This window comes from Clostridium saudiense (assembly GCF_000577815.1).
Classification (GTDB): domain Bacteria; phylum Bacillota; class Clostridia; order Clostridiales; family Clostridiaceae; genus Clostridium; species Clostridium saudiense.
On the sequence record NZ_CBYM010000005.1, the window covers coordinates 1 to 57,671 of the forward strand.

The 57,671-nt window shown below is 28.5% G+C and carries 42 protein-coding genes, 1 other RNA gene, 1 pseudogene and 1 riboswitch (1 of these 45 running past the window's edge); of the genes and pseudogenes, 39 read left to right on the forward strand and 5 right to left on the reverse strand.

The window, feature by feature from the left end; genetic code table 11:
• The first annotated feature begins 89 nt into the window (after positions 1-89).
• Entirely contained in the window at positions 90-800 is a 711-nt protein-coding gene (locus TY07_RS03905; RefSeq protein ID WP_042395662.1) for a GntR family transcriptional regulator, read from the forward strand.
• A 172-nt stretch (positions 801-972) separates the two neighbouring features.
• Positions 973-2,337, forward strand: coding sequence for a PTS cellobiose transporter subunit IIC (gene celB / locus TY07_RS03910; RefSeq protein WP_042395665.1), 1,365 nt, complete (start codon positions 973-975; stop codon positions 2,335-2,337).
• Positions 2,338-2,566: 229 nt separating this feature from the next.
• On the opposite strand, the gene TY07_RS03915 is transcribed toward celB, so the two are convergent.
• Positions 2,567-2,869, reverse strand: coding sequence for a PTS sugar transporter subunit IIA (locus TY07_RS03915; protein ID WP_042395668.1), 303 nt, complete (start codon positions 2,867-2,869; stop codon positions 2,567-2,569).
• Positions 2,870-3,028: 159 nt separating this feature from the next.
• On the opposite strand from TY07_RS03915, the gene TY07_RS03920 reads away from it, so the two are divergent.
• The 15 genes from TY07_RS03920 (at position 3,029) to smpB (ending at position 20,631) form a co-directional block, all read left to right on the forward strand.
• Entirely contained in the window at positions 3,029-3,739 is a 711-nt protein-coding gene (locus tag TY07_RS03920; RefSeq protein WP_042395671.1) for a GntR family transcriptional regulator, read from the forward strand.
• A 284-nt stretch (positions 3,740-4,023) separates the two neighbouring features.
• Entirely contained in the window at positions 4,024-5,421 is a 1,398-nt protein-coding gene (locus tag TY07_RS03925) for a glycoside hydrolase family 1 protein (RefSeq protein WP_042395674.1), read from the forward strand.
• An 87-nt stretch (positions 5,422-5,508) separates the two neighbouring features.
• The gene (locus tag TY07_RS03930) at positions 5,509-6,453 is read left to right on the forward strand and encodes an ROK family protein (protein WP_042395676.1); all 945 of its coding nucleotides are present in this window, start codon (positions 5,509-5,511) and stop codon (positions 6,451-6,453) included.
• A gap of 56 nt (positions 6,454-6,509) precedes the next feature.
• Positions 6,510-7,445, forward strand: a complete 936-nt coding sequence (locus TY07_RS03935) for a type I phosphomannose isomerase catalytic subunit (protein ID WP_042395678.1) — start codon at positions 6,510-6,512, stop codon at positions 7,443-7,445.
• A 175-nt stretch (positions 7,446-7,620) separates the two neighbouring features.
• Positions 7,621-8,916, forward strand: a complete 1,296-nt coding sequence (gene eno, locus TY07_RS03940) for a phosphopyruvate hydratase (RefSeq protein WP_042395681.1) — start codon at positions 7,621-7,623, stop codon at positions 8,914-8,916.
• A gap of 250 nt (positions 8,917-9,166) precedes the next feature.
• Entirely contained in the window at positions 9,167-10,273 is a 1,107-nt protein-coding gene (locus tag TY07_RS03945) for an SGNH/GDSL hydrolase family protein (protein ID WP_042395683.1), read from the forward strand.
• A 207-nt stretch (positions 10,274-10,480) separates the two neighbouring features.
• Positions 10,481-11,587, forward strand: a complete 1,107-nt coding sequence (locus TY07_RS03950) for an SGNH/GDSL hydrolase family protein (RefSeq protein ID WP_042395685.1) — start codon at positions 10,481-10,483, stop codon at positions 11,585-11,587.
• Between the two features lie 10 nt (positions 11,588-11,597).
• A complete protein-coding gene (locus tag TY07_RS03955) occupies positions 11,598-12,680 on the forward strand; it encodes an SGNH/GDSL hydrolase family protein (protein WP_042395688.1) in 1,083 nt (360 codons plus the stop codon).
• A 272-nt stretch (positions 12,681-12,952) separates the two neighbouring features.
• On the forward strand, positions 12,953-13,972 hold the full coding sequence (locus TY07_RS03960) for a glycoside hydrolase family 130 protein (RefSeq protein ID WP_042395691.1): 1,020 nt from the start codon (positions 12,953-12,955) through the stop codon (positions 13,970-13,972).
• Positions 13,973-14,391: 419 nt separating this feature from the next.
• Positions 14,392-15,474 carry an MGDG synthase family glycosyltransferase gene (locus tag TY07_RS03965; protein WP_042395695.1) on the forward strand — a complete coding sequence of 361 codons (1,083 nt, stop codon included), beginning with the start codon at positions 14,392-14,394 and terminating at the stop codon, positions 15,472-15,474.
• Positions 15,475-15,476: 2 nt separating this feature from the next.
• The gene (locus TY07_RS03970) at positions 15,477-16,160 is read left to right on the forward strand and encodes a polysaccharide deacetylase family protein (RefSeq protein WP_042395697.1); all 684 of its coding nucleotides are present in this window, start codon (positions 15,477-15,479) and stop codon (positions 16,158-16,160) included.
• Complete coding sequence (locus tag TY07_RS03975) at positions 16,153-17,229, forward strand: lysylphosphatidylglycerol synthase transmembrane domain-containing protein (RefSeq protein ID WP_042395698.1); 1,077 nt, start codon at positions 16,153-16,155, stop codon at positions 17,227-17,229. Before TY07_RS03970 ends, TY07_RS03975 begins: the two co-directional genes overlap by 8 nt.
• 109 nt (positions 17,230-17,338) lie before the next feature.
• Entirely contained in the window at positions 17,339-17,569 is a 231-nt protein-coding gene (secG, locus tag TY07_RS03980) for a preprotein translocase subunit SecG (RefSeq protein ID WP_042395700.1), read from the forward strand.
• Positions 17,570-17,798: 229 nt separating this feature from the next.
• Complete coding sequence (gene rnr / locus TY07_RS03985; RefSeq protein WP_042395703.1) at positions 17,799-20,054, forward strand: ribonuclease R; 2,256 nt, start codon at positions 17,799-17,801, stop codon at positions 20,052-20,054.
• Between the two features lie 106 nt (positions 20,055-20,160).
• Complete coding sequence (gene smpB / locus TY07_RS03990; RefSeq protein WP_042395960.1) at positions 20,161-20,631, forward strand: SsrA-binding protein SmpB; 471 nt, start codon at positions 20,161-20,163, stop codon at positions 20,629-20,631.
• 29 nt (positions 20,632-20,660) lie between these two features.
• Here the strand turns inward: smpB and TY07_RS03995 are convergent, their stop codons facing one another.
• Entirely contained in the window at positions 20,661-21,572 is a 912-nt protein-coding gene (locus TY07_RS03995; protein WP_042395705.1) for an amidase domain-containing protein, read from the reverse strand.
• 388 nt (positions 21,573-21,960) lie between these two features.
• On the opposite strand from TY07_RS03995, the gene TY07_RS04000 reads away from it, so the two are divergent.
• The 17 genes and pseudogenes from TY07_RS04000 to TY07_RS04075 all read left to right on the forward strand — a co-directional run bounded on the left by TY07_RS04000 (position 21,961) and on the right by TY07_RS04075 (position 51,377).
• A complete protein-coding gene (locus TY07_RS04000; protein WP_042395707.1) occupies positions 21,961-22,959 on the forward strand; it encodes a LacI family DNA-binding transcriptional regulator in 999 nt (332 codons plus the stop codon).
• Positions 22,960-23,297: 338 nt separating this feature from the next.
• Positions 23,298-24,677 carry a sucrose-specific PTS transporter subunit IIBC gene (locus TY07_RS04005; RefSeq protein WP_042395709.1) on the forward strand — a complete coding sequence of 460 codons (1,380 nt, stop codon included), beginning with the start codon at positions 23,298-23,300 and terminating at the stop codon, positions 24,675-24,677.
• 145 nt (positions 24,678-24,822) lie between these two features.
• Positions 24,823-25,479 (forward strand): MarR family winged helix-turn-helix transcriptional regulator, encoded by a 657-nt coding sequence (locus TY07_RS17185; RefSeq protein WP_052330608.1) that lies wholly within the window; start codon positions 24,823-24,825, stop codon positions 25,477-25,479.
• A gap of 206 nt (positions 25,480-25,685) precedes the next feature.
• Positions 25,686-25,770: riboswitch (cyclic di-GMP riboswitch) on the forward strand.
• A gap of 196 nt (positions 25,771-25,966) precedes the next feature.
• Positions 25,967-33,316, forward strand: a complete 7,350-nt coding sequence (locus tag TY07_RS04015) for an NPCBM/NEW2 domain-containing protein (protein WP_052330609.1) — start codon at positions 25,967-25,969, stop codon at positions 33,314-33,316.
• A 258-nt stretch (positions 33,317-33,574) separates the two neighbouring features.
• Positions 33,575-34,546 carry a carbohydrate kinase family protein gene (locus TY07_RS04020; RefSeq protein WP_042395712.1) on the forward strand — a complete coding sequence of 324 codons (972 nt, stop codon included), beginning with the start codon at positions 33,575-33,577 and terminating at the stop codon, positions 34,544-34,546.
• A gap of 2 nt (positions 34,547-34,548) precedes the next feature.
• The gene (locus TY07_RS04025) at positions 34,549-35,976 is read left to right on the forward strand and encodes a glycoside hydrolase family 32 protein (RefSeq protein ID WP_042395714.1); all 1,428 of its coding nucleotides are present in this window, start codon (positions 34,549-34,551) and stop codon (positions 35,974-35,976) included.
• Positions 35,977-36,356: 380 nt separating this feature from the next.
• A complete protein-coding gene (locus TY07_RS04030) occupies positions 36,357-37,874 on the forward strand; it encodes a WG repeat-containing protein (protein ID WP_042395715.1) in 1,518 nt (505 codons plus the stop codon).
• A 668-nt stretch (positions 37,875-38,542) separates the two neighbouring features.
• Positions 38,543-38,876: a transfer-messenger RNA gene (ssrA, locus tag TY07_RS17540) on the forward strand.
• Between the two features lie 552 nt (positions 38,877-39,428).
• Positions 39,429-40,778, forward strand: a complete 1,350-nt coding sequence (locus tag TY07_RS04035; protein WP_042395718.1) for a hypothetical protein — start codon at positions 39,429-39,431, stop codon at positions 40,776-40,778.
• Positions 40,779-40,789: 11 nt separating this feature from the next.
• On the forward strand, positions 40,790-41,596 hold the full coding sequence (locus tag TY07_RS04040; protein ID WP_042395723.1) for a hypothetical protein: 807 nt from the start codon (positions 40,790-40,792) through the stop codon (positions 41,594-41,596).
• A 10-nt stretch (positions 41,597-41,606) separates the two neighbouring features.
• On the forward strand, positions 41,607-43,301 hold the full coding sequence (locus TY07_RS04045; protein ID WP_042395726.1) for a ferredoxin: 1,695 nt from the start codon (positions 41,607-41,609) through the stop codon (positions 43,299-43,301).
• A gap of 312 nt (positions 43,302-43,613) precedes the next feature.
• On the forward strand, positions 43,614-44,222 hold the full coding sequence (locus tag TY07_RS04050) for a helix-turn-helix domain-containing protein (protein ID WP_198133971.1): 609 nt from the start codon (positions 43,614-43,616) through the stop codon (positions 44,220-44,222).
• Between the two features lie 12 nt (positions 44,223-44,234).
• A complete protein-coding gene (locus TY07_RS04055; RefSeq protein WP_042395729.1) occupies positions 44,235-45,758 on the forward strand; it encodes a class I SAM-dependent DNA methyltransferase in 1,524 nt (507 codons plus the stop codon).
• A 44-nt stretch (positions 45,759-45,802) separates the two neighbouring features.
• Positions 45,803-47,053, forward strand: a complete 1,251-nt coding sequence (locus TY07_RS04060; protein ID WP_042395731.1) for a restriction endonuclease subunit S — start codon at positions 45,803-45,805, stop codon at positions 47,051-47,053.
• 173 nt (positions 47,054-47,226) lie between these two features.
• Positions 47,227-50,478, forward strand: a complete 3,252-nt coding sequence (locus tag TY07_RS04065; RefSeq protein ID WP_042395734.1) for a type I restriction endonuclease subunit R — start codon at positions 47,227-47,229, stop codon at positions 50,476-50,478.
• A gap of 16 nt (positions 50,479-50,494) precedes the next feature.
• The gene (locus tag TY07_RS04070) at positions 50,495-51,151 is read left to right on the forward strand and encodes a hypothetical protein (protein ID WP_042395737.1); all 657 of its coding nucleotides are present in this window, start codon (positions 50,495-50,497) and stop codon (positions 51,149-51,151) included.
• Between the two features lie 4 nt (positions 51,152-51,155).
• Positions 51,156-51,377 (forward strand): annotated as a pseudogene (locus TY07_RS04075) (YdbC family protein).
• 92 nt (positions 51,378-51,469) lie between these two features.
• Here the strand turns inward: TY07_RS04075 and TY07_RS04080 are convergent.
• Genes TY07_RS04080 through TY07_RS04090 form a run of 3 tightly spaced genes read right to left on the reverse strand, consistent with a single transcriptional unit; the run spans position 51,470 to position 54,719 of the window.
• Positions 51,470-53,251: an AAA family ATPase gene (locus TY07_RS04080; RefSeq protein ID WP_042395742.1), complete on the reverse strand. Its 1,782-nt coding sequence runs from the start codon at positions 53,249-53,251 to the stop codon at positions 51,470-51,472.
• Positions 53,252-53,707: an ABC-three component system middle component 2 gene (locus TY07_RS04085; protein WP_042395745.1), complete on the reverse strand. Its 456-nt coding sequence runs from the start codon at positions 53,705-53,707 to the stop codon at positions 53,252-53,254.
• The gene (locus TY07_RS04090) at positions 53,700-54,719 is read right to left on the reverse strand and encodes an ABC-three component system protein (protein ID WP_157029133.1); all 1,020 of its coding nucleotides are present in this window, start codon (positions 54,717-54,719) and stop codon (positions 53,700-53,702) included. Before TY07_RS04090 ends, TY07_RS04085 begins: the two co-directional genes overlap by 8 nt.
• A 265-nt stretch (positions 54,720-54,984) precedes the next feature.
• Between TY07_RS04090 and TY07_RS04095 the strand changes: the two genes are divergently transcribed.
• The 5 genes in view from TY07_RS04095 to TY07_RS04115 are tightly spaced (at most 23 nt apart) and all read left to right on the forward strand, a layout consistent with a single transcriptional unit that may run on beyond the window.
• A complete protein-coding gene (locus TY07_RS04095) occupies positions 54,985-55,347 on the forward strand; it encodes a DeoR family transcriptional regulator (RefSeq protein WP_198133973.1) in 363 nt (120 codons plus the stop codon).
• Between the two features lie 2 nt (positions 55,348-55,349).
• The gene (locus tag TY07_RS04100; protein ID WP_042395750.1) at positions 55,350-55,610 is read left to right on the forward strand and encodes a hypothetical protein; all 261 of its coding nucleotides are present in this window, start codon (positions 55,350-55,352) and stop codon (positions 55,608-55,610) included.
• Between the two features lie 22 nt (positions 55,611-55,632).
• Positions 55,633-56,346 (forward strand): antA/AntB antirepressor family protein, encoded by a 714-nt coding sequence (locus TY07_RS18530; protein WP_042395754.1) that lies wholly within the window; start codon positions 55,633-55,635, stop codon positions 56,344-56,346.
• A 23-nt stretch (positions 56,347-56,369) separates the two neighbouring features.
• Positions 56,370-56,741, forward strand: a complete 372-nt coding sequence (locus TY07_RS04110) for a hypothetical protein (protein ID WP_042395759.1) — start codon at positions 56,370-56,372, stop codon at positions 56,739-56,741.
• A protein-coding gene (locus TY07_RS04115; RefSeq protein WP_042395762.1) for a DUF2800 domain-containing protein crosses the window boundary here: on the forward strand, positions 56,741-57,671 show its 5' portion. The gene runs 203 nt beyond the window's last position; the window shows 931 of its 1,134 coding nt (coding positions 1-931); the start codon lies at positions 56,741-56,743; the stop codon falls past the right edge of the window. The genes TY07_RS04110 and TY07_RS04115 overlap by 1 nt, the downstream gene beginning before the upstream one ends.

A 57,671-nucleotide genomic window follows, 5' to 3' on the forward strand; every position in this document is an offset into this window, starting at 1 on the left:
ATATACATAAAAAAATATTGTTTACTTTGAATTTGAAATTTATAATTAATATGTATTTAAGTATGGGATAATATATTGAGAGGTGTTATATGTTAAAGTATGAGGAGGTTGCTATTGATTTGCAAAATAAAATAGCAAACCATGAATATAAAGTTAATGATCAATTGCCATTAGAAAAGGAAATGTGCAAGAAGTATGGTGTGAGTAAAATCACTATAAAAAAAGCGGTTGATATGTTAGTTATAAAAGGGTTAGTTGTAAAACGAAGGGGATCAGGTACTTTTGTAAAGGATATTCAAAAGGATGAAATAAAAGAAATGAGTGAAAGTAACATGATTTCTGGATTTACGGGAGCATTTTCAGATAAAATAGTAGAGTCAAAAGTATTAGAATTTAGTATTATTCCTGTAAACGATGAAATTGCAAATAAATTAAGAATAGAATTAGATGAGTTTGTATATAATATATGTCGTGTTAGATATGCAAATGGAGAGCCATGCGTGATTGAGTATACATATATGCCAATAAGGGTTATAACTGGATTAAAGAAATGTATTTTAGAGAAATCTATTTATAGCTATATTCAAGATGTTCTTAATTTGAAAGTTAAAAGTGCACACAGAACGATAAGAGCCAAAAGTCCTACAGAAATTGAATGTAAATATTTAAATATTAATGAAAAGATTCCTGTTTTAGAAGTAGAGCAAGTAGCATTTTTAGATAATGGAGTACCATTTGAATATTCAATTTCACATCATAGAAATGATAAATTTGAATTTAAAAGTGTAATAATAAAATAGAAATACACGCACAATCTTTATTAAAAGATTTTGCGTGTATTTCTATTTTGTTAAAAAATTATATCTTTTAATAAAAAGAATATACTTTTATTTACGAAATACATATCTTTTATTATAATAGATTATGTAATAGATTTCAGAAAGATATATATAATTTGGAAGGAGCGATAATATGTCTAAGTTTAATGAGCTTATAGAGAAGTATTTAATCCCAACAGCAGGAAAGTTGAGCGCAAGTAGAATCTTATCAGTTTTACGTGACGCATTTATGTTAAGCTTTCCACTAACAATAGTAGGGTCTATAGCAATAGTTATAATGAACTTACCTTATTTAAATAAAGTAATAGGAGATAATGCTGTTGCTAATTTAACACAAACGTTAAGTATATTACCAGCAGCAACAATGAGTATTGCAACTTTATTTGTTATAATAGGGATTGGATATTATCTGGCAAAGAGCTATGATGTTGAACCAATTTTCCCAGCAGCTATATCAGTTGCAGCATTTTTAGTTTTAACACCACTTTTCGTAAATGGAGCAGATGGAAGTATAATATCAGATGTAATTCCACTTGAAAGATTAGGTGCTAAAGGAATGTTTGTAGGTATTCTAGCAGCATTCTTTGCAACAATATTATATGTATATATAGTTAATAAAAATTGGACAATAAAAATGCCGAATGGAGTTCCTCCAACTGTTGCTAAGTCATTTGCAGCATTAATTCCAGCATGTCTAGTTTTAGCAGTATTTTTAGTAATAAGAACGGTTTTCGTATTTACTCCATGGGGTAATATACATGATTGCATATATAACATAATTCAAATGCCATTAATGCATTTAGGTAGCGGATTAATTGCAACATTAGTAGCAGTATTTGCTATACAAATATTATGGTTCTTTGGATTACATGGACAAATTATAGTAAATTCAGTATTAGGTCCAATTTGGAATACTTTGTCATTACAAAATTATGAAGCTGGTTTAAGTCAACTAGATTTACCAAACATAGTTACAAAACAATTTATGGAAACATTTGGTGTTGGAATCGGTGGAACAGGAATGACTCTGGCTGTAATAGTAGGAATATTAATAATTGCAAAGAGTAAACAATTAAGAGAAGTTGCAAAATTAGCAGGACCAGCAAGTATATTCAATGTAAACGAACCAGTTATATTTGGATTACCAATAGTTATGAATCCAACAATACTTATACCATGGGTACTTGCACCAATGGTAGGAATAACTATAGCATATTTAGTTATGAAATTTGGAATAGTTCCAATGACAACAGGGGTTGCAGTACCATGGACTGTGCCAATATTCTTTAGTGGAATGTTAGCTACTAATTCACTTGCAGGTGGTTTATTACAATTAGTTGTATTAGGAGTTGTATTATTAATTTGGACACCATTTATAAAAGTAATGGATGTTCAAGCTATTAAGTTAGAAAAAGAAGCTGCAGAAAAAGCTAAAAATAGAGGTAATAGATTTAAAAAGGCAAAATCAGAAACTGCAGGTTTAGAAAAAGTAGAATAAGTGTATTAAATTAAAATTAATAATAAATATAAAATTAAAAAATGGAGGATGATTATTATTTAGATACCGATATAAAAGCACAATATGAATTAGATGAAAAAATTCATATTGTGCTTTATTTTTTTGTAAGGATAAGAATTATTATAAAAATAGGTATATTATAAAGAATATGAAATAGTAAAAAGCATAAAAAAATAAACCAGCCATAAAAGCTAGTTTAAAGAATAATTTATTTAGAATATTTTTTATGTGTCAAAATAAGTTCTTCTACTAACATTTTAAAAGTTTCAGTTGTCATTAATTGATCTTCTGCATGCATTAAAATTAGTGAGAAAGGTAATTGTTCACCATTAGCTTCTTGTTGAACTAATCCAAAATGACTATGATGAGCTTTTGATAAAAATTCTCCCGCTGTAGCAACTTTAGCATCAGCTTCATCAAACTTTTCTTCTCTAGCTAGTACTAAAGCTTCCATTAGCAAAGATTTTGCTTCTCCCACATTACTTATTAATTCAAATGATATTAATTCCATATTGTTTTCTATAATATAACCTCCTAAAAAGTATATACTTATTATACTACAAAGCATTACATTTTACAATAAAAAATATATTTTATTTAACTTGTATAAAATATAAATAATTAGTAGAATAGTGTATAAGAAATTAAATTTGAAAGCGAGTTTTTAGAAATGTTAAAATATGAAAAAATAGCCTTTGATATAAAGGAAGACATATTAAGTGAAAAATATAAACCTAATGAACAACTTCCTTTTGAAAAAGAATTATGCGAAAAATATAATGTAAGTAAAATGACAGTTAAAAAAGCTTTAGATCTATTAGTTAATGATGGTTTAATAATAAAAAGAAGAGGTTCTGGAACTTTTGTAAAAGATATAACTGAAAAAGAAATTCAAAGGATTATAGAAAAAAAACAATTTTCAGGATTAACAACTACTAGTATAGGTCATAAAGTTACTAGTAAAGTTTTAGAATTTAAGATTATTAATGCAACAAAGGAAATTGCTGATATATTAAAAATTGAAGAAGATGAATTTATTTATTTTGTACATAGGGTAAGATATGTAGATGATAAAGCTGTAGTTATTGAAAAAACATACATCCCATTAAATCTTATTCCAGGGATGAAATTAGCAGATGTAAAAAAATCTATATATGGATATATTAAAGATAAACTAGGTTTAAATATTCAAAGTGCTCATTCAACTGTGAGAGCTATGAAAAGTGATGAGTTAGATAGAAAATATTTAAATTTAGAAAAAGATGAGCCAATTTTAGAAGTTGAAAGAGTTGCATATTTAGATAATGGAAAAGTATTTGAATATTCATTTTCTAGACATAGATATGATAAATTTGAATTTAAATCAATTACAGTAATATAATAATTTAAATAAAAGATGCTTAATTAGCAAAATAAATGCTAATTAAGCATCTTTTATTTTTTTTTATAAAGTTTATAAATGAAAAAACATCATTAAATACTGATAATAAGCTGGATTAACTTTTAATATGGAAGTAAAAGGAGATACTAAAAAAATAAAAGATATAACTTGTTTTATAAAAGTATAGACATATTAAAAAAGAAAATATATAATATAAGTGTAAAACGGCTTAAATATTAAAAATAAAATAAATTTTGAATAATGAAACTCTAAGGGGGAAAAGAATGGACAAGAAGTATATATTTCCGAAGGATTTTTGGTGGGGCTCAGCTACATCAGGACCACAATCAGAAGGTGATTTTAATAAACCACATAAAAGTGTATTTGATTACTGGTATGAAGTAGAGCCAGAAGCATTTTTTGATAGAGTAGGACCATCAGTTACATCTAATTTCTATAATAGCTATAAAGAAGATTTAGCAATGTTAAAAGAAATAGGGTTAAACAGTTTTAGAACATCAATTCAATGGACTAGACTTGTAAAGGATTTAGAAACAGGAGAGCCAGATGAAGATGCAATAAGATTTTATAATGATGTTATAGATGAAACAATAAAAAATGGAATGATTCCAGTAATGAATTTACATCATTTTGATATCCCGGTTGAGTTATATAATAAATATGGTGGATGGGAATCAAAACATGTTGTTGATTTATTCATAAAATTTGCTGAAACAGCATTTAAATTATTTGGTGATAGAGTTAAGTATTGGACAACTTTCAATGAACCAATAGTTGTTGTTGAGGGAGAATATTTATATCAATTCCATTATCCAAAATTAGTTGATGGTAAAAAGGCTATGCAAGTTTTATTTAATTTAAATCTTGCGTCTGCAAAGGTAATCAATAAGTTTAGAGAACTTGGATGTGATAAAGATGGTGGGAAAATTGGTATAGTTCTAAACTTAACTCCAGCATATCCAAGAAGTAATAGTGAAGAAGATTTAAAAGCTGCTAAAATTGCAGATGATATATTCAATAATTCTTTCTTAGATCCAGCTGTAAAAGGACACTTCCCAGAATCATTAGTTGAATTATTAAAAGAAAATGGAGTTATGTGGGAAGCTACAGAAGAAGAAATGAAAATAATATCTGAAAACACTATTGATTTCTTAGGGGTTAACTATTATCAACCAAGAAGAATACAAGCTAAGGAAAGTGAATTTGATAACTCAAAGGGTTGGTTACCGGATAAGCATTTTGATTATTATGATATGCCAGGAAAGAGAATGAATCCTTATAGAGGATGGGAAATATATCCACAAGCTATGTATGATATAGCTATGAATATAAAGAATAATTACAATAATATTCCTTGGTACATTTCTGAAAATGGAATGGGTGTTGAAGGTGAAGAAAAATATATAGATGAAAATGGTGCAATTCAAGATGATTATAGAATTGAATTCTTTGAAGAGCATTTACAATACTTACATAAAGGTATTGTAGATGGATCTAATTGTTTTGGATATCATTCATGGACTCCAATTGATTGTTGGTCTTGGTCAAATGCATATAAAAATAGATATGGATTTATAGCTGTAGATTTAGCAACACAAAAGAAGACAATTAAAAAATCAGGTAGATGGATTAAAGAAGTAGCCCAAAATAACGGATTTTAATTTTAAATAATAGTAAATATTATAGGGGAAGATTTTAAGTATCTTTCCCTATAATAGATTTTTAAAAAGTAGAAGGGATAAAATAATATGAGTAAAGAATACGTTGTTGCTGTAGACTTAGGTGGAACAAAAATTTATACAGCATTAGTTGATTTAGATGGAAATATGGTAAACGAAAAAATTGTTGGCACTGAAGCTGATAAAGGTGTTGAAACAATAGTAAACAATATTAAATCTACTATAAATTATGTTATAAATGGAATAGATAAAAATAACATAAAAGCAATAGGAATTGGATCACCAGGTCCTCTTGATGTAAAAAAGGGGTTAATAGTAGCACCTCCAAATTTACCTTTTAAAAATTATAATATAGTTGAGGAATTGAAAAACACATATGAACTTCCAACTTTCTTAGATAATGATGCTAATGCTGCAACTCTAGCTGAGTATATGTTTGGAGTTGGTAAAGGTACAGAAAATATGGTTTACGTAACTGTAAGTACTGGAATTGGTGGCGGAGCTATATTAAACGGGAAAATATATAGAGGAAGCACTTCAAATGCACTAGAAGTAGGACATACTACTGTTTCTGAAAATGGACCAAGATGTGGATGTGGCAATAAAGGATGCTCAGAAAGAATGTCTTCAGGAACAGCTATAATGAAGAGAGCAGTAGAAGCTGTTAATAGTAATGTAAAAACATCACTTAAAGATTATGAAAATGTAAGTGCTAAGGAAGTATTTATAGAAGCAGCTAAAGGTGATTATGTTGCTAATGATATCTTAAACGAATCATTATCATATTTAGGATTAGTAGTTTCTAATGTAATGAACACATTAGATCCAGATATGGTAGTCCTAGGTGGTGGAGTTATTAATGGTGGAGATATTGTAATTGAAAAAGTGAGAGAAGTTGTTAATAGTAGATGTTTAGATATAATAGCAGAGAACTGTAAGATTGAAAAATCAAATTTAGAAGGAAAATCTGGTGTTTTAGGAGCTGTTGCATTAGCTATAAGTGAATTAAAATAATAAATTTTAAATATTATGTTTATAATGTAAATTTTATATAAAAGGAGAGTAAAGAGATGTATCCAATAAGATTTGAGAATATTTATTATGATAAAATATGGGGTGGAAGAGATTTAGAAGAGTTCAGAACAAATTTACCAGAGGGAGATATTGGTGAAAGTTGGGATATAGCTTGCCATCCAAATGGAACAGGAATAGTTGCAAATGGTGAATTAAAAGGAAAATCATTTACTGAAATAATTGAAGAGTTTGGACATTCATTAGTTGGTACTAAGGTTAGCACAGAAAAATTCCCTCTATTAGTTAAATTAATTAACTCAAGAGAAAAACTTTCTGTACAAGTTCACCCTGGTGATGAATATGCTAAGAGAGTTGAAAATGAATTTGGTAAAACAGAAGCTTGGTATGTTGTAGCAGCAAAACCAGGAGCTAAATTAATTGTTGGGACAAAAAATTGCGATAAAGCTGTATTTGCTAAAGCAATTGAAGAAGGAAAATGTGAAGATTACTTAAATGTTATTGATGTTAAAAAGGGTGATTGTTTCTTAATTAATAGTGGATTAGTTCATGCTATTTGTGAAGGGTTAATAATTGCTGAAATTCAACAAAATTCAGATGTAACATATAGAGTTTATGACTATGGAAGACCAAGAGAAATTCATGTTGAAAAATCTCTTGATGTAATTAACTTTGATTTAGAAGCAGCAAATTTATCTAATAACGAAGTTGTTAAATTTGATGGATTCTCAAAAGTTGATTTCTGTGAAAATGAATATTTTGGAATGCAAAAAATTAATGTTGAAAATCAATGGAGTGATTGTAGCAATGAAGAAAAGTTCTTTATTTTAACATTTGTAGAAGGTAATGGGATTATAGAGGGAGAAGGTTTCTCAGAAGAAATCAAAATGGGAGATAGTTATTTAATTCCAGCTACTTTAGGAAAATATGTTGTAAAAGGAAATATTGAAGTAATTAAAAGCTACCCAATGTAATTATATAATCACCTCTAGGTAAAGTTCGTTATATGAACTTTATCTAGAGGTGTATTTTTTATAGAAAAAGTGATTTAGTTGAATATTATTTCTTTTCACTGTAAAAAATAATTAGGTAGATATTTTAGAAGAAAATAAAAATTTCATTTATTTCTAAAAATAAGGAGGATTTGAAATGAAAAATTTTGTTGAGATTGTAGACGTTGTTGCAAGACAAATATTAGATTCAAGATGTTTTCCAACAGTTGAAGTTGAAGTTTATCTAGAAGATGGAACAATGGGTAGAGCAGCAGTTCCATCAGGAGCATCAACTGGAATTTATGAAGCAGTTGAATTAAGGGATGGTAAAAAAGATTATTACATGGGAAAAGGTGTTTTAAAAGCTGTTGAAAATGTTAATGATACAATAGCAGAAGAATTGATAGGATGTAATGTATTTGATCAAACATACATTGATAAAATGCTAATAGAACTTGATGGATCAAATAATAAGGGAAACTTAGGAGCTAATGCTATATTAGGAGTTTCATTAGCAGTAGCACAAGCAGCTGCTAATTATTTAGGATTACCTTTATATCAATATGTTGGAGGAGTAAATGCAAAGGTACTGCCAGTTCCAATGATGAATATTATTAATGGTGGTTCACATGCAGACAATTCGGTTGACCTTCAAGAATTTATGGTTATGCCAGTTGGATTTGATAATTTTGATAAAGCAGTTCAAGCTTGTGCAGAAGTTTATCATGCATTAAAGAAAACTTTAAATGATAAAGGATATTCTACTGGTGTTGGTGATGAAGGTGGATTTGCACCAAACTTAAAGAGTAATGCAGAAGCTATTGAAGTAATTTTAGAAGCTATCAAGAAAGCTGGATATGAACCAGGAAAAGATATATTTATAGCTATAGATGCTGCATCATCTGAATATTATAAAGATGGTAAGTATGTGCTAGAAAATGAAGGTAAAACTTTAACTGCATCAGAAATGGTTGATTTCTTTGAAGATTGGGTAAATAAGTATCCTATTATATCTATTGAAGATGGAATGGCCGAAGAAGATTGGGAAGGTTGGAAGCTACTTACTGATAGATTAGGTAAGAAAGTTCAATTAGTTGGTGATGATTTATTTGTTACTAATACTCAAAGATTAGAAGAGGGAATTAAGAAAGGTGTTGCTAATTCAATTCTTATTAAGTTAAATCAAATAGGTACTTTAACAGAAACTTTAAATGCTATAGAAATGGCTAATAGAGCTGGATATACAGCAGTTATTTCTCATAGAAGTGGTGAAACTGAAGACACTACTATTGCAGATTTAGTTGTTGCTGTAAATGCTGGTCAAATTAAAACTGGTGCTCCTGCAAGATCTGAAAGAGTTGCTAAGTATAATCAATTAATTAGAATTTCTGAAGAACTTGATGATGTTGCAGAATTTAGAGGTAAAAAAGCATTCTTCAACATTAAAGAATAATAAATAAGTTGCGGTATAAGGTCGTACTTTTTAAGAGTACGACTTTTGTATTATAAATATACAAATTAATTATAAAAATTTACATACTTTTATTAAGATTTATTAGGTATTTTTAAGGTAAAGGGTATTTTATAATTATTGTATGAAGAAAGAAAGTTATACTTATACTACTGAAAACCTATGAGTTTGATTAGTTTAGATTACTCTAAGCTAAATAGTAAGCTATCTGTTAAGATGGAGGTAGATGTGAATGAATTTTACTATTACTAAAGAAATGATAAAAAATTCATTAGTGAATAAAGGAGATGTAGCTAGAATAGTAGAAGTTATTAGAAAAGCTAATAGCGGTCAAGATATAAGTATAGCATTTTTAGGTGGGTCCATAACTGAAGGATGTAATGCAACAAGTTTTGAAAAGTGTTATGCAAGTAGGGTTTATTCTTGGTTTAAAGAAAAATTTAAAAACATAAATATTAATTATATAAATGCAGGTGGAGGAGCTACAGGTTCAATAATAGGTGTTCATAGAGTTCAAAAGGAGGTATTATCTAAAAATCCAGATATTATATTTATAGATTTTGCTGTAAACGATACAGAAAGTATGTGGGATAAGATAGGATATGAGAGTTTAATTAGGAGAATATTATCAGTAAAAAAAAATCCAGCGCTTATAGAAATATTTATGAGTGATTGCAATTTTAATAATGTTCAAGAGCAGCAAATAGAAATAGGAAAAAGATATAATTTACCCATGATTAGTTTTAGGAATGCAATTTATCAAGAAATTAAGGCTAATAAATTAGAATGGAATCAAGTTTCTGATGATGAAATTCACCCTAATGATTATGGACACTTTATAATTGCAGAATTATTAATAGATTTTATAAATAATATTATAAATAATTTAGATGGACAAGGTAAGGATAAAGTAGAATTAGGTGCTCCATTGTATGGAGATAAATATATAAGTGGTAAAATATTAAATAATAAGAATTTACAAGTAAGTTATGTTAATGGTTTCTTGGAAGATAATGAAGGTTTTCAAGTATTTAAAGAGGGATGGAGGTATATTTCAGATAATGGGGGGAAAGCAACCTTAATATTTGAAGTGGAAGGGAAAAATATATTTTTATTGTATAAAAAATCAATTAAAAAAACTGCAGGTAAACTACACGTTAAGGTTGATGGAACTAAAGCTATGTTAGTAAATACTTACTTTAAAGGTGGTTGGGGAGAGTATGCAGAGACTAGGATATTAGTAAATGATTTAGAAATAGGAAAACATAAAGTAGAGATAAGAGTAGTTGATGAAGAAAAACCTGTGGAAGTAAGAGTAATGGGACTTTTGGTATCATAGATAATTAAAATATTAAGCATTAAAAACCATGTTAAAACAAACATGATTTTTTTATGAATTATTTGATGAATAAAACTATTTTTCAGATTTATAGTAAATTTTTAAGATATATAATTATATATATCAAAAAAGTATAAAATTATAATGTGAGAAATATAAACTAATTTTAAATATTGATTTTAATATAGCAGATATAGGAGGCGTATTATGGGGTTTAAAGTAACTGATGAAATGATTAAAAACTCTTTAGTAAGTAAGGGGGATATTGCAAGAATTGTACAAGTAATTAAGAAAGCTAAGAGTGGACAAGATATTACAGTAGCATTCTTAGGTGGATCAATAACACAAGGATGTAATGCAAGTAATTTTGAACAATGCTATGCAAGTAGAACTTATAGATGGTTTAAAAATACATTTAGTGATATAAACGTAAAATATATAAATGCAGGAGTAGGGGCAACAGGTTCGGTAATAGGAGTTCATAGAGTTGAAAATCAAGTATTATCTTATAATCCTGATATAGTATTTATCGATTTTGCAGTTAATGATAAGAATATAATTTATGATAAAAAAGCATATGAGAGTTTAGTAAGAAGAATATTATCAATGGAAAATCCACCAGCAATAGTAGAAGTGTTTATGACAAATTTTGATGGTAGTAATGTACAAGACCAACAAATAGAAATAGGAAGAAAATATAATTTACCAATGATAAGCTTTAGAAATACTGTTTATACTGAAATGATTGAAAATAGATTAAAATGGGATGAAGTTGGAAGTGATGAAGTTCACCCAAATGATTATGGACATTTTATAATATCAGAATTATTAATAGATTTCATGAAAAATATATATAACAATTTGGAAGAGCTAAAAGTTAATAAAATAGAGCTTGGAGAACCGTTGTTTGGAGAAGATTATATAAATGGTAAAATATTAAATAATAATAATTTAATATGTAAAGAGGTATCTGGATTTAATTTAGATAATGAAGGTTTTCAAGTATTTAAAAATGGATGGAAGTTTGATTCTACACAAGGAAAAGAAGCTTTATTAAAAGCTTCAATAGAAGGTAATAATATATTTTTACTTTTTAAGAAGTCTATAAAAGATACGGCAGGAAAGTTAGAAATAAAAGTTGATGGTAATAATGTAATTACGGTAGATACATTTTTTGGAAAAGGGTGGGGAGATTATTCTGCAACGCAGGTTTTAGTAGAAAAATCATTAAATAAAAAACATGAAATTGAAATAAGAGTAATAAATGAGGATAAACCAGTTGAAGTAAATATAATGGGATTTTTAGTTTCTTAGGAGGATAATTATGTACTTAAATGAGTTAGATAAAGAAAAATATATATTAATAGAAGCAGATAATTCAAATTATCAATATATGGGAAGAGTGGACTTTGAAAACCCTAAATCACCAACAATTATTTATGCTGGAAGTATGATTAAGACAAAATTTACTGGGACAAGTATTAAAGTTGCTATTAAAAATATACATGCATGCTATGAGAATGCTATTGGGTTTATCATAGATGGAAATATAACAGGTAAAGCTGTTATAGAAGAACATGATAAGGATATTGTTTTAGATATTGCTGATGAATTAAGTGAAGGGCTTCATGATTTAATTTTATTTAAGAGGTCAGATGCTGCTCATTATTTTGATTTTTATGGTGTGGTGCTAGAAAAAGGATGCCATTTAGAAAAGCCAGAGGCTAAAAGTAATAGAAGAATAGAATGTTTTGGTGATTCTGTATCAGCAGGTGAGGTTTCTGAAGCTATTGATTATGTTGGGAAGGTTGATCCAGAAGGGCATGAAGGAATATATTCTAATGCATGGTATTCTTATTCTATGATGACTGCAAGAAATTTAGGGGCTGAGATTAATAATAATGCTCAAGGTGGAATTGCAGTATTAGATGGCACAGGATATTTCAATCCAAGCTTAGGTTATAGAGGATTAGAATCTACTTACGATAAATTAAGATATAGTGCAGAGCTTGGAGAGTGTAATAAGTGGGATTTTAATAGATATACTCCACATGTAGTTATTATGGCTTTAGGTCAAAATGATTCACATCCAGTTGACTATATTAATGATGATATGGAAAAAAGGGAACATTGGAAATCTAAATATAAAGAAATTATTCTTGATTTAAGAAGCAAATATCCTAATGCACTATTTGTTGTTATTACAACTTTATTATGTCATAACGAAGGTTGGGATACTGCGTTAGATGAAATGACAAAAGATATTAATGATGAAAAAATTGTTAGATTTAAGTTTAAAAGAAATGGTATAGGAACACCAGGACATTTAAGAATTCCTGAGGCAGAAGAGATGGCAGAGGAATTGACTGGATTTATAGAAAGTTTTGGAGAAGAAATTTGGAATTAATTATCTAGTATAAATAATGTAAAAGTAAATTTTTATTATTAAATTAAAATTTTTTATACTTTTCAAACATTTTTACAGATATATATACAAAAACAAAGATAAAGTAGTAAATGTATAGAAATTAAATTTAATACATAGTAAATTAAGTATGTAATTGTTAACAAGGTTTTTGAAGAAATATTTTTTGTTAAGTAAATTATTAAACTCAGATACTTTGTATTAAGAAAAATAGTAAATAACTTTATATTTTTAGATATAAGATGGAGGGTATTATGGAAAAAGTTAAGATTTACGGTGATGCAGTAAAAAACATGCCATGGCAAGAAAAACCAGAAGGATTTGATGGAGTTGTTTGGAGACATGATAATAATCCTATAATTGATTGGAATCCAACAAAGAAGAGTGCAAGAATATTTAATAGTGCAGTACTTCCATATGAAGATGGATTTATAGGTGTATTCAGAGCAGATCATAAAAATGGTAGACCACAATTACATTTAGGAAGAAGTACAGATGCTTTAAATTGGGATATAGAGGATGAAGAAATTCATTGGGTAGATGAACAAGGAAATGATTATCAACCAAGTTATGCTTATGACCCAAGATTAGTTAAGATAGAAGATACTTATTATATTGTTTGGTGTTGTGACTTTGGTGGAGCAGCATTAGGATTAGGAATGACAAAAGATTTCAAGACATTTGTAAGACTTGAAAATCCATTTATTCCATTTAACAGAAATGGTGTTTTATTCCCAAGAAAGGTTAATGATAAATTCTTATTATTAAGCAGACCAAGTGATAGTGGACATACTCCATTTGGAGATATATTCTTAAGTGAAAGTCCAGATTTAGTTCACTGGGGAAGACACAGAAGAGTTATGACAAAAGGTGGCCAAGGTTGGTGGCAAGGAACTAAAATAGGTAGTGGTGCTACACCAATTGAAACATCTGAAGGATGGTTAATGTTCTATCATGGTGTTTCTGGAACTTGTAATGGATTTGTATACAGCATGGGTGCTGCTATATTAGATAAAGAAAATCCTTCAAAAGTTCTATATAGAACAAGAGATTACCTACTAACTCCTGAAAAAGAATATGAAACAACAGGATTCGTTCCAAATGTAGCATTCCCATGTGCAACACTTCAAGATCCTGAAACAGGAAGAATAGCAATTTACTACGGAGCAGCAGATACTTATGTTGCAGTAGCATATGCTCAAGTTGATGAGTTAGTTAAATATATAAAAGAAAATTCAGAATTAGTTGACGGTGATGATGTAGAATATAAGTAAGGTTCTAAATCTTCGATTTAGTTAATCGAACTTGCTTGAAGCTCCAAATTTTAATTTGGCTAGTTGAAAGTACACTTTAGTGTACTCAGCGACTGAAGGGAGTCGAGTTTCCTTTAATTAAGCTTAAACGATACATTTTTATAAATTTTCCTCAAGAAGGTCTGTGCACTTAGGTGTACGGCCTTTTTTCATTTCTTACGAAAATGTAATTATAATGCAATATTAATCGATGTTGCAAGCTTTCATATTTTTATAAAATTAATATTGTAAGAAAAGTTAAAATAAACTGTTTCTAAAATGTTAATAAAATTTTAATAAATAAGTAGATTTACGTAAGCAAATATTAAGATTTAGGTTTGTAAATTCTTAATATTTAAATTTTATAATGTGAATATAGTAAGAAGGTTGGGGGATAAGGTATGAATATATTAATTTTAACAGGAAAATTTGGAATGGGGCATTATTCAGCGGCGGAGGCGATAAAGCAAGAAATAGAAGAAAATTATAAAGATATCAATGTAAATATAAAAATAATTGATATTATAGATTATTTATTTCCAGCCATAAGTAGTTATGTTTATAAAAGTTTTGATACTTTAGTTAGTAAATGGGCTAACCTTTATAATTTTATAAATACTAATAATGAAGAGCGGAATATAAAGACATTTAATTATTTATTTATTAAAAAATTGGATAAATTATTTGATAAATATAATCCAGAAGTTGTTATTTCAACTTTGCCAATAAGCTCTCAATATATTTCAAAATATAAATCAATAAAAAAATCTAATGTACCATTACTAACATTTATTACTGATATATCAAGTCATAGTGAGTGGATTCATAAAAATACAAATTATTATTTTGTTGGAGATGAAAAAATAAAAGGTAGTTTAGTTAATAAAGGTATTAGTGAAGAAAAAATAATTATAACTGGAATTCCAGTGAGAAAACAATTTAGAGAAATTGATATGGATTTAAACAAAAATAATAAGAAAAAAGAAGTTCTTATTATGGGCGGAGGATTAGGATTAATATCAGTAAATGATGAATTGTTTGAAGTACTTAATAATGTAAAAGATATAAAAACAACAATTATAACAGGAAATAATAAAAGTATGTATGAATACCTTAGAGACAAATATAAAAATATTAAGGTTATAGGATATACGGAAGAAGTAAGCAAATATATGAAAAATTCAGATTTAATAATTTCAAAATCAGGGGGAATAACTTTATTTGAAGCAATTTATAGTGAAGTTCCAATGTATGTTATAAATCCATTTTTAGTTCAAGAAATTAAGAACTCAAAGTTTATAGAAAAAGAAAAAATAGGAAAAGTAATTAGAGACAAGGATTTTGATATAGTTTCAGATATTTTAAATCTTATTAATGATGATGATGAAATTACGAAGATGAAAAATAATATGAAAAATATAAAAAGCAGAATTAATCAAAATGAAATTATAAATGTTTTAGATAAATTTATGAAGGGGGCATAATCATGGGAATTATAGTTGTAATACTATTTTTAATATTATCATATAGTGTTATTCCAACTTTTTATTTTAAGATTAAGGGCACACCGATAATTAAAAATATTAATGAAGAAAAATATTTAGCATTAACCTTTGATGATGGACCAGATGAAAATTATACAAAACAATTATTAGATTTACTTAAAAAATATGATATAAAAGCTACATTTTTTTGTGTAGCAAGCTTTGCAGAGAAAAATAGTGAAATAATTAATCGTATGAAAGAAGAAGGACATACTATTGGATTACATTCCTTTGAGCATAAAAATGCCTTAATAAAGGGACCTTTATATACTAATAAGGATTTTAAGGAAAGTTCAAAGATAATGAAAGAATTAGATATAGATATTAAATCTTTTAGACCACCATGGGGGCATTTGAATTTAATGACATTATTTAATATAAGAAAATATGATTTTAAATTAGTTCTTTGGGATGTGATTATTGGCGATTGGAAATCAGATATAACTGCTGATGAAATTTCAAGACGATTATTGAAAGAGTCAAAAAATAAAAATGTTATTTGCCTTCATGATGGAAGAGGTAGCAATGGGGCTCCAGCAAGAACAATAGTAGCATTAGATAAAACAATACCAATATGGTTAGAAGAAGGGTTTAAGTTTTTAAATGTAGGAGAACTTTATGAATAGTATGAGTTTAAAAAAGATTTTAAAAAGCAGTTTGCTTTTTATTGCACTTATAGGCGTTACTTTTTTTGTAGTTTTTAAAGATAATAGTTTAAATAATATAGTTGAAACATTAAAGTCTGTAAATTTAACATATATATATGTAGGAATTTTATTTATGTTTCTTTTTATATGTTGCGAAGCTATTAATATAAGACGTATGTTAAGATTACTTTCATATGATATAAGTATTGTTAATGGATTAAAATATGCATTTGTAGGTTTTTTCTTTAGTTCAATAACTCCATCTGCTTCGGGTGGACAACCAATGCAAATTTATTATATGAAGAAAGATAATGTTGATATTTCACATTCATCACTTGTATTGTTAGTAGAGTTGGCTAGTTTCCAATTTGTTACTATAGTTATTGCATTACTAGCGTTCATAGGAAATTATAAATTTATTATAACTTTAAATCCAGCAATTAAGGTTTTAATCTGGGTAGGAATTATATCTAACACTATAGTATTTCTATTTATAGTTTTAGCTATATTTTCAAAAAAGTTTATATCAAAGACGATAGAATTAATTTTTAAGTTAGTAAGTAGGGTTAAATTTATAAATTTAAATAAGTTAATTAAGAACATTGATGAGGAAATTAATCAATATCAAGAAGGAGCTAAATTTATTAAGGAAAATAAGATGGTTATTGTAAAAGTAATTTTAACAACATTTGCACAAATATGTTTCAATTACAGTATTACCTTCTTTGTATATAAAGCTTTTAACTTATCAACATATTCATTTTTGACTGTTTTTTCTTTGCAATCTATATTGTTTATATCAGTATCAGCAATACCTCTTCCAGGTTCTGTTGGGAGTAGCGAAAGTAGTTTTTTAACACTATTTAAGACACTTTTTCCAGTAAGTACGTTAAGCTCAGCTATGTTATTAAGCAGAGGAATTAGTTTTTATTTATTTGTAATAATTAGTGGTATCGTAGTATTATTCATAGGGATATTTAAGAAGAATTTAAAAGAAAAGTATATGAATAATATGACTTTAAACGATAAAATAGCAATAAGTAAGTAAATATGTTTAATAATGGGGCTATTTGTAAATAATCTTGATATATAGTATATATTATGTTATGATGAAGTATATGAATATGCACGAAAAGTACAATATGGGAGGTGTAACCGTGAAAACTTTTTTATTTGTTTTAGAAGCGGTTTTAGGATTAATAGTTGTTATTTCAATATTAATGCAAAAAAGTAAAGCTGATGCTTTAAGCGGGTTAATTCAAGGTAGCAAAAGTGAAACGTTCTTCACTAAGAATAAATCAAAGACAAAAGAAGCAATGCTAGTTAAAGTAACAATAGTTTCAATGCTTTTATTTGCAATAAATACGATAGCATTAAATTTAGTTTAAGATATTTAGGGAGTGTATCGATAAGTAATTTGATACACTCCTTTTATTAATGTAAAAAGTAAGTTGTAAATTTGCTTTTAATATGTTTAAAGATAAAATTATTGAATAAAATTATAGTATAAGATATTTAATTCGCTGTATTGAATAAAAAAACAAACATGTGGTAGTATAATAAATAGTGTGTATAAGAAAAAAATGGAGATATTATAAGTTAGACGGAGGAAATTAAATGGGAATAAAAGAAACCCTACTTAGCTTCATGAGAGAAGAAGCATATAGACCGATGGATATTCAAGAATTGGTTACAGTTTTTGATATTAATCCAGATGAATATAAAGCTTTTAAGAGAGCTTTAAAAGTAATGGAATTAGAAGGTTCAATTGTTAGAACTAAAAAAGATAAATTTGCAGTGCCTGAAAGACTAGGATTAATAAAAGGAAAACTTCAAGCACATAAAAAAGGATTTGGATTCTTAATACCAGAAGAAGAAGGCGAAAGAGATGTCTTTATACCAAGTTCATTTATTAATGGTGCAATGAATAATGATAGAGTTCTTGTACAAATTACTAGAGATGATATCAACGGTAAGAAAAGAGAAGGGGAAGTTATAGAAATACTTGAAAGGGCAAATACTAAAATAATTGGTGTTTATGAAGATAATAGAAATTTTGGATTTGTTGTTCCAGAGGATACTAGATTAAATCAAGATATTTTTATTTCTAAAAAAGACAAAAATGGTGCAATGCATGGTGATGTAGTTATTGTTGAAGTAACTAGGTGGCCAGATAAAAGAAGAAGTCCAGAAGGAATAGTTAAGGAAGTTCTAGGTAAAAAAGGTGAAAAAGGATTAGATATTTTAACTATAATTAAAAAGCATGGGCTTCCAGAAGAATTCCCTCCTAAGGTACTAGCATATGCTGAAGGTATATCTGAGGAAATAGAGGAAAAAGAAATTAAGAGAAGAAAAGATATAAGAAATCTTAGAATGGTTACAATAGATGGAGAAGATGCTAAGGATTTAGATGATGCTGTATCTATTGAAAAATTAGATAATGGTAAGTATAAATTAGGGGTTCATATAGCAGATGTAACTCATTATGTTAGAGAAAAGAATCCACTAGATAAAGAGGCTTTAAAAAGAGGTACTTCTGTTTATTTAATAGATAGAGTTATTCCTATGCTACCTAAAAAGCTTTCAAATGGAATATGTTCTCTTAACCCTAAAGTCGATAGATTGGCATTAAGTTGCTTTATGACTATTGATAGTAAAGGGAAGGTTTGTGAGCACGAAATAGCAGAAACAGTTATAAGAACTTCAGAAAGAATGACTTATACTGATGTAACTAAGATATTAAGAGATCATGATGAAGAGCTTATTAAGAAGTATGATTATTTAGTTGATGATTTTAAAACAATGGAAGAGCTTTGTTTAATTCTTAGAGAAAAGAGAATGAAAAGAGGCGCTATAGACTTTGACTTTGAAGAATCTAAGATAATATTAAATGAAAATGGTAAACCAATTGATATAAAGCCATATGAAAGAGAAATTGCTAATAGAATAATTGAAGAGTTTATGCTTGTTTGTAATGAAACTATTGCAGAGCACATGTTCTGGACTAATTTACCTTTTGTATATAGAGTTCACGAAAATCCAGATGAAGAAAAATTAGATAAATTTAGAGATTTTATATATAACTTAGGTTATACAATGAAAGTTACTCAAGATATTCATCCAAGAATTCTTCAAGAGGTATTAGAAAAGGTAAAAGGTAAGAAAGAAGAAACTGTAGTAAGTACTCTTTTATTAAGAAGTATGATGAAAGCAAAATATACGCCAGAATGTTCAAGCCACTTTGGATTAGCAGCAACTTATTACTGCCACTTTACTTCACCAATAAGAAGATATCCAGATTTACAAATTCATAGAATAATTAAGGAATATTTAAATGGTAAGATTGATGAAAAGAGAGCTACTAAACTAGCACCAATAGTAGATATAGCAGCTAAACAATCATCTGAAATGGAAAGATTAGCTGAAGAGGCAGAAAGAGAAGTTGATGATTTAAAGAAAGCTGAATATATGATGGATAGAATAGGAGAAGAATTCGAAGGAATTATTTCTTCAGTTACATCATTCGGAATATTTGTTGAACTTCCTAATACAGTAGAAGGTCTTGTTCATATTACTGACTTAGATGATGATTATTATGTTTATGATGAGCAGCATTTAATGTTATTAGGTCAAAGAAATAAAAAAGTTTATAGACTTGGAGATTCTGTAAAAGTTAAATGTTCTAGAGTTGATATAGATAATAGAGAAGTTTTCTTTGATATTTTAGATAGCGAACAAAATCTTGAAGAAATTGTACCAAGTGAAGAAACAGCATCAATAATAGCTGAAGTAAAAAAAGAATTTGGAACAAAACCTGAAGAAATAGAAAATACAGAAACTACAACTGAACCAGAAGAGGAATTTAACGAATAATATTTATTTTTTTCGTAATTACATGAGGTAACTAGATATATTGTGATTATTGGTAGTTCTTGATATAATTAAGAAAAAACGTGTAAGTAAAAAGTGGGTGAGAAGATTGGCAAGAGTTAAGAATAGTAATTCTTTAGCTGAAAATAGAAAAGCTCGTCATGATTATTTTGTTGAAGAAACAATTGAAGCAGGAATTGAGTTAGTAGGAACAGAAGTTAAATCTATTAGAGGTGGAAAGTGTAACTTAAAAGATTGTTATGCAGATGTAAGAAATGGTGAAGTATTTATCTTAAATATGCATATTAGTCCTTATGAGCAAGGTAATATATTTAATGTTGATCCTTTAAGAGCAAGAAAGCTTTTACTTCATAAAGAACAAATAGGAAGATTAGCAGGATTAGTTTCACGAGATGGTTATACATTAGTTCCGTTATCTTTATACCTTAAAAATGGTAGAGTTAAAGTAGCTCTTGGGATTTGTAAAGGTAAGAAAAATTACGATAAGAGAGATTCAATGTTAGAAAAAGCAGCTAAGAGAGATATTGAACGTCAAATGAAAGCAAGTAATAGATATTAATAAAAGGTTAGGCAGTGCCTAACCTTTTATTAATATGATAATTTTATATTTTTCTCTTTCCAACCTAAATCAAATGGCATATTGGTTATATTAAATAAATTACTATCTATTAAAGGATATCCATTTGAATCGTATCCAGATATTATAGCTTTGTGATCAGTAAATAGTGATTTATCAAATCTTATGACATCATCTTTATTAAAACTACTAGAAACATTATAATCAGGATTTATTCTTTTAGTATAAGGTAAAGAAGTTTCGGTTAGTGTGAAATCATAATCATTTAAATCATCATTGAAAATATCACTATAATAATCTTTATCAATAATAAAGTTTTCTTCACCATCTTCATTATTATAAGAATAAATAGTCATTATGTGAGGGATAGTAAAGGAAAATTTATTTGAAGTTACTTGTTTATTATGAAGATAATTAAAATTATAGTATTCATCTAAGTTGACTATTATTTTATTATCATTTCTATTTATTTTATTAATAATAACAGATGAACTAATAGAAGTAAAAATTATAGATCTTTCTATTGACCAATCTCTCAAGTAAGCTATTCTCTTAAATTCATATTCTAATGAATATTTCCCATTGGCTTCTGAAGTTCCATAATAATTGTATAATCTTGATACATTACCGTTTAAAAAGCTATTATTACGTTCATTAAAAGCTGATGAAATAAACTTAGTTAGAGCTTCTTCATCAGGGGTAGTAGTTTTAGTATAAAGGTTATTTCTTGATTCAATGCTATCAATATCAGCGCTAGCAGCAACACTACTTAAAATGTTGTTTTGTGAAATATAGTTACTAGGAGGAATCTTACCTATGCAAAAGAAGAAGTAAGCAAACAATCCAATTACTAATAAGTAATATCCTATCATTAAAATATTATTTCTAACTTTGACTTTATTGTTTTTATCTATGGGAAGCATAAAATCACTCCTTTAAGTAAAAATACATAAGCTTAATTATTATAAACAATTACCAAATATACATATATAATTAAGGTAATATAAGTACATTTAGCAAAAAGATCTATTTATAGTATTATCAATTTATAAAAGAATTATTTACCAAACAAAAAAGAACAATTATTTTAATATATAAGAATAATTTTGAAAATATTCCTATAATAAATATATATCTAAATATTAAGTTTACTTAGGTAAAGTTATATAGGTAATTTAGTAAAGTAAAGCAGAAGTAGTTTTATTTATAATTATTACTGAAGAATATTAAGAATAATGTGATAAAATTCTTAAAGAATGTTAAAATGTAATAGATAATTTATAAATATTCATTATATAGGGAGGATAGCTAATGGCGTTAAACATAATTGATATTGCAAAATTAGCAGGTGTTTCAAAATCTACAGTATCTAGATATTTAAATAATGGATATGTAAGTGTTGAATCTAGAGAAAAAATAAAAAAAGTACTTGAAGAAACAGGATTTACACCTCAAAGACAAGCAAAAGGTATGAGAACTAAAAAGACGAACTTAATAGGGGTAATAGTTCCTAAAATAAGCAGTGAAACTCCGGCAAGAGTAGTTGAAGGTATTACAGAGGTTTTGTCTCCTAATGGATATGATATTTTGATAGCAAATACAAATTTATCTATAGAAAAAGAATTAGAATACCTTAATATATTTAAATCAAATCAAGTTGATGGAATAATATTTATGGCAACGAAGGTAACAGATAAGCATATAGAAGTTATAAGAGATTTAGAGGTTCCAATAGTTGTTGTTGCACAAGATATTGAAAAATTTCCATCTGTATATTTTGATGAATTTCAAGCAACAGAAGATATAACTAATTATTTGATTGCAAAAGGTCATAAAAAAATTGGATATATTGGAGTTTATGAAGAGGATAAAGCTGTTGGGCTTTATAGAAAGCAAGCTTATATAGAGACATTAAAAAATAATAATATTGAGATAAATTATGAAAACATTAAGAGTGGTGATTTTGATGAGAAGAGTGGATATATATTAACTAGAGAGATGATGGAGGGGGAAGATGTTCCAACAGCCATTGTTGCTGTAACTGATAATTTAGCTTTAGGTGCAATAGAGTATCTAATAGACAACGATTATAAGGTTCCGGATGATGTAGCAGTGGTAGGAATGGGAGATTCTAAAATTTCTAGAGTTATAAGACCGAGACTTACAACTGTACATTATCATTATAAAACGGCTGGAAGAAAATCAGCAGAGATAATTTTAGAAGAGCTTGATAGTAAGATAGAAAAAAATAATTCTGTAGTAAAAAAAGTAAAATTGAAATGTTTACTTGTCGAAAGAAATAGTGTATAATAAAAATATGAAAAGGTTTTACAAAGGGGTTATATGGGAATATTCCCCTGTAAAACTACTTTTAATTAATAATAAGGTAAAAAGTTCTAGTATAAAATTATAAATAAACTATGGACTTATACAAAATAAAATTATATAATCATATTAAATTTTGAATTAATAATAAATTTAATCGCAATGCACAAGATGATATGAAAACGAGAAACATTTATTTATGGAAAGAGTGGGAACATTACCACATTTTTTTATGAGTGTCGTGGGAACATTACCATAAAATGAATAAGGCCTTTATGGCAAGGTAAATATAAGAACATAAAAATATTTGGGAGGATTAAAAAATGGGATCTAACAAGTATTATGATGCTGCTCAAGATATATTAAAATATATCGGTGGCTCAGAAAATATTGCAAGTGCAGCACACTGCGCGACAAGATTAAGAATGGTATTAAAAGATCAAAGTTTAGCTAACAAAGAAGAGTTAGAGAAGCTAGATATCGTAAAAGGTGCATTTATTAATGGTGGACAATTTCAAGTTATTATAGGACAAGGTACTGTTAATAAAGTTTATGCTGAATTAATTAAAATTTGTGGGATAACTGAAATGAGTACTCAAGATGTTAAAGATTCAGGAGCAGAAAAATTAAATCCACTTCAAAAATTAGCTAAATTATTATCAGATATATTTGTACCAATAATTCCAGCAATCGTTGCTTCAGGATTATTAATGGGAATTATGGGATTATGCTCTAAGTTTGGTATTTCTGCTGAGGGAACTTGGTGGTGGACACTACTTGATATGTTTAGTAGTGCAGCATTTAACTTCTTACCAATATTAGTTGCTATCAGTGCAGCAAAAGTATTTAAATGTAATACTTACTTAGCAGCAACTGTTGCTGGTATAATGATTCACCCAGCATTAATGAATGCTTGGGAACAACAATCAGGTGCTGTAGCTCAAACAATGTCTGTATTTGGAATTATTGATATGCCTCTAAAGGGGTATCAAGGAACTGTATTACCAATATTATTTGTAATATTCCTAATGTCTATAATAGAAAGAAATGTTAGAAAAATTGTTCCTAATATGTTAGACATATTATTAACTCCATTAATAACAGTAATACTAAGTGGATTCTTAGCTTTAGTAGTTGTTGGACCATTTGCTAACTGGATTGGTGATGGAATAAGTATATTCTTACAATATGCATTAAATAATTTTGGTATATTTGCAGGTATAATCTTTGGTGGATTATATTCAGCTATAGTTATTTCAGGTATACATCATAGCTTCCATGCTATTGAGTTAGGACTTATTGCTTCAACAGGATTTAATACATTACTTCCAATATGGGCAGTTGCTAACTTTGCACAAGGTGGAGCAGCTTTAGCAGTATACTTCAAAACTAAGAATAAGAAGATGAAAGCTATATCATTACCAGCAGCAATAAGTTGTACAATGGGTATAACAGAAGCAGCTATATTTGGAGTAAACTTAAGATATAGAAAACCATTTATTGGTGCGGCTATTGGTGGAGCAGCAGCAGGTGCTTATGTAGTATTTACACATGTTAAGATGACAGCTGTTGGTGTTACAGCTTTACCAGCTATAGCAATTACTACAGCAGATACAATGGTTAACTACTGTATTGGTTTAGTTATTGCGGGTGCAGTTGCATTTATAGCTACTTGGATAATGGGAATTAAGGAAGAAGCTTAATAAATTAATATAAATAGAGAAAGAAGAAAATGTAAAATGCATTTTCTTCTTTTTTGCTTTTAAATTAATTAGGTACCTTGATAAAAATATATAGAGGATGTATAATGAAAATAACAAGGTACCTAACTAAAAGGAGTGAATATATATGAATAAAGAAATTAAATATGAAAAATGTCCAATATGTGGTAAAGGTTGTGACGTAAATGAACTAAAATGCTGTAGGGGAAAGAAGTTCATAAGATTATTAAATAATGGAGAAATAACAGAAGAAAAGGTAAAGGAATTAAAAGAGCAGTCTAAAAAGCGTGAAGAATTTAAAAAATTACCTCAAGAAGAGAGACTTATGCTAATGATAGGGAAATGTGGCACTATTTTAAATAATAAACATTGTGGTCACCATGGAAGAGGACGTATATTAAGAGTGCTTTTGGAAAAGGGCACAATTACACAAAGTGAATTACAAAATATTATTGATATTCGTTCAGGATCTTTAAGCGAAATTTTAAGCAAGATAGAGGAAAAAGAATTAATAATAAGAGAAAAAGATGAGAATGACAAGAGAAAAGTAAATATATCAATAACTGAAAAAGGTAAAGAAAGTATTTTACTAAAGGAAGAAGAACTTAAAAATAGGTCAAAGGAATTATTCAATGCGATAAATGAAGAAGAACAACAGCAATTAGAAGTAATATTATCAAAGTTGCTAAAATCGTGGAGAGGAAACATTGCACATGGAGAACATATGAAAAGTCATGGCAGATGTAAACATAAAAAACACATGAAAGAAAAAGAAATAGAATAATTTAAAAAATAATTAATATTAGTTAAGTATGCATAGTATAAATGGAATATAAGTCGAATAAAAGGAAAATAAATATTTATTAATGAAAATTGTGTTGAAAAATATGAAAGTTAATACTTTTTAATAGATTGCTAATGAGAATGGGATATAATTTATATAGTAATTATTTTACTGTAAATAATATTAAGGATTATCAATATTATTGAAAATTTAATAGGCAAACTTAAAGAAATTTAAGGACGCAAAGCTATAGGGACTAAGGTTTAATTACTATGTCAGCCAGTTGCCAAAGAGTACATTAGACTTTTTGTTTTTAAGTAAATAAAGTTTTTATATTTCATTGAAGTGCTTTACTTTCAAGTAAATGCACCCTTACAGCATTTTCGATAAATATTAATCTTTATTAAGACTTATTTTTAGCTACTCTTTAGAGAGTAGCTTTTTTAATGTACTTCTCTTGGGAAATAATATTTCGGGGGGAAAATAAATGTTAAAAAGAAAATTATCAACACTAATTTTAGCTGCAACAATAACAAATTTACTATCTACACCTGTTAATGTATTTGCAGAGACATTAAAACAAAATGATACTATCCAAGTTAATGGAGCGGTGGAAGAAACTGAAAGTAAGGAGGCTACTGTAACTAAATTTAGCTTATATGGTAGCGATTTATTGGAGCGTTATAATGAAGTATTTAAAATGGATAATTCTAATATTGAATCTATAACTAATAATGGTGGGAAATATGGAAGTAGCACCATAGATAAAGCTATAGATGAAAACTTCAAAACTCATTGGGAAACAGGCTCACCTAATAGTTCAAGTTTTACTAATGAGGTCATAATTAATTTAAAAGAAGCAACTATATTAAATAGAATAGTTTATGCAGCAAGACCAGATGCAGGGGGAAAAGGCTTTGCTGAAGAATTTGAAATATATGCATCTAATGATGATAGTGATGATTTTCAATTAGTAGCTACTGGTGAGTATAAAGATTCAACAAGAGATGTTGTAGAAATAAAATTTGATGCAACTGAATTTAAGAAAATAAAGTTTGTATTTAAAAAGGCTAATCAAGGTTGGGCAAGTGCATCTGAATTTATGTTTTATAAAGAAGATAACATAATAGATAAAATGAATAATATATTCACTAATAATTCAAAGAATGAGTTAAGTGAAGAATTTAATACACTAGAAAAATTAGAAGCTTTTGATTTAGAAGCAAGTACACATCCTTTATATAGTGAAATAGCAGAAGATATTAATAATGCTAGAATAATATTAGAAGGAAAGGTATTAGAATTTACAGAGGCTAAGGTATCTAACTTTAAGTCGTTTAATGATGAAAGGTTAGCAAGTTATGATGAATTATTCAAGGTACCATTAGAAAAAGTTACAAGTATAACAACTAATGGTGGACAATATGCCTCTAATGATATATCAAGAGCCATGGATGGAGATGTAAACACAAATTGGCATTCAGGTAAGCAAAATACATCTAGCCATACAAATGAAGTGGTAATAACTTTAGATGAGTTAACTACGATAGATAGAATAATGTATACAAGCCTAGTTTCGAGAGGGTTTGCACAAGAGTTTGAAATATATGGATCTAGAACTTCTGAAGGGGATACATTTGAGAAAATATCAGATGGATCTACAAGTATAACGACTAAAGATACTTTGCAAATAAAATTTAAAGAAACAGAAGTAAGAAGAATAAAGTTTGTATATAAAAAGGGATATGAAAATTGGGCATTAGCTTCTGAATTTGGTTTATATATGCCAGATGAATTAGATCAAAAAATAGATATATTATTTGTAGATGAAAAAATGAATGAAGTTAATCCTGAATTTGGAACAATTGAAGCTATTAATAATTTAATAGCAGAATCTAATGGACATCCATTTAAAGATGAATATATTGAAAAGTTAAATTTAGCTAAAGAGTTAATTGAATTTGGGCAAGTTGAAAGTGGTACTGCAAATGTATCTAAATTTGAACCATTTTATACAGATTATATAAATGAATATGATGATGTATATAGAGTTAAAAACTTAAGTATAAGTAACAATGGAGGACAATATGCTAGTTCTGCAATAAAGTATGCAATAGATGAAGATGCTAATACTCATTGGGAAACAGGAAAGCCTAATAGTGATTCATTTAAGAATGAAGTTATATTAACCTTAGAAGAAGCAGAAGTAATAAGTAGATTAACTTATAAATCAAGATCTGGTGGAAAAGGGTTTGCAGAGCAGTTTAGTATATATATATCGCCAGTTGACTCAGGAGATAATTTTCAAAAGGTGACAGAAGGTGGTTATACAGTAACTAATGATATGTTAGAAATACAATTTGATGCAACTAAAGCTAAAAGAGTAAAATTTGTATTTGATAAGGCTCGTGAAAACTGGGCATCAATTTCAGATATAAGATTATATAAAGAAGATTTAGTATCTAAAAAAATGAAAACACTATTTACAAATGGATTAATGGATACTGTTTCAAATGAATTCAATACTATAGAAAAATTAGCAGAACTTGAAAGTGATATTAGTGAACATCCATTAGCACCAGTTTATTTAAAAGATATACAAGTGGCTAAGGATATTGTAAATGGTACTTTACAAACTGTTAAAACTGTTGTCGCAGAACAGTATGGGGATAGAAATGCACATGCCAATAGTAATTTAAAGTTTGGATTTGGTAATAATAATCAGCCTACTGGAGTAGTTGCTAGAGCAGGGGAAACAATAACAGTATATGTTGATGCAGAACCAGGGCAACCATTACCACAGTTAATGTTTTCACAACAAGAAGGAAGTTTTGCAAGTTGGGGAAGGACAGTAAGTTTACATATAGGTAAAAATGTAATAACTGTACCTGCTGTTAGTCAAAATGATGGATGGTATAGACATGATGTAACTCCAGGTGGAGCTGTATATATAGTAAACCCTTATACTGAAGAACAACAAAGTAAAGCTCCAGTTATAAGATTTGCATCTGGTTGTGAACAGTTCCCTATGATGGATAAAAATACTGATGAAGAAGAGTTCTTACAGCTTCTAAAAGATTATAAAGCAAGACTTGATGCGGACAAGGCAGAAAATCCTAATGTTATGGATAGGAAAATGATAGATGTTGTAGAGATAGTTTCAGATCATCTTGTATTTACAGGAACTGCAACAGGGGCATATGAGGCTTATATAAACCAAGAATTTGGTCCAATGAATACTGTAAATATGTATGATGATCATATGGATATGATATTTGAATATTTAGGTATGGATGGAAGTAGCATAAAGAATGATATTAAGTATACTAGAGAGAATATAAGATTAGCTCAGCCATTTGGATATATGTATGCTGCATCTGGGCATATAGGTGTTCAAAGTGATGTAATGGTATCTATGTTAACTAGTGTAGGAGGCTGGGGTGTTGATCACGAAATGGGTCATAAGCTTGATATAGGAGTAAGAACTATAGGTGAGGTTACAAATAATATGATACCTCAAAATTCTTCTTATTATTATAATAATCCAAATAAAAGAATACCTTTCGAAAGTCATGTTTTCAAAAATGTTATATCAACAGATAGTAATTATTATTATGATGGAGGATATTTTGAAAACTTAGCTGTTTATTGGCAATTAGAAATGATATATCCAGGATATTGGGGGAAATTAAATAGCCAGTACAGAGAAAACAACATAGTTTTAGATTCAACAAATTCAGCAAATGATAAGTTAAATCAGTTAGCTAAATATTCTAGTATAGCTTTAGAATTAGATTTAAGCGAGCATTTTGAAAGACATGGATTCTGGGTTTCTGACGAGACAAAAGAGTTATTAAGTCAATATCCAAAACCTGATATAAAAACTTGGTATGCTAACTATGATTATATAGAATATGATGGTGAAGGATTTACTAGTAATCCAGAGTTAAATGTTAATGTGCTTAAAGAAAATGAAAATATAAAATTATCTTTTAGCGTTAATGAAGAGTTTAAGGATGATGTATTAGGTTATGAAATATTTAAAGATGGTGAATTAATAGGATTTACTTCAACTAATAGTTTTGTTGATACAGAATCAAATATAGGAGAGTCAGTAAATTATACTGTTGTACCATATGATAAAAAACTAAATATTGGAGAAGAAGTAGTAGTAAATTCTTTAACACCAAGTTTAAGCGTAGAACAAGAGTCAATAAGTATAAAACTTAGAGAAGAATTCGATCCAATGAATTTAGTTAAAGCATTAAATTACAATGGAGAAGATATAAGCTCAAATATAGTTATAAATGGAGAAGTTAATGTAAATGAAAAAGGGACTTATCCATTAGAATATACTATTGAAGATAATGGAGTGGTTGTTACAAAAACAGTAAACGTACAAGTGGTAAGTAATTATGATTATTTATCAGATACAGCTTGGACAAGCATTACAACTCAATATGGGACTCCAAGAAGAAATAGTAGTATAAAGGGTAGAGTAAATAATGAAATAAAAACTTTTGATAAAGGGTTTGGAATACATGCAAATGGTAAGATAACTTATGATTTATCAAATGTAGATTATGACTACTTTGAAGCATTAGTTGGAATTGATATGGGCATAGAATCTCAAAGCAATTCAAGTGTAGTATTTAAAGTTATTGCTGATGGTGAAGTTCTAGCTACTACAAGTGTAATAAAACATGCAGATAATATGGTTGCTATAAATGTTCCAGTTAAGGGCGTTCAGGAATTAGTTATAGAAGTTAGTGATGGAGGAAATGGAAATACATCTGACCATGCAGTAATAGCAAATCCAAAATTAACTACTAATAATGCAAAACCAGATTTAACTGTTACAGATAAAACTTATAAGCTAGGAGAAGTAGTAGATTTTAATGAAGGTATATCTGCTACTGATATTGAAGATGGAGATTTAACTTCAAGTATCGAAATAGTTTCAAATACTTATGAAGCAGAAAAGGTTGGTAGATTTGAAGTTACTTATAGAGTTTCAGATAGTGATAATAATGTAGTTGAAAAGATTTCATATATAACAGTGTATGAAGAGCTAACTACAACTAAATCAAAGTATGGGGCATTTAATAATTTAGAAGCATATAATGAAGAATTCAAAATACCAGTAGCTTCAATTTCTAATAATGGTGGAAACTATGGAAGCAGTGTTATTGGATATGCAATAGATAATAATAGAAATACTCATTGGGAAACTGGAAATCCAAATAGTCTATCATTCCAAAATGAAGTTGTGTTTGATTTAGGTGAAGTTAATGAGATAGATAAAATTGCTTATGCAGCTAGAAATGGTGGGAAAGGATTTGCAACCAAATTTGCAATTTATGTTTCTACCGAAGCAGAAGGCAATGACTTTAGATTAGCAGGTACTGGTTCATATAATGGTAGTGTAAATGATGTTATTGAAATTGATATAACTAAAACAGAAGCAAGAAGAGTTAAGTTTAAATTCATTGAAGCAAATCAAAACTGGGCAAGTATAGGTGAAATGTCATTCTATAAAACTGATGAATTATCAGATAAAATTAAGAATGAATTATTTACTGACGATAATAAAAATGAAGTAAGTGAACAATATAATACTTTAGAAAAGTTAAATGCATTAAGAGAAGAGGTTAGTGCTCACCCAGCAGAAGAACTTTTCCAAGATGATTTAAATAGGGCTGAAGAAATTATAAGAAATAAATTCCCAAGCTTAACTGTAGGTGAAACAGAATATGTTAAGTTAAGAAGTGAATATGATTTAATGTCATCTGTAAATGCCAGCGATCAAGAAGATGGAGATATAACAAATAAAGTAGTAATTAATTCAAATAATTTTACAACTAATAAAACTGGTGACTATAAAGTATCATATACAGTAACAGATAGTGATGGAAATATTGCTACTTCAGAAAAAACTATTGTAGTTTATAGTGATTCAGAGTATTTATCTGATATCGATTGGGATTCTGCAAGAACTGACTATGGACAAGTAAGAAAAGATTTAGCATCAGGTGGAGCTAAAATTAAGTTAAGTGTAAATGGTGAAGAAAAAGTATTTGATAAGGGTATTGGAACTCATGCAAATTCAGAAATAGTTTATAACTTAGAAGGTAAAAATTATGAATACTTTGAAACTTATGTTGGTATAGATAGAAATATTGCACAACAAAATAATTCAAGTGTAATATTTAAAGTTTATGCTGATGACGTAGAAGTTTATAATAGTGGAATAATGAAATGGGCAGATGATGCTAAGTTAGTAAGAATCCCATTAGAGGGAGTATCAGAGTTAAAGATTGTTGCAGATAATGCTGGAAATGGAAATGCATCAGATCATGCTAGCTTTGGTGATGCTAAATTCTTAATATTAAATGCGGCACCAACACTTTCTATACCAAAGTCAGTGTCTACAAAGGTAGGATATCCTATAGAGTTAAATGAAGAATATTCTGCAAGTGATGCTGAAGATGGAGATTTAACAAATAATATTGAAGTAGCAGGAGAAGTTAATTTTAATAAAGCTGGAAAGTATGAATTAACTTATAAAGTAACCGATAGTGATGGGAATACAACTACAAAAACAAGAACTATTGCAGTAGTTGATATGAATGATTACACTTACTTAACAGAATATGATTGGAATTCAACTAATAACAGTTATACTGCTCCAAAGAAAGATATATCAATAAGTGGAAGAGCTTTAAGATTAACAGGTGAAAATGGACAAGAAGTATCTTATGAAAGAGGTATAGGATCACATTCAACATCTACTATAATTTATAATTTAAGTGATAAAGATTATGCATATTTCACTTCATATATTGGTGTAGATAGACAAATGTATGGAACTGTTGGGTCTGTAAGCTTTGAAGTTTGGGTTGATGGTGAAAAGAAATTTGATAGTGGATTAATGACATCAAGAGATTCACAAAAGTATGTTGAAGTAGATATTAATGGAGCTAAGGAGTTAAAACTTGTTGTAACTGATGGTGGAAATGGTAATGGTTCAGACCATGCAACATGGGGTGATACTAAATTACACTTTGCTAATAATAATGGTTTTGAAATAAATAGAGCTGAATTAGATTCATTAATTGAAACTATAAATAACTTAAATAAAGATATTTATACAGGAGAAAGTATTGATAATCTACAAGAAGTGTTAGAAGTTGTTAATGTAGAGTTAGCTAATGGATATACTCAAGAAGAAATTGATAACTTGTTCATTAAATTAAATGAAGCATATGAAAAGTTAGAAAAAGCTGTTGATTTATCAGAAGTAGTTAATATTTCAGATGAATATTTAAAAGAAGCTATTAAGTCAGAATTAAATATATCATCAAATGATATAACTATAGGGGATATGTATAACCTTACTGAATTAAATGCTATGGGTTATGGAATTTCAGATTTAGAAGGGTTACAATATGCTAAAAATTTAGAAACATTAAATTTAGATTATAATGAAATAAATGATTTATCTAAACTTAAGGGGTTAGAGAAATTATTTAATTTACAAGCTATGTACCAAAATATAGTGATAGGAAGTCTTTATAAAGAAGATAATAAAATAACTGTGAAATATGATGCTGTTAATAGAGAAGGAAAGACAGTAGAATTATCAGATATAGTAGTTAGAAATAATATAACATTAGAAGATGTTTCTCTTCATATAGATGAGTGTGTAGATGAAAATGGAGTAGTATCATTTGATACAACTAACTTTAATAAAGCTTATTATACATTATATTTAGTATATGAAGATAAAGAAAATAATTATTTAGCTCAAGTGACATATATGTTTGACAATAGATAAATAAAAAATAGATACCTATAATTTATAGGTCTTTATAGTTAGAGTTTTATGTTTTAACTTTATACTATAAAGGTCATATAAGGATAATAGGTATCTTTTTTTATTAAATCAGGATATTTATTAGAAAAAATATATAGACTAAGAATGAATAAATGTTATAATAATATCGTAGAAAAATGATATAAAAATATTTATTTAAATTAATATATTTTTTAAATAATGAGGGAACGTTCCCGTAAGTATAGAGGAGGAAGATTTATGAAAAAAGTAATTTCAATAGGTGAAGCTTTAATTGACTTTATACCACATGAAAAAGGACAATCTTTAAATAATGTAAGTAATTTTTTAAGAGTAGCAGGAGGAGCTCCGCTTAATGTAGCAGCTGCAGTTGCAAAGTTAGGTGGTAATGCACAAATGCTTACTAAGTTAGGTGTTGATAGCTTTGGAGATCACATCTTAGAACAAGTTGAACCTTTAGGAGTAGATATATCAAAGGTTTTAAGAACAAAAGAAGCAAATACTGCATTAGCATTTGTTTCATTAAGAGAAGATGGAGAAAGAGATTTTTCATTCTACAGAAACCCAAGTGCAGATATGTTATTAAATGCAGAAGAAATAGAAGAAGAAGTATTTGCACAAGGTGGAATATTACACTTCTGTTCAGTTAGTTTAATAGATGCACCAATAAAAGAAGCCCATAGAAAAGCTATAGAATTTGCTAAAAGGAATAATTGCTTAATAAGTTTTGACCCAAATGTTAGATTACCATTATGGGAAACACCAGAAGCTTGCAGAGAGGCAATTTTAGAATTCTTACCATTTGCTAATATAGTTAAAATAAGTGATGAAGAATTAGAATTCATAACTGGAATTGCAGATGAAACTGAAGCATTAAACTTCTTATTACAAGGAGATGTTGAAGTTATAATCTACACAAAAGGAACTAATGGTGCAGAATTTATAACTAAGGAAAGAAAAGTATTTTCTCCATCATTTAAAGTTGAAGCTCAAGATACAACAGGAGCAGGAGATTCATTTATAGGATCATTCTTATATCAAGTTGCTGAAGGCGATAATACTTTAGAAAGTTTAGTTAATTTACCAGAAGAAAAGGTAAAAGAAATATTAACTTTCTCAAATGCAACAGCTGCATTAACAGTTTGTAAAAGAGGAGCTATAGGTGCTTTACCGACTAAAGAAGAAGTTTTAACATTAGCACAAGGGAGATAGTTATGTTAAGAGTTGATTTTGATAAGCAAATAAATGAATGTATGAACAAGAATTTAGATGCTGTAAATAGTGACAAATGGAGAAATAAATATCATATAATGGCTCCAATAGGATGGATAAACGATCCTAATGGATTATGTGAATTTAATGGAGAATATCATTGCTACTATCAATACTCACCATTAACGCCAATGGGAGGATTAAAGTTTTGGGGGCACGCAGTTTCTAAAGATTTAGCTAACTGGGAAGATAAAGGAGTTGCTCTTTATCCAGATATAAATGAAGATAAGGATGGAGTATATTCAGGATCAGCTTTTGTTAAGGATGATACAATTTATTTCTTCTATACAGGTAATGTAAAGCATGAAGGAAATCATGATTATATATTAACTGGAAGAGAGCAAAATGTTATTTTAGTAACTAGTAAAGATGGTATAAACTTCTCAGAAAAGAAAGTGCTTTTAAGAAATACAGATTTCCCAGATGATATGTCGCTACATGTTAGAGATCCTAAGGTTTGGGAAGAAGATGGAGTTTATTATATGGTTCTAGGAGCTAGAACTACTGATAATAAAGGTTGTATTTTATTATATAAATCAAATGATCTTTATAATTGGGAATTCCACTCTGTACCAGCAGGTAAGTTAGATGATATGGGATATATGTGGGAATGTCCAGATACATTTAAGTTAAGTGATAAAGATGTATTAATGTTTTCACCACAAGGTATGGAAGCAGAAGGATATAAATATAATAATGTATATCAATGTGGATATGCTGTAGGGAATTTTTTGAATGATAAGAAAGAACTTAAACTTGGCGAGTTTGTTGAAATAGATAGAGGATTTGATTTCTATGCTCCGCAAACTTTTGAAGATTCTAAGGGAAGAAGAATAGTTATAGGATGGATGGGAGTGCCAGATGCTGTAGAACATAAGAATCCAACTATAAATAACTTCTGGCAACATCAATTAACAATTCCAAGAGAGTTAGTTTTAAAGAATAATAAGGTATATCAAATTCCTGTTGTTGAATTAGAGGCTTTAAGAAAAGGTGATTCAATAAAAAAAGAGGTTTCTTTAAATGAAGCTAATACTTTAGAAATATTTGAAAGCAATACTTTTGAATTAAATATTGATTTTATAAACACTACAGAGTTTGAAATAGCTTTAAGAGAAGATTGTAAGCTTTCATTTAATAATAAGGTATTTAAATTAGAACTTGGAAGATCAGGCTATGGAAGAGATATGAGAGCAGTAGAAATTGAAGCTGTTACTTCAATGAGAATATTCTCTGATAATTCTTCTTTAGAAATTTTCTTGAATAATGGAGAAGAAGTATTTAGTACTAGAATCTATAATGATTTAGTTGATTCTACTTTAACATTAAAGGGGAATGGTACTGCAAGAATTGAAAAATGGAACTTCTAAAAATATATTTAGAAAAGAGATATTTTTAGAAGATATTCATAGATTAAATTAGAAAATGAATTATTTATAAAATTTATTCAGTAATTTGTACTAACTATAATGGATAGAACCTTTTAGCACTACTTAGTTCACTATATATTAAAAATAAACTTCTAAAATTTATTGAACTTTTACTACCACTATTTGTTTATTTTTTATTTTAGAACATTTACAATAAATTTGAATAGTATATATTATCTAAGAATAAGAGATGGTAAGGCTTACGAACGCATAGGTCTTATCATTTTTTATTTTGAAAGAAAATATAAATAGTATTAAAATAGCTAATTGACATATATAATATAAAATGTAATTAATTATAATAAGAAGGTGAACTGCAAATGGGCAAAAGTGATGAAACTCATCGATGTGATGTGCAGAAAATTGCAGAGGAAAAATATATAACTCAAAAAGCAGCTAGCAAAAGAGCTGTTATTATTTTTATTACTGCTTTTTTAATAGTAGGAATAGTAATAATAGGTATAGTATATTATTTACTTAGTGTGAAATTTATAAGTAGTAATATGGGGAGAACTTTAGGAAGTGTTGAAATAAAAATTGAAGATAAGCCACAAGTAGAAACTGATGGTAATAATGTTTTTGTTAATAATATAAAATTGTATCAGTATGAAGAAGAGAAGGAACTAGATTTATATCCATTTGTTGATGAAGAAGGAAGGTATGGTTATATTGACAGTAGTGGAGAAGTTATAATTGAACCACAATATGGATATGCAAACTTTTTTTCTGAGGGGATGGCCTTTGTAGTTATAGATGAAAAAGGTGCGTACATAAACGAAAAAGGTGAAGTGATTACTAGTGGTGATTATTTTTATGGAGATAGTTTTTGTAATGGATTAGCAGTTGTATACTATTATGATATTAAAGGTAATGAAGAGGATGATGAAATTAGTGCTGTTATTAATAAGGATGGAAAAGAAGTTTTAAGGGATAAATATGATTATGTTACTACAGAATATAATGGGTTTATTGTAGCTGAAAAAGATAATAAAGAAACTTTATATGATGTAAATGGTAATGAAATTTCTTTAAGTAATAAGTGCTCTATATATAGAGGATATATCGATGGATATGCTGTTATACAAGATAATGAAAGTTATGACTATTATATTTTAAACGAGGATTTAAAAATTATTAATTTTAACGAGTATAATATTACTGATATATCTAATAGTTTTTATGAATTATATAATGAAGATAAAGGAGAATATGTATATTTAAATAATAAACTAGAACCAATATATTTAAAGGATGATTATAGCTATTTAACTTGTTTTGATAATGAGAATGAAATTGCATGTGTATATTATTATGGAAGCAATGAAAGAGTATATACCTATATAGATTATTGTGGAAATAAGTTATTTGATTCTAAATATGAAATTGATAGTTCTTTTGTAGATGGAATTGCTAGTGCTTATTTAGTTAATGAGGATAATTATAGTTATGGGATAGTTGATTCAAAAGGAAATTTAATAGAAGAGGGATTTTATTATGTAGAGGTTGCAAATAAAAATAGATTAATAGTATATGATGAAAATTATACTAATGTTGGAGTAAGAGATTTAGAAGGAAATTGGATTATTGATGATGAATATGATTCAATTACAGCTTTTAATAATGTATTTATTTGCAAAACTATAGATGGTGATAATGAAAGTTATGATGTATATACTATTAATGGGAAAAAGATAAATGATAAATCTTTTGGAGCTTCTTTTTTTAGTTATTCTAAAATGATATATATTTATGATATTAATAGAGATGATTATGAAAATGACTATTATATAAACTCTGAAAATTATGATGTAATACAGTTTGAAACTAAAGATGATTAGAATTTTAAGCAATGTCTTAATGATGTTGCTTTTTTTATTTTACTAGTATGTATATGAGTATATAAAAGAGCTAGTTTTGTGCACTTATGAACAGTTAAATGGGAAAAATATGAATAAAAGTGTGAATAGTTTTTTATTTCATGTGTATAACTTTTTAAATTTTATTGTAAAAATAAAGTAGAGCCTAGCATCCGGCGAAGGACAAACTAGACTCTACGGTAATTAGCACTTTACGTACCAACTGCTAATTTAGAATAACACCTTTCGACAAAGAATGCAAGAGTTTTTATTTATAACTTAAAATTATATTGAGTATTAAGGTTATAATAATAAAAGATTAGTATATAATATAAAAAGTAATTAGTTTATAAATTCTATTTATATTTATGATTTAAATAATTAATTGTAAATTATAAAGAAGTTAAGTTTAATAATTGGAAAAGAACTATTAAATTTAAAAAATTTTATGGTAGATTTAGAAAATTTGTTTTAAGAATAAATAAAATTTCTTGTAAAAGAATAATATTATCAGTTTACCAAAGGTTTAATAGAATAGTTAAGTTGACAGTTCAAACTGTATGTTTTATAATAAAATCACGATGTTAATCATCGATTGAAAATTTAATAGGTAAAGGCGTTTATGACCTATTAACCTTACATGGGGGCGTTTTGGCTTCGACGGGGGTGTGATGGGTTTGATAAGCGGGCCGAGTAAAGCATGGACGACTCGTTAATAAGCTATGCATTAAATATAAACGCAGAAGACAATTTTGCATTAGCAGCTTAATATAGCCGCTCATCCGTCCAGGTTCCCCATGACTTGGGTAGCGGGTGTCATAGAAGTGGGAAACGAAGTTTAGCAAAGCTTTGAGCTAAAGGGGTATTTATGAAGCTAGGGAATTAGGAGTTTGTTTGTGAGCGAACTAAGGACCGAAAATTTAGTCACTAAACTACGCTCGTAGAAAGTCAGGCTGGTCTGCTTTCGGACAGGGGTTCGATTTTGAAAGAAAGTCGCCTTAAACAGTGATGTTTAAGTGATAACTTGGCTTTATCGGTGAAACCGTAACAGAGAATGCTGACGGCAATACCGAGAGGTATGTGAAGAAATTCAACAGCCTCGTATCGACTCATAGGTTCCTAAGGAGTAATCTCTATGGAATACTAGGATAGAAGATATAAACTATACTAAGCTTCTATAATATGCCAGGCTACTATTTAAGTAATAGTAGAAGATATAGTCAGTGCCATATAGAAATAATGGATGCACATGACCCCTCGCCTCCACCAAATAAGAACAAAGACTAGGATACAATGGTAAAACCTTGAAATATCAAGGCTTGGCCATTGTATTTTACTTTATAGAGATAAAAATTTAAAGAGTTTTAATAGGTATTTTAGCCGCTTTTAGGCTTTTTGAGTATTTGTGCACACCACTTAGTAGAATTTTCACTAGGGGGTGTGCATTTTTACGCGTAAATGGGGAATATAACTTTAAATAATGTATAAAATATGTTAAAATATAAAAAATTTGGTTTGAATAGGTGGGAATATTTAATGGATGAAGATAAGAAAAACAGATCTAAAATAGTAGATAATATTATAAATATAAATGCAACAATTAATATAAATGGAAATGAGAACTTAGGAGTATCTCAAAAATATATTAGAAAAGCTTATGATAATTCTTATAAAAGAAAAAAGGCTAAAGAAGAGTTTTTTGGTAATAGGAGCAGTAAAAAAGACTATATAACAGGAGAAACAGTTCATAGAACTGATAAAGCTGCTATTAATAAATATGGAAAGAAGAACTATACCAAGCATACCGTTGATACTGATCATATAAATCCACTTGAAAGAATTCATGGTAAGTTAAGGAAAAATCCATTTCTAAATGATAGTGATGTTAAAGAAATTGCTAATGATAGTAGCAATTTAAGAGTTACACAAAGAAAATTAAATAGAGAGAAACAAGAACTAAGTAATATAGATTTAATTAAAAAGAATAGAGGGAAATTTGATTCAGAAAAAAAGAAAAAATTACTGGGCGATCAGATTAACTCTAGTACAAAAATCTACTCAAATGCAGCTAAGAAAACAGTAATAAACGTTTCTAATGAATTTTATGATGGAGCAACTACAGCTGTTAAGGATTTATGTGTTCCACTTATGGTAGAGGCAGTTAATAATTTAATCCAAGTGGCAAGTGATGAAAAAAAATTAAGTGAGGTTACTGAGGACATGGCTATTATCACTACTAAGGTAGCAGTCAGTGGAGGGGGATATAAGGTTACAACTACTGGACTTACTAATATTTTAAAGAATAGTGGTAATGAGATGTTAAAAAAGGTTGGAGAATCTAATCATGTTGGAAAGATAGTGGTTGCTGCAGCTATAGTTGCTAATAGTACTTATAGGTATTTAAATGGTGATATTAATGGTAAGGAATTCTTTACAGAGATAGGTGAAAAAGGTGTAGGGGTAATTGGTGGAACAATTGGATATATGGCCGGACAAGCTTTAATACCGATTCCTGTTATTGGAGGAATAATTGGGTCAATGATAGTATCCTTTGTATGTGAAGATATATACAAAACCTTTATGACTTTAAATGATTATAAGGAAAGAGAAGAGGAAGTTAAGAATATTGCTAAAAGTGCAAAGATTGAATTAGAAAGGCAGAGATTAGTCTTATCTGAAAGAATAAATAAAGAGCTAAATGGGATTGATATATTAAAAGATTCAGGGTTTAAAATGATATATGATGGATTAATGAATGAAAACTATAGCTTATTAGATAATGGACTTAAAGCTTTAGCAGAAATAATAAATGAAGATTTAGCATTTCAAAACTTTGAAGATTTTGATGAGTTCTTTATGGATGAGGATTTAGAGTTTGCTTTTTAGGAGGGAGAATTATGGCATTATTAGAGTTAGGGATTGTAGCAGGATATATGGCGAAGCAATTAATAAATTCTAATGAGTATAATGAAAAGGCTGATTTATTAAATAGAAAATCTTTTGAAATTATGGCATTAACTCAAAAAAAAATACAAGATCAATGTGAGTTAACAGAAAATGCATTAAGTAAATTGATAAATAGGAAAAAAGGGATATATTTAACTTCAATAAAGAGATTTATTGAATTATATGAAAAGGTTATAAAGTTAAATGTAACAATTAATGAGGATAACATAAATACTGAGGAAGCATTACTGACAGATTTTGATATTGATAGTTTAAGAGAAATGGCAGAAATAGCAGGAAGAGAATTAACCTCTAAGGAGAGTTTTGTAAAGTATTTAGTTACAGGTTATGGTGGAATGAAGTTGCACCAAAGCAAAATTAATCTATCAATAGCTGAAATGAGAAAAGAGCAGAGTTTAGTTATTGAGAAACATGGAGAAAATATATGCTTAACATTATATGAAATAGAGCAAAAAGCTAATAAGTTTTCAGAAATTTTAGCTTTTCTTAATGTACTTTTGATTAAAGCAATAGCAATTACTAAAGAAGTTATTGAAAGAAATGGTGGTTTAAGATGTAATTATACTAAGGAAGATAAAGAAAAATTAAGACTTTGTATGAATATTGCAGATACTTTAAAGAACTTTTTATTAGAGCCATTAATAGATAGTAATGGAGAACTAGCTAATGATGTAAGTACTGCTATAAGAAAAGGTGAAGAATATATAAAGCAGATAAATACTAAAATGAATAGGTAGGAGATAAGAGATGGGAAGAAATAATAAGGAGCTAAAGAAGATAATCGTAAAGGATTCTTGTGTAGCTTGTGGGGCATGCATAGTAATGTCATCACACTTAGAAGAAGCTGCTGATGGGAGAGTTAAAGCAAAGGATTTAGGAATTATTAATGAAAATGAAGCAATGATATTTCAACAAGTTATTGAAGCATGCCCTGTAAATGCAATTGAAATTATTAATGAAGAGATTACTAGTGCTAAGCAAGAAGAGGCTATAATTAGATTAAAAACCTTGATAGAGAATTTATTAGAGGATAAGATAGATGTAATTAGCTATGATGATATTTCATTTAAGTTTGAAAATAATGAAACATTAATTACAGTAAGTGATACTGTTTCTAATATTATTTATCCTAATTATGATAGTGCATATAAGGCTGCTAAGGATTTTTTTAGAAACAATGTGTATTCGCAAAGAGATTCAATTGTACAAGCAATAATAATAAATTATAAGATAACTGTATTACATAAGGTTCTTAAATATGAAGAGGTTAAGGGGAATTTTTATTATGATAATAATGAAAAGATTTCTAAAGCTTTAGAAGAAATCATATATTTAGCACAATCTATTGCAAATAATGAATTAAATATACCTAAAGATTATCATAAGTTTAATGTTATACCAAAGGGGAATTATATTAGTAAACTAGATGAATTAGAAAATATAAAGGTAGAGAACTCTAAAGATAGAAGATTTTTTGAAAGTCAAATAGAAGTTAATAATATGAATGGAGGCTACTTTTATGATATAGAAACAGCGGTAGAATCATTAAAGAGTTTAACAGTATTAGACGTAGCTGGAGCTATGTTTAAATATGTAGATGAGATTTTTGAAGAAATAATAGAATATCGTAATAATTGTAAGAAAGCAAGAGAAGATAAAATAACATTTATAAAGGAAGCTCTAAGAGAATACAACAATAAAAATGCTAATAAGACTATTGGTGATGACTCCTTAAAGGTTGAGATTGAAGAGTTAATAAGTAACTTAAAGAAGATAAAATTAGAGGTTGAAGAGCCATATTTTATGGTTGATTTTGACTATAATAATGATTTTAGATTTAATTCTAGAAAAGAATGTAGAGTGTGTGCAGAAAATAGAAGAGAAAGATATTATGAGGAATCAGTAGAGTATTTTACACCTAATAACTCAGAAAATGTAGCTTGTGATTTAGGTAAGCTTTATGAAAAACAAATAAGCAATATATTTAATAAGTTTTTAAAAGAGTTACATATTATTTTTGATAAATATAATGTTAAATATCCAGTCGTTAAAATTGAAACTAGTACAGAAAATTATAGTACCATAATTGATTTAAATAGTGCAAAAGATATTGAGATTAAAATAAGAGATATTATAACAGATTTTGTTGATAGTAATATTATTGGATATGGTAATGAGATTTATGGACCAAATCATTTAGAAGAATCAGATGTTGAAATAGAAGTAGTTGATTCAGTAGAATTTAGAACGGGATTTTTTGGAAGAGAGAAGGAGTATGAGGTATATGCATATTTATTAGATTTTAGTAAATTTGATAAAAATTTTAATAAACTATGTAAGATGTGCGGGGAATCAAAAAGATTGAAAAAGCTAACTGATAAAATCTTCAATGAATTAAGGATGTCATTTCTAGAAGATTTAAAAATTAAAAAATTATTTTAAAATCAAACTATACTTAATAATAAATAATACAATTAAATATATTATAGTTTTAATTGTTAATATGTTCCCAAATACTTCACACGCAGAGACGGTTGTTAGGCTGATTAAGAAATAGCCTGATATCAAAGGTTTAGCGGATTTTAATTGAATATTGAAGTGTGTTTTATGTTCCCTAAGACTACGGTCTTGGGGAATTTTTGCGTTAGGGGGTCTAAGTATAATTAATTTTCGTGTATTTGTATTGACTACAGCTATAAAAAACAATTACAATATATGTATATTGACTAAGACAATAAAATACAAAATAAGTAAATGGAGGTGATATCAATTATAGGATTGGAGTATATTTTAGCATTATATGATATGCAGCACATTGACTTAGCTGAAAGGTTAGGAATTAAAAAGCAAAATATTAATATGTGGATTAAAGGTAAACAAAAGATTCCTAAAAAATACTTACCTGTATTAAAAGAGTTATTTGGAATAAATGGCGATTATTTTAACAAAAATATAAATGAAGTAGACAAACTGGAAATACAAAAGGAAAAACTAAAAAGAGATTTAAATCCAATCATAAAAAAGCAAGAATTAGTATATATAGCTGAAGATATAAATGATATGGTTCAGATTCCTGTTTATGATAAAGAAGAAATAAATACAATTGAAAGAACTATTGAAAAAGTAAAGATTATGAATAAATTTAAATCGGCTTTAGAAGTTGTAGATCCTAATCCTTATATTGATACATACAAGCTTATGGTAGAAATATTAGAAAAAGGTCAGCATGAAGCCATAGTTCATAAAACTATGGAAGCTTTAGCTCATTACTTAGAGATATTACCAGATAAAATAACTACTGGTGAAGAGCAAAAGGAATTTGAAAGTGAAATATTTGAAGTATTTGATGATTACAATTATTAATAATTTGGAGGAATGAAAATGTCAACAGCAAACATTGGTTTTGAGGAAACGTTATGGAAATCAGCAGATAAATTAAGGGGAAGTATGGATTCAGCAGAATATAAGTATGTAGTATTAGGTCTTATATTCATGAAATACATTTCAGATAAATTTGAAACTAAATATGAAGAGTTAGTTGAAGAAGGAGATGGATTTGAAGAAGATAGAGATGAATACGAAGCAGAAAATATCTTCTGGGTACCAAAAGAAGCAAGATGGGGTTATTTAAAAGATAATGCAAAGGAGCCTAAAATAGGACAAATAATTGATGATGCAATGATTCTTATAGAAAAAGAAAACCCTACATTAAAAGGTGTTCTTGATAAGAGATATGCAAGACCAGAACTTGATAAAAGAAGACTTGGAGAGCTTATAGACTTAATTTCAACTATAAGACTTCATAAAAATGGTGAAAAAGACCTTTTAGGTAGAGTATATGAATACTTCTTAGGACAATTTGCAAGTTCAGAGGGAAAAGGTGGTGGAGAGTTCTATACTCCTACATCAGTAGTTAAAACTTTAGTAGAAATGATAGAGCCTTATAAAGGTAGAATATATGACCCAGCTTGTGGATCAGGTGGTATGTTTATTCAAAGTGAAAAGTTCATTGAAGAACATGCAGGTAGAATAGGTGACTTATCAATATATGGTCAAGAGCTTAATGCAACAACTTGGAAACTATGTAAGATGAACTTAGCTATTAGAGGTTTAGATGGTAACATAGGACCACATCAAGCAGATACTTTCCATGATGATTTACACAAAACATTAAAAGCAGATTATGTACTTGCAAATCCGCCATTTAATATTAGTGACTGGGGCGGAAATAAATTAACAGAAGATGTTAGATGGAAGTATGGGGTACCACCAGAAGGTAATGCAAACTATGCATGGCTTGAACATATAGTATACCACCTTGCACCAAATGGAGTTGCTGGAGTAGTTTTAGCAAATGGAGCTTTATCTTCAAATACTTCTAATGAAGGTGTAATAAGAAAGAATTTAGTAGATGCAAAACTTGTAGATGCTATAGTAGCATTACCAGATAAATTATTCTATTCAACAGGTATTCCAGTGTCTTTATGGATATTAAATAGAAATAAAAAGGATAATCCTAAGTTTAGAGAAAGAGAAGATGAAATATTATTTATAGATGCTAGAAACTTAGGAACTATGGTAGATAGAAGACATAGAGAATTAAGTGAAGAAGATATTAAGAAAATATCAGATACTTACCATAATTATAGAAATTTAAATGGACAATACGAAGATATCCAAGGATTCTGTAAAGTAGCTAAATTAGATGAAGTAAGAGAACATGAATATGTACTAACTCCAGGAAGATATGTAGGAATTGAAGAACAAGAAGATGATGGAATTCCATTTGAAGAAAAAATGGAAACTTTAACAAGTGAACTTGGAGAATTGTTTGAGAAGTCAAGAAGCCTAGAGGATGAGATTAGAAAAAATCTATGGGGAATAGGATTCGGTTTTTAATTAATAATTGAGAATTAATAGTGATTAAGAATGGAGAATTAAGAATGGAGAATGAATGGAGTAAGGTTAAGTTAGTAGATATAATACAATTTAATCCTAAAGAAAGTATAAAGAAGGGAGAAATAGCTAAAAAAGTAGCTATGGAAAAATTAGAGCCATTTACTAGAAAAATATCAGGATTTGAAGAAGCTAAATTTACAAGTGGAACTAAATTTAGAAATGGTGATACTTTATTAGCTAGAATAACTCCATGTCTTGAGAATGGTAAAACAGCTCAAGTTGATATTTTAGATAAAGATGAAATTGGGTTTGGTTCAACTGAATATATTGTATTAAGGGAGAAGTTAGGAATAACAGATAATGATTTTATATATTATCTTTCAATTTCACCAGAGTTTAGAAATGTTGCAATTAAAGCGATGAATGGTTCTTCAGGAAGGCAAAGGGTGCAGAAAGATGTACTTGAAAATAGTGAATTTTTATTACCACCATTAGATGAACAAAAGGCAATAGCAAAGATATTATCTGATTTAGATGAAAAAATAGGAGTAAATAATAAAATAAATAAAAAACTAGAAGAAATGGTTCAAGCTATTTTTAAACAATGGTTTGTTGATTTTGAATTTCCTAATGAAGATGGTAAGCCATATAAAAGTAGTGGTGGAGAAATGGTTGAAAGTGAGCTAGGGATGATTCCTAAGGGGTGGAAAGTAGTTGAGATTGATGATATTACAATGTTAAATAGAAGAGGGTTTTCTCCAAAGTACTCCGAGAGTGGGATAAAAGTAATAAATCAAAGATGTGTCAGAAATCATAATTTAGTAGATGAGGCTATTCAATATCATGACTTATCACAAAAAAAGGTACCGGATGAAGTATTTTTAAAATCAAAAGATATATTAATAAACTCTATGGGAGTAGGAACTTTGGGGAGAGTTGCTCAAAGAAGTTTAATCAGTGAAAAGTCTATTGTTCATAGTTGTATTACCATATTGAGAGCTAATGAGGATAAAATAAATCCATATATTTTGGGAAGATATATTATAAGTATGGAAAGTGAATTAGAACAATTAGGAACAGGAACTACTGGGCAGACATCACTAAATAATAAAGTTTTAGGTAAGCAAAAGATGGTAGTAGCACCAATGAGTGTTCAGAATAAAATTGCAGATACGTTAAAAACTATCTCTATTAATATAGATAGTAAGCTAATAGAAAATATAAAGTTAACTAATTTAAGAGATACTTTGTTACCTAAACTTATGTCAGGTGAAATAAGAGTACCAATGGATTAGTTGAGAATTCAGAATGGAGAATTAAGAATTTAGATAAAATTCAAATAATTCTTAATTCTCTAAGATAAATATTTCATTAAAAGAAGCAGGAGAAGCCGAATATTGGATAGAGCTTCTAATGGCAACAGAATATTTAAATGAAAAAGAAGGATATTTAAGTGGGGTGTGGAACGGTGAGTTTATTTGAAAATTTCACAGAAGATCTTTTAGAACAGGCAGCTATAGAGATACTTCAAGAATTAGATTATAGTTATGCTTTTGGCCCAGATATTGCCTATGATGGTGATACTCCAGAAAGAAATAATTATAAAGATGTTTTATTAGAGCAAAGAGTTAAAGATGCTTTATTTAGTATAAATAGACATTTACCAGAAGAAGCTTTAGAAGAAGCTTACAGGAAGATTATTACATTTAATAGTCCAGTATTAGTTGATAATAATAAAGAGTTTCATAAGCTTTTAGTTGAAGGTATAGATGTTTCTTTTAGTAAAGATGGAGCTATTAAAACTGAAAAAGCTTATATTATAGATTTTAAAAATGTAAATAAAAATGATTTTTTAGTAGTAAATCAATTTACTATAGTTGAAAAGGAAGAAAGAAGACCAGATTTAATTATTTTTGTTAATGGTATTCCTCTAGTAGTAATTGAGTTAAAGTCAGCTAGTGATGAAAATGTAGGTATTGAAGAAGCTTATAATCAAATTCAAACTTATAAAAATGATATACCAAGTTTATTTAACTATAATGCTTTCTGCATATTATCAGATGGTATAAATGCTAAAGCTGGTACTATTACTTCTAATGAAGAAAGATTCATGAATTGGAGAAGTATTGATGGTGAAACTATTGCATCTTTAGATGTACCACAATATGAGGTTATGCTAAGAGGGATGTTATCTAAGGAGCGTTTATTAGATATAGTAGAAAACTTCTTATTATTCCAAACTTCAAGAAAAGCAGATTATGATGCTAATGGTAATAAAATTGGAGATAAAGCAGTTAACATAAAAATATTAGCAGGTTATCATCAATATTTTGCAGTTAAAAAAGCAGTAGAAAAAACAAAATTAGCTTGTAGTGAAAATGGAGATAAAAAAGCAGGTGTTATTTGGCATACTCAAGGTTCAGGTAAGAGCTTTTCAATGGTATTTTATGCAGCACAATTAGTAAAGCAGTTAAATAATCCAACAATAGTTGTATTAACAGATAGAAATGACTTAGATGATCAATTATTTGGAACTTTTGCTAAATCAGCTGATATTTTAAGACAAACTCCAAAGCAAGCAGATGTTAGAAAGCTTTCAGATGAGCAAAAACAATCTAATGTTAAAGCTAAAGATAATTCAAAAGAAGTAAATGGATTATTTGATTTACTTAATGATAGAGAATCAGGTGGAATTATATTTACAACTATTCAAAAGTTCAAGCCAGAAGATGGAGAAATGCCTGCTTTAACTGATAGAAGAAATGTAATTATAATGGCAGATGAAGCTCATAGAAGCCAATATGGATTTGAAGCTAAAACAGATAAAGAAGGTAATGTTAAATATGGATATGCTAAATATTTAAGAGATGCACTTCCTAATGCAACATTTATAGGATTTACTGGTACTCCAATTGAGCTTGATGATAAATCAACTCCAGTTGTATTTGGTGATTATATTGATATTTATGATATGACTAGAGCTGTTGAAGATGGAGCTACTGTAAAAATATATTATGAAAATAGAATAATCAAACTTGATACTAATGAAGATATTATTGAAGAAATTGATGAAGAGTTTGATGAAATAACAGAAGGTCAAGAAGATAATGATAAAGAGAAGTACAAGAGCAAATGGTCAAGATTAGAAGCTGTTGTAGGTTCTCCAAGTAGAATTAAAAAGTTAGCAGAAGATATAGTAAATCACTATGAAGAAAAAGCTAAAACTGTAGATGGAAAAGCTATGGTTGTTTGTATGAGTAGAAAAATCTGTGTTGATCTTTATGATGAAATAATTAAATTAAGACCAGATTGGCATTCAGATGATGTTGATAAAGGTAAAATAAAAGTAGTTATGACTGGTAGTGCAGCAGATAATGAAAGATTGCAAGCACATATTGGTGGTAAACAAAGAAGAGATACATTAGCTAATAGAATGAAAGACAATAATGATGAATTAAAAATCGTTATAGTAAGAGATATGTGGTTAACAGGTTTTGATGTTCCATCAATGCATACTATGTATATAGATAAACCAATGCAAGGCCATAACTTAATGCAAGCTATTGCTAGAGTTAATAGAGTATTTAAAGATAAATCTGGTGGAGTTGTAGTTGACTATTTAGGAATACTTGAAAGTCTTAAAAAGGCATTAAAACAATATACAGATAGTGATAAACATAATACAGGTATAGATACTTCAGCAGCTATAGCAGTAATGCTTGAAAAGCTTGAAGTATTAAGAGATATGGTACATGGATTAGACTATTCAGGCTATATGGGAGATTCTCAAGCACAAAGAATAAGAGCTATTACTACTGGTATGAACCTAGTTTTAGGTTTTGATGAAAAAGATCAAAAAGAATTTAAACAATTTGCTACAGAATTAGCAAAAGCTCATGCTTTATGTGCAGCTACAGATGAAGGTAAAGAAGTTGCTTTAGAAGTAAGTTACTTTAAAGCTGTAAAGGCAAGTTTAGTTAAGCTAGATACTAAAAAAGTAGTTAAAAAATCAAAGCAAGAGATGGAAGCTAGAGTTAATCAATTACTAGAAAAATCAATAATATCAGAGGAAGTTATTGATGTATTTGATACTTTAGGAATAAAAAGACCAGATGTTTCTATTCTTTCAGAAGAGTTTTTAGAAGAAGTAAAAGGAATGAAAGAAAAGAATCTTGCAGCTGAAATGCTTAAGAAGTTATTAGAAGGTAACTTAAAGGCTATGGAAAGAACTAATTTAGTTAAATCTGAAAAGTTCTCAGAAAAGTTAAAGAAAACTTTAAATAAATATAGAAATCAAGCAATAACTAATGCAGAAGTTATTGAAGAGTTAATTAAGATGGCTCATGATTTAAAAAATATGAAAACTAGAGAAGAAGAGCTAGGATTAAATTCTGATGAAATTGCTTTCTATGATGCATTAACTGATGATGATGCAGTAAAAGAGTTTATGACAGATGAAACTTTAAAGATGATTGCACATGAATTAACTTATGCTATAAGAAGAAATATTTCTATTGATTGGAGCATAAGAAAAAGTGCCCAAGCAGGTATGAGAAGGATAATTAAGAGACTTTTAAAGAAGTATGATTATCCACCAGATAAATCTAAGAAGGCATTGGAAACAGTTTTAAGACAGGCTGAGCTTATGTGTGGAAATGTTGACGTAGCAGATTTAACAGTAGCTATGGCAGCAGAGGAAAGTGGAGAATATAGAGTTTAGAACAGGGGATGAGAGTATGTATGAGTTAATAACACAAAATGAAGCAGATAGAATCAAAGATATATTAAATGGAACGGGATTAAAAGAAGATATTAATATAGAAGTATTAGAGGGTAGATATAAAATTAATGCCTTTGATGTGACAGAAGCCTATAAGTCAGAACGTTATGGATATGATATGAATGAATTTTATTTAATGGATAATGATAATAAGTACGATGTTTTAGAGTATAAAAATAAATTATATGAAGTGTTTGTAAGTTTGGGAGAATGGGCATATGAAACAAGATTAAAAAATAGCCATATTACAGTAGGTTCATCTAAATTTCATGACTATAGTTTTCAATTAGAATTATCTCAAGCAATTAAAGATGAGGAAAATCTTTATATTATAAAAAATATAACTAACTTAGCAGGTAATGGAGCTTTAGTTAGATTGTATAGAGGTTTAGGTAAAGATAGAGTTGAGAAGGAAAATAGAAAAGAAAGATTTATAGAAGAATTTAATAGTGAAATATTAAAATATGAAGGTAAAGAGTGGGTAGTTATATCAAAAATATCATTAGAAGGTTTATTTGATGATAACAAAAGTCAAGATATTTTTTATGATTTATTAAATTCAATATTAAAGGCAATGCTTTTAGTTGAGGGAATTGGAGAAATGGAGATGTAAAATTATGGCAGATATAAAATATGAAATTAAAGAAACTATTGGTGTTATAGCTGAGTCAGCAAAAGGTTGGAAGAAGGAATTAAATCTAATTAGCTGGAATGGAAAAGAAGCAAAGTATGATTAAAGAGAATGGTCACCAGAACATGAAAAGATGGGAAAAGGTGTTACATTAAGTAATGATGAATTAAAAGCATTAAAAGAGTTACTTAATAGTATTGAAATTTAAAATAAAATTATTAATTTAGATAGTATAAAATTTTATATATTATAAGTTTAAAAGACAAGCCAATATTCATTTTAGAATAAAGGCTTATCTTTTTATTTAATTTCCTTAAAGAAACCATATCTACCATTATTTTTATCTTTGGTAAATTTAATTACATTGACTTTACTATAATCTATGTCAGGAATATCATTTTCAATTATTATAGTTTGGCCACTATTTTGGTTATCCACTAAATATTTAAATAATGAAGATTTCATGCTATCAGAAGCTTTTTCATCACTTTTTTCCTTTAAAGAAAGAATAGGGGAGTCAATTATAAGCATTCCAGGTGAAAACTCATCGTATTCTGATAGGTATTCTTTAAAGGTAAGAGCAACTGCAGTATTTAAAAATGCACGATAACCTTTTCCAAATGTAAACTTTGCCTTACCATTAACAACTACATCAAAAGGGTCAAGGCTAAAGTATGCAGAGCTAAACTCTTCGAATTTACAAGACTCTAATATTTTAGTAAGTATTTCATTTAATTTATTTAAAATATCTTGAGTAAAGTATTCTCTAGGCTTATATTTTGCCTCGGGATCATCAGTAACCTGAATGTTAGTAAGATCAGCAATCATATTAGATTCAAAACGTTGAATGATAGATGATTCATTATTAATTTCTATAGAACGTTTATATTCATATAACGATTTTCTTAATGAGTCTACACGTGGTTGAAGCTCAGAATTTATTAGTAGCTCTATTTTAGAACGTTCTATTATCAATTCTTTATTTCTTTCTTCAAGAATTAATTTTTCAGAAATGATATCTTTTTCAGCATCATCTAAATCTTTCATTTGAAGTATTATTTTTTGTAATTCTATGTGAGCCGCTTCTATACAGGTCTTATCTTCTAATTTAGGCAGAGCTCCATCACAGAATGGACAAGTTAAAGATTCTGGTATTTCCTCTTTATGTAATTCTCCTTCAACGATAAAAGTTAATCTTTTAATATCTGCCCTATATTGGCTACGTAAGGCTTTATAACGACTATGAAGCATATTACATTCTGCAAGTTGCTCGGCTAAGGCATATATTTCATTAGATAAAAATTTACTACGTGTTACTGCGATTGATATTTCACCTTCTGCTTCAGCTATTTCATCAAGGGTAGAATTAATCTTTGCTTGAATAGTTTCAATATTTTGAGTTTCTGTTTTGATTAATTCATTTTTACGAACAGCTAGGTTATTAAGATTATCATTAATATATTTTATAACAGCATTTTTCCGAGCTTCTTTAATTTTCTTTTCCTCTTGAGGATTAGCATCTTTAAAAGAATCACTAGTTATTAAAAATAGTATTATTGATAAAATAGCAGTACTTGTAAAGTTTGATTTTTGAAACATAATACTATTTTCTTGAAAAACATTATCTTCTTCAATAAAGAATGTATGCAAGAATGAGCGTAAAGTAAGGACTTGTCTTTCAAATGTTTCTTTTTTTATTATTTCTGGAGGATTATGAATCCCCATAAGGTTAAGCCAAAGGTTACTAATGTATAACTTGGATTTAGTCCGGCTATATCTTCCAGAATCAATATTAGGATTAAAGCTATTAACTTGAATATTATTTTCATCAAATTTTTTTTCTAAATATATATCACCATTAGCTGTAACAATTTTCATGCGAACGATGTTATATCCTGTTTCTTTACCAATACGAAAATCTTTTGCTTTACAACCAAACATAAAATCAAGACATTCGGCAATATAACTTTTACCCGTATTTGATGGACCACATATAATATTAAGACCACTTGTGAATTCTAAAGAAGAGGTCTCTACATTATCACCTGATAGGGAGAGTTCTTTTATATAAAAATTAAACAATTAATTTCCTCCTTTCTTAAAGGAATTTATAGAATATTTATTGATCATATCTAATAAGTCTTTTTCAGCGTGTTCAAGGATATAAACTCGAGATTCATGAACCATTTCTCTAAAGATATTAGCATAGTCACTTTCAAGAGAATTACAATAATTTATACCGGCATTTGTTATGGTATAGGTAAAACCATTTTTGTTGAACTCTACTATTATAAGTCCTTTAATAACAAGAATTTTTATAGCTTGCTGAATTAGAAGCCTCCTAGTAGCAAACTCACTGAATTTAAAAATATTATCACCATGTAAGTTTTTCTCAGCTATTCCAAATGAAGCGCCATATACAGAAATGAAGTCTGTAATAGTTATTTTATCTGATGTTAAGCTTGAATCCTCATATTCATTAAGAATTAATAGAACTCGAAGAGAAACTTCAAAGGGAGAATTAAAAATATTACTCATCGGTATCCACCCATTTTATCTGACCATCATTCACTAACATATGACAGAACCCTTTCTTTTCACTATTACTAATCCATCCAGGTAGATGAGTTAGCAAAGATTTATTAAGCTGTATAGTTGTTACGTGTTTCATAACATTTTTTAAACGCTCAAATCCACTATCATAACAATCTTCATGAACATCAATTATTCCATCTAGTGTTTCTTCTTTTAGCACGTTAAATTCACCAGTAGCATTTGCACCAAGTGGATCTCTAGCAGATTGTCTAATTGTCTCCGCTGCATAATAGTCTTTTCGGTGTCTTAAAAAGTTATTTTTGTATTTTGGATATTTTTCAAGAGTTTCCTTTTCAATTTTTAAAATTCCTTCTTCATCAGCATATGCAGCAAGAAGTTCAGTAATATATACCATTTCATGTTCAGCAAAGGTATCTTCTGGGAGTAGACTTATTGGTTTGGGAAAACTTTTCAATAGGTCATTTAGTTTAGATACATCATCTTCTAGGGAAGAGGTAGAGTCAGTTTTAGATTTATTTTCTAATTTAGATTTTTTATTATCTTTTTGAACCGCATATAAAAAGGTCTCTGCAAGAAACTGACTAAGTTCGTTAGAATTATATAAAGAGATTAGATTGTTTCTAATATTGGGTGCTATACTAATATCTGAATTAATTAAAGTTAATATAGTGGAATATGCATCTAATTCCTTTTGAGGACTAAGAGCATTGATAATTTTATTTTCAAAATAATCTGTAGCTTCAGAAATAATTTCTGGCGATGCTGCAGCTTTTTTTATTTGTGCAGGAATATCTTCATACTCATTCCACCATTTATTAACATAATAGCTGGTTATGTTATATTGTTCACCTTGGCTATTTACTACCTTTTCATTGTCTACAATTAATCTAAGTAGTAACTTTGTTACACCAATTTGAGTTGTTTTTGCTATACCATCCTTTATTGCTTTTGCATAAGAAGCAAAATTCAAAGTAACCATAGATTTCCCCCTCATATTTTTAAATTTTATCCCAAGTTTACCCCAAGTTTATCCCAATTACTATTTGGGTAATTAGCTGTACCATTTAACTTGTAAAGTTTGTAATAAGTAACTACTTAATATACCAATAGAATATAAAAATTATATCAAAATATTAGTTATTACTCAATATTTTGTAAAATAATGCATAAAGTTTACAAGGAAAGTTTTTTAATAGGAAAAGGGTTTTCCTATTTAATTTTTATTATTTAGGTACAGAGCGAGAGGGGGGGTGAGAGTGATGAATGAAATGCAAGATTGGATAACGCCAACTGAAAGAAGAATGGAAATTATAAAAGTTCTTTGTAGAAGAAGACAAGAAACAATGGAAAATCTGGCAGAAGAGTTTGGAGTTACTAGTCGTACTATCAGAAATGATATTAATTATTTATCACTCTCATATCCTATAGAAACTGTTCGTGGTAGGTATGGTGGTGGAGTTAAAATTGTTGGAGATTTTGATTTAGATAGAAAATATCTAAACTCAAAACAAAAGAATCTACTTGAAAAGCTTAAAGATGGACTAGCAGGTCAAGAGCTACTTATTATGAATAGTATTTTAAATGAATTTGCTTTGAATATGGATTTAAGAAAGGAGGCTTAAATGTGGATAATATATTTTTAACATTAGCTTCAGGATATAAAAAAATATCACTAGGGTATTTAGAACTATCCAAATTAATAGATAATAAATCAAAAATAAATGATGTAAATATTAGAGTTATAAGTGCTATTCTTGCTGAAAAAAGCAAGGAAGGAAAAATAAAGAAAATTAAAGCTTTATTAAAGAAATATAATGCAGAGAAGTTAATTGAAGTTAAAGAAGAGGATTACCACAGATTTATTGAAGATGCCAAAATTTTATAAAAACTGAAAGGAGTAATGAAAGATGAATGATTTAATAAAAGTTAATTACAAGAAGGAAGAACCTACAGTATCGGCTAGGGAATTACATGACTTTTTAGAGGTGAAAACAAATTTTAAGGATTGGTTTCCAAGAATGTGTGAGTATGGATTTAATCAAGGGGTAGATTTCAACCCGCTCAAAATTGAGCAAGTTCAAATTGAAGGTTTAAGAGAAGTTAAAAGAAAAATTACTGATTATGAAGTAACAATTCCAATGGCAAAAGAAATATGTATGTTGCAAAGAAGTGAAAAAGGCAAAGAAGCAAGACAATACTTTTTATCTCTTGAAAAAGCTTGGAATACACCAGAGATGGTTATGTCAAGAGCGCTAAAGATGGCTGATAGTAAAATAAATCACCTACAATTAGAAAATTCAAGACTTTATGTTGAAAATTCTATTATGCAACCTAAGTCCGATTACTTTGATGAATTAGTAGATAGAAATTTACTTACCAATTTTAGAGATACAGCAAAAGAGTTAGGGGTACAACAAAAGGAGTTTGTAAATTTTTTAATTAAAAGCAAGTTTATTTACAGGGATAAAAGAGGGAATTTAAAACCATATTCAGATAAAAATAAAGAGTTATTTGAACTTAAAGAATCAAAAAATGATAAAACAGGTTGGGCTGGAGTTCAAACTTTAATTACACCTAAGGGAAGAGAAACTTTTAGATTATTACTTTTAGGTAATAAATAATAAAAAAAGAGGAGTATAAAAATATGAACATTAAGATTGATGTAAATTTAAAATCGCCGGGGCTTATGGCTGCAATATTAGCCTTAGCAGAGGCATTACCTAAGGTGAATTTAGCAACAGGTATTTCTTCGGTTGTAGAAGATACAGTTAGAGTAAAAGAAATTGAGCCTAAGGTAGAGGAAGTTACTAAAGAAAAAGAAGTTAAGGAAAAGAAGGAGCGGGTAGTTGAAAATACTATAGCACTTGAAGAAGTTAGAAAAGTATTAGCCACAAAATCTAAGAATGGAAAGCAAGCAGAAGTTAAGGAGCTTATTAAAAGATATGGAGTAAACAAGCTAACTGATATTCATCCATGTAATTATAAAGAGCTTCTTGAATTAGCGGAGGTTTTATAATGGGCAAGCATGCATTATTATCTGCTTCAGCTTCACATAAGTGGTTACACTGTCCACCATCTGCAAGGCTTGAAGAGAATGAAGAAAATACAAGTAGTGTATTTGCAGCAGAAGGTACAGCAGCCCATGAATTATCAGAGTACAAATTAAGAAATTATCTTGGTATTAAAACTGAAAGACCAGTTAGTGAATTTGATAGTGAAGAGCTAGAAATGTACACAGATATTTATGTGAGTTTTGCAACTGAACTTATTGATGAAGTTAGGACAAACTGTAAAGATCCAGTGATATTAATAGAGCAAAGGTTAGATTATTCCTGCTATGTGCCAGAGGGGTTTGGTACAGGAGACCTTTTAATAGTTGCAGATGAAAATCTTGATATTGTGGATCTAAAGTATGGTAGAGGTGTTGCAGTTTCAGCAGAAGATAATCCTCAAATGAAACTTTATGCTATAGGGGCTCTAAACTTATTTGATAGTCTTTATGATATTAAAAAAGTAAGAATGACTATTGTACAACCTAGACTTGAAAGTATATCTACCTATGAGATGTTAACAGAAGATTTATTAAGTTGGGCAGAGAATGAATTGAAACCAAGGGCTGATTTAGCTTTTAAAGGTGAAGGTGAGTTTCTTTCAGGGGAACATTGTAGATTCTGTAGAGTTAGACATAACTGTAGAGCAAGATCAGAAGAATTTTTAGATGCAGCTAAGTATGAATTTAAGAAGCCAGATTTATTAACTGATGAAGAAATAGCAGATGTGTTATTTATATCCGATAGATTATCAACATGGGCTAATGATGTTCATAATTTTGCTTCACATTTAGCAATTAATGAAGGTAAACAATGGCCAGGATTTAAGTTAGTTCAGGGTAGAGCTAATCGTAAATATAAAGATGAAAAGGCAGTTATAGAAGTTTGTGAAGACA

What these genes read in the sequence shown, in the direction of transcription:
- celB (WP_042395665.1), top strand. Translation starts at nt 973, where the DNA reads ATGTCTAAGTTTAATGAGCTTATAGAGAAGTATTTAATCCCAACAGCA.
- TY07_RS03915 (WP_042395668.1), bottom strand. Translation starts at nt 2,869, where the DNA reads ATGGAATTAATATCATTTGAATTAATAAGTAATGTGGGAGAAGCAAAA.
- TY07_RS04000 (WP_042395707.1), top strand. Translation starts at nt 21,961, where the DNA reads ATGGCGTTAAACATAATTGATATTGCAAAATTAGCAGGTGTTTCAAAA.
- rnr (WP_042395703.1), top strand. Translation starts at nt 17,799, where the DNA reads ATGGGAATAAAAGAAACCCTACTTAGCTTCATGAGAGAAGAAGCATAT.
- TY07_RS03905 (WP_042395662.1), top strand. Translation starts at nt 90, where the DNA reads ATGTTAAAGTATGAGGAGGTTGCTATTGATTTGCAAAATAAAATAGCA.
- TY07_RS18530 (WP_042395754.1), top strand. Translation starts at nt 55,633, where the DNA reads ATGAATGATTTAATAAAAGTTAATTACAAGAAGGAAGAACCTACAGTA.
- TY07_RS04045 (WP_042395726.1), top strand. Translation starts at nt 41,607, where the DNA reads ATGGGAAGAAATAATAAGGAGCTAAAGAAGATAATCGTAAAGGATTCT.
- TY07_RS04085 (WP_042395745.1), bottom strand. Translation starts at nt 53,707, where the DNA reads ATGAGTAATATTTTTAATTCTCCCTTTGAAGTTTCTCTTCGAGTTCTA.
- TY07_RS03970 (WP_042395697.1), top strand. Translation starts at nt 15,477, where the DNA reads ATGGGAATTATAGTTGTAATACTATTTTTAATATTATCATATAGTGTT.
- TY07_RS04110 (WP_042395759.1), top strand. Translation starts at nt 56,370, where the DNA reads ATGAACATTAAGATTGATGTAAATTTAAAATCGCCGGGGCTTATGGCT.
- TY07_RS03995 (WP_042395705.1), bottom strand. Translation starts at nt 21,572, where the DNA reads ATGCTTCCCATAGATAAAAACAATAAAGTCAAAGTTAGAAATAATATT.
- TY07_RS04030 (WP_042395715.1), top strand. Translation starts at nt 36,357, where the DNA reads ATGGGCAAAAGTGATGAAACTCATCGATGTGATGTGCAGAAAATTGCA.
- TY07_RS04015 (WP_052330609.1), top strand. Translation starts at nt 25,967, where the DNA reads ATGTTAAAAAGAAAATTATCAACACTAATTTTAGCTGCAACAATAACA.
- TY07_RS03965 (WP_042395695.1), top strand. Translation starts at nt 14,392, where the DNA reads ATGAATATATTAATTTTAACAGGAAAATTTGGAATGGGGCATTATTCA.
- TY07_RS04020 (WP_042395712.1), top strand. Translation starts at nt 33,575, where the DNA reads ATGAAAAAAGTAATTTCAATAGGTGAAGCTTTAATTGACTTTATACCA.
- TY07_RS04095 (WP_198133973.1), top strand. Translation starts at nt 54,985, where the DNA reads ATGAATGAAATGCAAGATTGGATAACGCCAACTGAAAGAAGAATGGAA.
- TY07_RS17185 (WP_052330608.1), top strand. Translation starts at nt 24,823, where the DNA reads ATGAATAAAGAAATTAAATATGAAAAATGTCCAATATGTGGTAAAGGT.
- TY07_RS03950 (WP_042395685.1), top strand. Translation starts at nt 10,481, where the DNA reads ATGGGGTTTAAAGTAACTGATGAAATGATTAAAAACTCTTTAGTAAGT.
- TY07_RS03925 (WP_042395674.1), top strand. Translation starts at nt 4,024, where the DNA reads ATGGACAAGAAGTATATATTTCCGAAGGATTTTTGGTGGGGCTCAGCT.
- TY07_RS04005 (WP_042395709.1), top strand. Translation starts at nt 23,298, where the DNA reads ATGGGATCTAACAAGTATTATGATGCTGCTCAAGATATATTAAAATAT.
- TY07_RS04035 (WP_042395718.1), top strand. Translation starts at nt 39,429, where the DNA reads ATGGATGAAGATAAGAAAAACAGATCTAAAATAGTAGATAATATTATA.
- TY07_RS04025 (WP_042395714.1), top strand. Translation starts at nt 34,549, where the DNA reads ATGTTAAGAGTTGATTTTGATAAGCAAATAAATGAATGTATGAACAAG.
- TY07_RS03955 (WP_042395688.1), top strand. Translation starts at nt 11,598, where the DNA reads ATGTACTTAAATGAGTTAGATAAAGAAAAATATATATTAATAGAAGCA.
- TY07_RS03935 (WP_042395678.1), top strand. Translation starts at nt 6,510, where the DNA reads ATGTATCCAATAAGATTTGAGAATATTTATTATGATAAAATATGGGGT.
- TY07_RS03960 (WP_042395691.1), top strand. Translation starts at nt 12,953, where the DNA reads ATGGAAAAAGTTAAGATTTACGGTGATGCAGTAAAAAACATGCCATGG.
- TY07_RS03975 (WP_042395698.1), top strand. Translation starts at nt 16,153, where the DNA reads ATGAATAGTATGAGTTTAAAAAAGATTTTAAAAAGCAGTTTGCTTTTT.
- TY07_RS03945 (WP_042395683.1), top strand. Translation starts at nt 9,167, where the DNA reads ATGAATTTTACTATTACTAAAGAAATGATAAAAAATTCATTAGTGAAT.
- TY07_RS04070 (WP_042395737.1), top strand. Translation starts at nt 50,495, where the DNA reads ATGTATGAGTTAATAACACAAAATGAAGCAGATAGAATCAAAGATATA.
- TY07_RS03930 (WP_042395676.1), top strand. Translation starts at nt 5,509, where the DNA reads ATGAGTAAAGAATACGTTGTTGCTGTAGACTTAGGTGGAACAAAAATT.
- TY07_RS04090 (WP_157029133.1), bottom strand. Translation starts at nt 54,719, where the DNA reads ATGAGGGGGAAATCTATGGTTACTTTGAATTTTGCTTCTTATGCAAAA.
- TY07_RS04060 (WP_042395731.1), top strand. Translation starts at nt 45,803, where the DNA reads ATGGAGAATGAATGGAGTAAGGTTAAGTTAGTAGATATAATACAATTT.
- eno (WP_042395681.1), top strand. Translation starts at nt 7,621, where the DNA reads ATGAAAAATTTTGTTGAGATTGTAGACGTTGTTGCAAGACAAATATTA.
- TY07_RS04050 (WP_198133971.1), top strand. Translation starts at nt 43,614, where the DNA reads ATGGAGGTGATATCAATTATAGGATTGGAGTATATTTTAGCATTATAT.
- TY07_RS03920 (WP_042395671.1), top strand. Translation starts at nt 3,029, where the DNA reads ATGTTAAAATATGAAAAAATAGCCTTTGATATAAAGGAAGACATATTA.
- TY07_RS04055 (WP_042395729.1), top strand. Translation starts at nt 44,235, where the DNA reads ATGAAAATGTCAACAGCAAACATTGGTTTTGAGGAAACGTTATGGAAA.
- TY07_RS04040 (WP_042395723.1), top strand. Translation starts at nt 40,790, where the DNA reads ATGGCATTATTAGAGTTAGGGATTGTAGCAGGATATATGGCGAAGCAA.